At 41.0% G+C, this 55,487-nt stretch carries 64 protein-coding genes (1 of these 64 running past the window's edge); 31 read left to right on the forward strand and 33 right to left on the reverse strand.

The window, feature by feature from the left end:
* Positions 1-216: 216 nt before the first annotated feature.
* Complete coding sequence (locus EZJ28_RS03150; protein ID WP_131394862.1) at positions 217-1,374, reverse strand: tyrosine-type recombinase/integrase; 1,158 nt, start codon at positions 1,372-1,374, stop codon at positions 217-219.
* Between the two features lie 216 nt (positions 1,375-1,590).
* Between EZJ28_RS03150 and EZJ28_RS03155 the strand changes: the two genes are divergently transcribed.
* The gene (locus tag EZJ28_RS03155; RefSeq protein ID WP_131394864.1) at positions 1,591-2,694 is read left to right on the forward strand and encodes an adenylate/guanylate cyclase domain-containing protein; all 1,104 of its coding nucleotides are present in this window, start codon (positions 1,591-1,593) and stop codon (positions 2,692-2,694) included.
* 13 nt (positions 2,695-2,707) lie between these two features.
* Here EZJ28_RS03155 and EZJ28_RS03160 read toward each other — a convergent pair whose 3' ends face one another.
* Positions 2,708-3,094, reverse strand: a complete 387-nt coding sequence (locus EZJ28_RS03160; RefSeq protein WP_131394866.1) for a hypothetical protein — start codon at positions 3,092-3,094, stop codon at positions 2,708-2,710.
* A 330-nt stretch (positions 3,095-3,424) separates the two neighbouring features.
* On the opposite strand from EZJ28_RS03160, the gene EZJ28_RS03165 reads away from it, so the two are divergent.
* From EZJ28_RS03165 to EZJ28_RS03255, 19 genes are all read left to right on the forward strand, one after another.
* The gene (locus EZJ28_RS03165; protein ID WP_131394868.1) at positions 3,425-4,057 is read left to right on the forward strand and encodes a Crp/Fnr family transcriptional regulator; all 633 of its coding nucleotides are present in this window, start codon (positions 3,425-3,427) and stop codon (positions 4,055-4,057) included.
* 80 nt (positions 4,058-4,137) lie between these two features.
* Positions 4,138-4,938 (forward strand): sulfite exporter TauE/SafE family protein, encoded by an 801-nt coding sequence (locus tag EZJ28_RS03170; protein ID WP_131394870.1) that lies wholly within the window; start codon positions 4,138-4,140, stop codon positions 4,936-4,938.
* A 502-nt stretch (positions 4,939-5,440) separates the two neighbouring features.
* Positions 5,441-6,742, forward strand: coding sequence for a cytochrome ubiquinol oxidase subunit I (locus EZJ28_RS03175; protein WP_131394872.1), 1,302 nt, complete (start codon positions 5,441-5,443; stop codon positions 6,740-6,742).
* Positions 6,739-7,773, forward strand: a complete 1,035-nt coding sequence (locus EZJ28_RS03180) for a cytochrome d ubiquinol oxidase subunit II (RefSeq protein ID WP_242670058.1) — start codon at positions 6,739-6,741, stop codon at positions 7,771-7,773. The genes EZJ28_RS03175 and EZJ28_RS03180 overlap by 4 nt, the downstream gene beginning before the upstream one ends.
* Positions 7,774-7,904: 131 nt before the next feature.
* Entirely contained in the window at positions 7,905-8,219 is a 315-nt protein-coding gene (locus EZJ28_RS03185; RefSeq protein ID WP_131394874.1) for a hypothetical protein, read from the forward strand.
* Between the two features lie 2 nt (positions 8,220-8,221).
* Entirely contained in the window at positions 8,222-8,707 is a 486-nt protein-coding gene (locus tag EZJ28_RS03190; RefSeq protein WP_131394876.1) for a DUF2231 domain-containing protein, read from the forward strand.
* 7 nt (positions 8,708-8,714) lie between these two features.
* Positions 8,715-9,329 (forward strand): class I SAM-dependent methyltransferase, encoded by a 615-nt coding sequence (locus EZJ28_RS03195; protein WP_131394878.1) that lies wholly within the window; start codon positions 8,715-8,717, stop codon positions 9,327-9,329.
* A gap of 63 nt (positions 9,330-9,392) precedes the next feature.
* Positions 9,393-10,223 carry an SDR family oxidoreductase gene (locus EZJ28_RS03200; RefSeq protein ID WP_131394880.1) on the forward strand — a complete coding sequence of 277 codons (831 nt, stop codon included), beginning with the start codon at positions 9,393-9,395 and terminating at the stop codon, positions 10,221-10,223.
* A complete protein-coding gene (locus EZJ28_RS03205; RefSeq protein WP_131394882.1) occupies positions 10,201-11,610 on the forward strand; it encodes a coniferyl aldehyde dehydrogenase in 1,410 nt (469 codons plus the stop codon). Before EZJ28_RS03200 ends, EZJ28_RS03205 begins: the two co-directional genes overlap by 23 nt.
* A 162-nt stretch (positions 11,611-11,772) precedes the next feature.
* Positions 11,773-12,459: a nitroreductase family protein gene (locus tag EZJ28_RS03210; protein WP_131394884.1), complete on the forward strand. Its 687-nt coding sequence runs from the start codon at positions 11,773-11,775 to the stop codon at positions 12,457-12,459.
* A 165-nt stretch (positions 12,460-12,624) separates the two neighbouring features.
* A complete protein-coding gene (locus tag EZJ28_RS03215; RefSeq protein WP_131394886.1) occupies positions 12,625-13,038 on the forward strand; it encodes a hypothetical protein in 414 nt (137 codons plus the stop codon).
* A 199-nt stretch (positions 13,039-13,237) separates the two neighbouring features.
* Entirely contained in the window at positions 13,238-14,143 is a 906-nt protein-coding gene (locus EZJ28_RS03220) for a sterol desaturase family protein (RefSeq protein WP_131394888.1), read from the forward strand.
* Position 14,144: 1 nt separating this feature from the next.
* The gene (locus EZJ28_RS03225) at positions 14,145-15,485 is read left to right on the forward strand and encodes a rhodanese-like domain-containing protein (protein ID WP_131394890.1); all 1,341 of its coding nucleotides are present in this window, start codon (positions 14,145-14,147) and stop codon (positions 15,483-15,485) included.
* Positions 15,486-15,706: 221 nt separating this feature from the next.
* Positions 15,707-16,192 (forward strand): acetyl-CoA carboxylase biotin carboxyl carrier protein subunit, encoded by a 486-nt coding sequence (locus EZJ28_RS03230; protein ID WP_131394892.1) that lies wholly within the window; start codon positions 15,707-15,709, stop codon positions 16,190-16,192.
* A gap of 87 nt (positions 16,193-16,279) precedes the next feature.
* Positions 16,280-17,722: an acetyl-CoA carboxylase biotin carboxylase subunit gene (gene accC / locus EZJ28_RS03235; RefSeq protein ID WP_131394893.1), complete on the forward strand. Its 1,443-nt coding sequence runs from the start codon at positions 16,280-16,282 to the stop codon at positions 17,720-17,722.
* Between the two features lie 39 nt (positions 17,723-17,761).
* Positions 17,762-19,303, forward strand: coding sequence for an acyl-CoA carboxylase subunit beta (locus EZJ28_RS03240; RefSeq protein WP_131394895.1), 1,542 nt, complete (start codon positions 17,762-17,764; stop codon positions 19,301-19,303).
* 169 nt (positions 19,304-19,472) lie between these two features.
* Positions 19,473-20,375, forward strand: a complete 903-nt coding sequence (locus EZJ28_RS03245) for an NAD(P)-dependent oxidoreductase (protein ID WP_131394897.1) — start codon at positions 19,473-19,475, stop codon at positions 20,373-20,375.
* An 83-nt stretch (positions 20,376-20,458) separates the two neighbouring features.
* A complete protein-coding gene (locus EZJ28_RS03250) occupies positions 20,459-21,016 on the forward strand; it encodes a YeeE/YedE family protein (protein WP_131394899.1) in 558 nt (185 codons plus the stop codon).
* A 3-nt stretch (positions 21,017-21,019) separates the two neighbouring features.
* Entirely contained in the window at positions 21,020-21,433 is a 414-nt protein-coding gene (locus EZJ28_RS03255) for a DUF6691 family protein (protein WP_131394901.1), read from the forward strand.
* A gap of 64 nt (positions 21,434-21,497) precedes the next feature.
* Here the strand turns inward: EZJ28_RS03255 and EZJ28_RS03260 are convergent, their stop codons facing one another.
* From EZJ28_RS03260 to EZJ28_RS03290, 7 genes are all read right to left on the reverse strand, one after another.
* Positions 21,498-22,187, reverse strand: a complete 690-nt coding sequence (locus EZJ28_RS03260; RefSeq protein ID WP_131394903.1) for a cupin domain-containing protein — start codon at positions 22,185-22,187, stop codon at positions 21,498-21,500.
* A 7-nt stretch (positions 22,188-22,194) separates the two neighbouring features.
* Positions 22,195-22,716, reverse strand: a complete 522-nt coding sequence (locus EZJ28_RS03265; RefSeq protein ID WP_131394905.1) for a nuclear transport factor 2 family protein — start codon at positions 22,714-22,716, stop codon at positions 22,195-22,197.
* A gap of 4 nt (positions 22,717-22,720) precedes the next feature.
* On the reverse strand, positions 22,721-23,509 hold the full coding sequence (locus tag EZJ28_RS03270) for a hypothetical protein (RefSeq protein WP_131394907.1): 789 nt from the start codon (positions 23,507-23,509) through the stop codon (positions 22,721-22,723).
* A gap of 101 nt (positions 23,510-23,610) precedes the next feature.
* Positions 23,611-24,045: a nuclear transport factor 2 family protein gene (locus tag EZJ28_RS03275; protein ID WP_131394909.1), complete on the reverse strand. Its 435-nt coding sequence runs from the start codon at positions 24,043-24,045 to the stop codon at positions 23,611-23,613.
* 9 nt (positions 24,046-24,054) lie between these two features.
* Entirely contained in the window at positions 24,055-24,819 is a 765-nt protein-coding gene (locus EZJ28_RS03280; protein ID WP_131394911.1) for a hypothetical protein, read from the reverse strand.
* 129 nt (positions 24,820-24,948) lie between these two features.
* On the reverse strand, positions 24,949-25,665 hold the full coding sequence (locus EZJ28_RS03285; RefSeq protein WP_165499021.1) for a LytTR family DNA-binding domain-containing protein: 717 nt from the start codon (positions 25,663-25,665) through the stop codon (positions 24,949-24,951).
* A gap of 71 nt (positions 25,666-25,736) precedes the next feature.
* Complete coding sequence (locus tag EZJ28_RS03290) at positions 25,737-26,369, reverse strand: trimeric intracellular cation channel family protein (RefSeq protein WP_131394915.1); 633 nt, start codon at positions 26,367-26,369, stop codon at positions 25,737-25,739.
* A 156-nt stretch (positions 26,370-26,525) separates the two neighbouring features.
* On the opposite strand from EZJ28_RS03290, the gene trxB reads away from it, so the two are divergent.
* On the forward strand, positions 26,526-27,518 hold the full coding sequence (trxB, locus tag EZJ28_RS03295; protein WP_131394917.1) for a thioredoxin-disulfide reductase: 993 nt from the start codon (positions 26,526-26,528) through the stop codon (positions 27,516-27,518).
* A 70-nt stretch (positions 27,519-27,588) separates the two neighbouring features.
* On the opposite strand, the gene EZJ28_RS03300 is transcribed toward trxB, so the two are convergent.
* The 6 genes from EZJ28_RS03300 to EZJ28_RS03320 all read right to left on the reverse strand — a co-directional run bounded on the left by EZJ28_RS03300 (position 27,589) and on the right by EZJ28_RS03320 (position 31,671).
* Positions 27,589-27,888, reverse strand: coding sequence for a hypothetical protein (locus EZJ28_RS03300; protein WP_131394919.1), 300 nt, complete (start codon positions 27,886-27,888; stop codon positions 27,589-27,591).
* An 83-nt stretch (positions 27,889-27,971) separates the two neighbouring features.
* Entirely contained in the window at positions 27,972-28,814 is an 843-nt protein-coding gene (locus tag EZJ28_RS03305; protein ID WP_131394921.1) for a GIN domain-containing protein, read from the reverse strand.
* A gap of 65 nt (positions 28,815-28,879) precedes the next feature.
* The gene (locus EZJ28_RS15970; RefSeq protein ID WP_165499022.1) at positions 28,880-29,035 is read right to left on the reverse strand and encodes a hypothetical protein; all 156 of its coding nucleotides are present in this window, start codon (positions 29,033-29,035) and stop codon (positions 28,880-28,882) included.
* A 2-nt stretch (positions 29,036-29,037) separates the two neighbouring features.
* Complete coding sequence (locus EZJ28_RS03310; RefSeq protein ID WP_131394923.1) at positions 29,038-30,798, reverse strand: PspC domain-containing protein; 1,761 nt, start codon at positions 30,796-30,798, stop codon at positions 29,038-29,040.
* A complete protein-coding gene (locus tag EZJ28_RS03315) occupies positions 30,791-31,135 on the reverse strand; it encodes a PadR family transcriptional regulator (RefSeq protein ID WP_131394925.1) in 345 nt (114 codons plus the stop codon). The genes EZJ28_RS03310 and EZJ28_RS03315 overlap by 8 nt, the downstream gene beginning before the upstream one ends.
* Positions 31,132-31,671 (reverse strand): DUF4870 domain-containing protein, encoded by a 540-nt coding sequence (locus tag EZJ28_RS03320; protein WP_131394927.1) that lies wholly within the window; start codon positions 31,669-31,671, stop codon positions 31,132-31,134. The genes EZJ28_RS03315 and EZJ28_RS03320 overlap by 4 nt, the downstream gene beginning before the upstream one ends.
* 308 nt (positions 31,672-31,979) lie before the next feature.
* Here EZJ28_RS03320 and EZJ28_RS03325 point away from each other — a divergent pair, with 308 nt between their 5' ends.
* From EZJ28_RS03325 to EZJ28_RS16140, 3 genes are all read left to right on the forward strand, one after another.
* Complete coding sequence (locus EZJ28_RS03325; protein ID WP_131394929.1) at positions 31,980-32,438, forward strand: DUF4442 domain-containing protein; 459 nt, start codon at positions 31,980-31,982, stop codon at positions 32,436-32,438.
* 121 nt (positions 32,439-32,559) lie between these two features.
* Positions 32,560-33,360 carry a TIGR00266 family protein gene (locus EZJ28_RS03330; protein WP_131394931.1) on the forward strand — a complete coding sequence of 267 codons (801 nt, stop codon included), beginning with the start codon at positions 32,560-32,562 and terminating at the stop codon, positions 33,358-33,360.
* A gap of 130 nt (positions 33,361-33,490) precedes the next feature.
* Positions 33,491-33,688 (forward strand): hypothetical protein, encoded by a 198-nt coding sequence (locus tag EZJ28_RS16140; protein ID WP_131394933.1) that lies wholly within the window; start codon positions 33,491-33,493, stop codon positions 33,686-33,688.
* A 28-nt stretch (positions 33,689-33,716) separates the two neighbouring features.
* Here the strand turns inward: EZJ28_RS16140 and EZJ28_RS03340 are convergent, their stop codons facing one another.
* From EZJ28_RS03340 to EZJ28_RS03375, 8 genes are all read right to left on the reverse strand, one after another.
* Positions 33,717-34,679, reverse strand: coding sequence for a LysR substrate-binding domain-containing protein (locus EZJ28_RS03340; RefSeq protein ID WP_131394935.1), 963 nt, complete (start codon positions 34,677-34,679; stop codon positions 33,717-33,719).
* Between the two features lie 67 nt (positions 34,680-34,746).
* Positions 34,747-35,202 (reverse strand): DUF2141 domain-containing protein, encoded by a 456-nt coding sequence (locus EZJ28_RS03345; protein WP_131394937.1) that lies wholly within the window; start codon positions 35,200-35,202, stop codon positions 34,747-34,749.
* 98 nt (positions 35,203-35,300) lie between these two features.
* Positions 35,301-36,632 (reverse strand): DUF58 domain-containing protein, encoded by a 1,332-nt coding sequence (locus EZJ28_RS03350; protein WP_131394939.1) that lies wholly within the window; start codon positions 36,630-36,632, stop codon positions 35,301-35,303.
* Entirely contained in the window at positions 36,632-37,636 is a 1,005-nt protein-coding gene (locus tag EZJ28_RS03355) for a MoxR family ATPase (RefSeq protein WP_131394941.1), read from the reverse strand. Before EZJ28_RS03355 ends, EZJ28_RS03350 begins: the two co-directional genes overlap by 1 nt.
* On the reverse strand, positions 37,623-38,825 hold the full coding sequence (locus EZJ28_RS03360) for a DUF4350 domain-containing protein (protein ID WP_131394942.1): 1,203 nt from the start codon (positions 38,823-38,825) through the stop codon (positions 37,623-37,625). Before EZJ28_RS03360 ends, EZJ28_RS03355 begins: the two co-directional genes overlap by 14 nt.
* Positions 38,818-39,579 (reverse strand): DUF4129 domain-containing protein, encoded by a 762-nt coding sequence (locus EZJ28_RS03365; protein ID WP_131394944.1) that lies wholly within the window; start codon positions 39,577-39,579, stop codon positions 38,818-38,820. Before EZJ28_RS03365 ends, EZJ28_RS03360 begins: the two co-directional genes overlap by 8 nt.
* A gap of 2 nt (positions 39,580-39,581) precedes the next feature.
* Positions 39,582-40,442, reverse strand: coding sequence for a hypothetical protein (locus tag EZJ28_RS03370; RefSeq protein WP_131394946.1), 861 nt, complete (start codon positions 40,440-40,442; stop codon positions 39,582-39,584).
* Positions 40,417-41,397 carry a stage II sporulation protein M gene (locus EZJ28_RS03375; protein WP_131394948.1) on the reverse strand — a complete coding sequence of 327 codons (981 nt, stop codon included), beginning with the start codon at positions 41,395-41,397 and terminating at the stop codon, positions 40,417-40,419. Before EZJ28_RS03375 ends, EZJ28_RS03370 begins: the two co-directional genes overlap by 26 nt.
* 33 nt (positions 41,398-41,430) lie before the next feature.
* Here EZJ28_RS03375 and EZJ28_RS03380 point away from each other — a divergent pair, with 33 nt between their 5' ends.
* A complete protein-coding gene (locus EZJ28_RS03380; RefSeq protein ID WP_131394950.1) occupies positions 41,431-42,144 on the forward strand; it encodes an RDD family protein in 714 nt (237 codons plus the stop codon).
* Here the strand turns inward: EZJ28_RS03380 and EZJ28_RS03385 are convergent, their stop codons facing one another.
* Positions 42,145-42,921 (reverse strand): peptidylprolyl isomerase, encoded by a 777-nt coding sequence (locus EZJ28_RS03385; RefSeq protein ID WP_131394952.1) that lies wholly within the window; start codon positions 42,919-42,921, stop codon positions 42,145-42,147.
* Here EZJ28_RS03385 and EZJ28_RS03390 point away from each other — a divergent pair.
* A complete protein-coding gene (locus tag EZJ28_RS03390; RefSeq protein ID WP_131394954.1) occupies positions 42,920-43,558 on the forward strand; it encodes a CoA pyrophosphatase in 639 nt (212 codons plus the stop codon). The genes EZJ28_RS03385 and EZJ28_RS03390 overlap by 2 nt on opposite strands.
* Positions 43,559-43,634: 76 nt before the next feature.
* Positions 43,635-44,453 (forward strand): 1-acyl-sn-glycerol-3-phosphate acyltransferase, encoded by an 819-nt coding sequence (locus tag EZJ28_RS03395; protein WP_131394956.1) that lies wholly within the window; start codon positions 43,635-43,637, stop codon positions 44,451-44,453.
* A 15-nt stretch (positions 44,454-44,468) separates the two neighbouring features.
* Here the strand turns inward: EZJ28_RS03395 and EZJ28_RS03400 are convergent, their stop codons facing one another.
* Both EZJ28_RS03400 and EZJ28_RS03405 read right to left on the reverse strand, forming a co-directional pair.
* On the reverse strand, positions 44,469-45,104 hold the full coding sequence (locus tag EZJ28_RS03400) for a hypothetical protein (RefSeq protein ID WP_131394959.1): 636 nt from the start codon (positions 45,102-45,104) through the stop codon (positions 44,469-44,471).
* A 6-nt stretch (positions 45,105-45,110) separates the two neighbouring features.
* Positions 45,111-45,605, reverse strand: a complete 495-nt coding sequence (locus EZJ28_RS03405) for an RNA polymerase sigma factor (protein ID WP_131394961.1) — start codon at positions 45,603-45,605, stop codon at positions 45,111-45,113.
* A gap of 126 nt (positions 45,606-45,731) precedes the next feature.
* Between EZJ28_RS03405 and EZJ28_RS03410 the strand changes: the two genes are divergently transcribed.
* Positions 45,732-47,039 carry an NAD(P)/FAD-dependent oxidoreductase gene (locus tag EZJ28_RS03410; RefSeq protein WP_131394963.1) on the forward strand — a complete coding sequence of 436 codons (1,308 nt, stop codon included), beginning with the start codon at positions 45,732-45,734 and terminating at the stop codon, positions 47,037-47,039.
* A 33-nt stretch (positions 47,040-47,072) separates the two neighbouring features.
* Here the strand turns inward: EZJ28_RS03410 and EZJ28_RS03415 are convergent, their stop codons facing one another.
* Complete coding sequence (locus tag EZJ28_RS03415) at positions 47,073-47,507, reverse strand: hemerythrin domain-containing protein (RefSeq protein WP_131394965.1); 435 nt, start codon at positions 47,505-47,507, stop codon at positions 47,073-47,075.
* Positions 47,508-47,692: 185 nt separating this feature from the next.
* On the opposite strand from EZJ28_RS03415, the gene EZJ28_RS03420 reads away from it, so the two are divergent.
* Genes EZJ28_RS03420 through EZJ28_RS03430 form a run of 3 tightly spaced genes read left to right on the forward strand, consistent with a single transcriptional unit; the run spans position 47,693 to position 50,100 of the window.
* Positions 47,693-49,018: a 2TM domain-containing protein gene (locus EZJ28_RS03420; protein ID WP_131394966.1), complete on the forward strand. Its 1,326-nt coding sequence runs from the start codon at positions 47,693-47,695 to the stop codon at positions 49,016-49,018.
* Complete coding sequence (locus EZJ28_RS03425) at positions 49,009-49,332, forward strand: 2TM domain-containing protein (protein WP_242670060.1); 324 nt, start codon at positions 49,009-49,011, stop codon at positions 49,330-49,332. The genes EZJ28_RS03420 and EZJ28_RS03425 overlap by 10 nt, the downstream gene beginning before the upstream one ends.
* A gap of 15 nt (positions 49,333-49,347) precedes the next feature.
* Entirely contained in the window at positions 49,348-50,100 is a 753-nt protein-coding gene (locus EZJ28_RS03430; RefSeq protein ID WP_131394968.1) for a LytTR family DNA-binding domain-containing protein, read from the forward strand.
* A gap of 189 nt (positions 50,101-50,289) precedes the next feature.
* Here EZJ28_RS03430 and EZJ28_RS03435 read toward each other — a convergent pair whose 3' ends face one another.
* The 6 genes from EZJ28_RS03435 to EZJ28_RS03460 all read right to left on the reverse strand — a co-directional run.
* Positions 50,290-50,883: a superoxide dismutase family protein gene (locus EZJ28_RS03435; protein ID WP_131394970.1), complete on the reverse strand. Its 594-nt coding sequence runs from the start codon at positions 50,881-50,883 to the stop codon at positions 50,290-50,292.
* Positions 50,884-50,993: 110 nt separating this feature from the next.
* A complete protein-coding gene (locus tag EZJ28_RS03440) occupies positions 50,994-52,208 on the reverse strand; it encodes a bifunctional alpha/beta hydrolase/OsmC family protein (RefSeq protein WP_131394972.1) in 1,215 nt (404 codons plus the stop codon).
* Positions 52,209-52,304: 96 nt separating this feature from the next.
* The gene (locus EZJ28_RS03445; RefSeq protein WP_131394974.1) at positions 52,305-53,060 is read right to left on the reverse strand and encodes a DUF1080 domain-containing protein; all 756 of its coding nucleotides are present in this window, start codon (positions 53,058-53,060) and stop codon (positions 52,305-52,307) included.
* Between the two features lie 2 nt (positions 53,061-53,062).
* On the reverse strand, positions 53,063-54,124 hold the full coding sequence (locus tag EZJ28_RS03450) for a sugar phosphate isomerase/epimerase (RefSeq protein ID WP_131394976.1): 1,062 nt from the start codon (positions 54,122-54,124) through the stop codon (positions 53,063-53,065).
* 16 nt (positions 54,125-54,140) lie between these two features.
* A complete protein-coding gene (locus EZJ28_RS03455; protein WP_131394978.1) occupies positions 54,141-55,277 on the reverse strand; it encodes a Gfo/Idh/MocA family protein in 1,137 nt (378 codons plus the stop codon).
* A gap of 15 nt (positions 55,278-55,292) precedes the next feature.
* Positions 55,293-55,487, reverse strand: partial view of a nucleoside permease gene (locus tag EZJ28_RS03460; RefSeq protein ID WP_131394980.1) — the 3' portion only. It continues 1,044 nt past the right edge of the window; the window shows 195 of its 1,239 coding nt (coding positions 1,045-1,239); the start codon falls outside the window, past its right edge; it ends in the stop codon at positions 55,293-55,295.

The following is a 55,487-nucleotide window of genomic DNA, read 5'->3' on the forward strand; positions in this document are numbered from 1 at the left end:
TGGACTAGAAATCTTTTATTCTTGATTGTTCTTTTCTTAATTCTGTTTTACCAAATCTAATTATTAGCCACCATAAAAATCCTCCTAAGTCTGTAAAGATCTCATATCGCATTTGAAGATGGTTTTTATGTGTTTAAATCAGTCCGCAATTTACTTCTTTCTTGAATTTATGTGAAAATGCGCTACAACTCGTTATATTCACGGCAATTTAAGCTTTTATTCTAAAATATTCCGGGATAAACGCAGATTGGAGTCTCCTTTATCGGCCCTCGTAAGCAGCTCCTTTAAACTGGCATCCAGCGGACTCTGTATCTTTACTACATCTTTCTGGGCCACATGAGTGTAGATCATTGTGGTCTCCGGCTTCGCATGCCCTAACAAAGCCTGGATGTAACGAAGGTCCGTGCCGTTCTCAAGCATGTGCGTGGCGAAACTATGCCGAAGGGTATGCGGACTCACCCGCTTTTTGATCTTCGCCCTCTTGCACGATTCCTTTAAAAAATGCCTTACGGCAGAGGCAGTATAGCACTTTTCCTTATAACCTTCAACAAAATAACGCTTAGGTGTATATGTTTGAAGATAATTGTAAATAAGAGGAAGAATACTTTCCGCCAGCATCACATACCTGTCCTTTCTTCCCTTAGACTGTCTTATAAAAATCTGGCGTCTGTCAATATCTATATCTTTCAGTTCAAGAGAGATCAGTTCTCCAATACGTAGCCCGGCAGAATAAATAAGCGCCAGTACGCAGCGATGTTTAAGGTTCCTGGTAAGCCGCAGTAAATCCAGTACTTCCTCTTTGCTTAAAACGGTTGGCAGATAACTGCTTTTCTTGGGTCTTTTCATTTTATCCGTTTCAAATAGCGCCAGGCCCGAGAATACAAAATAATGCTTAAGAGCTGTAATACACTGTCGGTGAGAACTAATGGAATAGTGTTTCCCGGCGATTTGTTCTTCATTGAACCTGGCTACATCGCTTTCAGTGAAAGTAATTGCTTCGGGATACATCTTCAGGAATTTAGTGACAAAATTCATATACGTCTTCACCGTACTTTCACTGTACCGCATCCCACAAAGGTATTTTCTAAACGCATCCGTCTTATCCTGCTTGATCTCTGTTTTTTGGATTGATTCATTCAGTTTTGAATAGTCCATTAATGAATCATCTGCAACGATCTGGCCTTTCTTAAGGTGTATCAGGAAACGATCCAATAGTTGGCGGTTAGCATTGATATAAAAACACTGGAAAGTTTGTGACCAGCGCAGTCCCTCAAATAGCTTTAAATACTCCTTTAAAGGAAGGCTGAATTTAAAATCCACACCTATCTGATGTTCATTCCGGTGGCGGAAAATAAACAAATTCACTTTTTTCATAAGCTGAAGAATAAGAGATTAAATATAGTTGAAAATCAACCTCTTGGAATTTTTATTTTTAGCTGAAAACGTTAAATTTTTCCTACCGAAAGTTTTCCCTTTAAAAGCTGTATTTTGAGTTTAAAAAATTATATATCAGATGGTTACATAGGATTAATTATTTTCCTGAAATTGAATTTTTGGTAATATCTTACAGTATAAATTCCTCGGTATGATATGAATCTGCAACCAAAAATAAAAGCCCAGATCTTTCTCGTGATAGGGGTGACGCTTTTCTGGATGGCCAGCGGTTTATTTATGGCTTTCTATAAGTGCGTGAATTATATACCTGCTTCCAATGAGTTCATCTTTGTGGTGCCGAATCAGTTATCATTTGGATCTTTTCTGCTTATCAATATCATCGGGCCGGCTGTGGGTGGATTTATAGGAGGAAGTATTTTAATTTTTAGGCTTAGTGAAAACCTGCGTAAAAGAAGCTACAGGTATTATGTTTTTGTCAACTTCTGTTTCTTTCTAGGCTTTATCCTGGTCCTTAATACCCTTATTCCTTACTGGTTCTACTACCGGGAGCAAATTCACAGTGCCGCTGACCCGTTTTCCACAGCGCTTGATCTTCTTATACTGGATCCCTATGCCCTGCGTAATATAGTTACCTGGCTGGTAATTGCCTGGCTCACCGTGCAGGGTCTTAATATCTATGAAAAATATGCCCCCACAACCCTTATCTCGCTATTTATGGGCCGTTATCACCGGCCACATGAGGTAAGCCGGATCTTTATGTTCCTTGATCTCAGCGATTCTACTGGCATAGCCGAAAAGCTTGGACATATTCAGTTCTTTGAACTCCTTAAGGATTTCTTTAGTGATATGACAGATCCTATCCTGGATTCCCAGGGCGAGATCTACCAGTATATAGGGGATGAGATCGTTGTAAGCTGGCCCATTCGTCGTTCTGTTTTAAAGCATGTGCAGCCCCTTGCCTGTTTCTTCCGTATAGAAAAAAGCGTGGAGAATAAAGCCAATTATTATCTTGAGAAATATGGACTCTTACCCGGTTTCAAGGCCGCCATACATAGCGGTGAAGTAGTGGTGGGGGAGATAGGCGTGATCAAAAGGGAGATCGTCTACTCAGGTGATATCCTTAATACCACTTCACGTATGCTGGAACAGTGTAAGATATATAATCAGAAACTCATCATTTCAAGCCAGCTCATTGAGATTTTTCCGAAGAAGAAAATTGAAGAATACAATTTGTATGAGCTTGGAGAAATGGCTTTAAGGGGTAAGAGCAGAATGATGAGACTTTATGGAGTAAGCTGATATTCTGAAATTGCTAATGCAGCTTCATTCTTTCCGGATGTTCGTGTTGTTTTCGGTCCAGGTACCAGTAGAGGAGATAGAGCATACCGGGAGGAAAGATACCAAGAAGGAACTTCAGATCCAGCACGTTATTAAGAAGCATGGCGGTAATGATGGAAAGGGACGAAATTAGACCACCAAGGCCCGGCCATTTATAGGCAAGTGCAAGCCCCGTGATCGTACCTATGGGAAAACATATAAAAGTTATAATATCCTTATTGCTCAGGGATCCGGTACCGGTTTCCTCGGTTCCAAAAATATGGGCGATCAGAAAGAAGAGTACAAAGGCCAGGATAATACTTCCCCAGGCCCTGGCAACCCAGAGGATACTACGGGTAAGATATTGGAAATAAGTAATCATGAGCACCTGTTTTCATGAAACGTTTTCACTCTCTAATTTATGCATTTTTACTGACAATGCCTTGGCTTGAATTGTTTAAAAGGGCTTTTTTCATATAATTTGGCAGGGCATTTCCAATTCTTGCTATCCGGTCTGGTCTGGTTGGTTTACTACCAATACGGAATCCTTATATTTAAAAAAGCCTGTCGCATAAATGTTCATTTATATTACTTCCTTCAGAATTTATTGCCTTTTTCCTTTGAAAATGAGGGAAATATTATAACTCCTACCATTCCGCTGGGCTTTATTCTTAAATATTATTTCTAATTTTAAGGCTTCAACTTTCCGCATATGAACGAAGAACTAAAGGAAGCTTACGGATTTCTTTTTGAAAAGGAATTACTTAACGAAATAGATGAAGTAGGTACTATAAAAAGAATGAAGGCCGGTGAGACCATCATTGAAATAGGGGATTATGTGACAGGGATGCCGCTGCTTATAAACGGGGCTATCAAGATTTTGCGTGAAGATGAGGATGGCGATGAGCTGCTCCTTTATTTTATTGAAAGAGGCGATACCTGTGCCATGACACTTAGCTGCTGCCTGGGGCAATCTAAAAGCGAGATAAGGGCGGTTGCTGAAACCGATACTACTTTCGTGATGATCCCTGTAGCTAAAATGGAAGAATGGACTTCCAGGTATAAGACATGGCGTAATTTCGTTTTCCAGGCCTACCATGCCCGCCTTTCTGAAATGCTTGATACCATAGATGCCATCGCGTTTCTTAATATGGACCAGCGTCTTATGAGATATCTGCGGGACAGGGCAAAGATCAAAGGGGATGATTTGATCCAGAGTACGCATCAGGAGATCGCTTATGATCTGCATACCTCAAGGGTGGTAATCTCCAGGCTGCTCAAGAAACTTGAAATGGAAGGTAAGATCTCTCTTCAACGTAACCAGATAAAAGTAATAGACCTGTAATGTCTCCTATTACTTTTGTAACCATTGTTACTGCAAAACCTACGGTCTCGTATTACTTTTGCGCACGATTAAGCTGAAAGATGGATTTACTTGAGATATTGGGATATTTTGGAGGATTGTTAATAGGAGTCGTTCTGGGCCTTATTGGTGGTGGTGGTTCCATACTTACCGTTCCGGTAATGGTCTATTTACTGGCCATAAACCCGGTCACCGCTACAGCCTATTCCCTTTTCGTAGTGGGAACTTCTTCCCTGGTGGGCGCTCTGCGGAACATTCCGAAGAAACTTATCGATTTCAGGACGGCGATCGTTTTTGCCATTCCGGCCTTTGTAGCTGTTTACCTTACTCGTAAGTTCCTCGTGCCCGCTATTCCGGACGAGATTTTTACCCTGGCAGGTTTTACGCTTACCAAAAATATTGGGATCATGATCTTCTTTGCCATTATTATGATCGTGGCGGCTATCTCTATGATCCTTGAAAAAGACAATGGAAAAGATGTGCAGGAAGTAAAGGTTTCCTATAATTATCCGCTTATCATTATTGAAGGCATCGCAGTAGGTTTGCTTACAGGTATCGTTGGAGCGGGCGGTGGATTCCTTATAATCCCTGCTCTTGTTCTATTGGCCAAATTACCTATGAAGAAAGCGGTGGCCACATCGCTGCTTATCATAGCTATTAAATCCCTTATAGGCTTTATTGGGGATGTAGAAAATATGAAGATCGATTGGATATTCCTGCTAATTTTCACTTCGCTCTCTATAGTAGGGATCTGGCTGGGTGTTTACCTTAATAATTTCATTAATGGGAAGAAGCTGAAAAAAGCATTTGGATGGTTCGTACTCCTCATGGGGGTTTATATCATCTGGAAAGAACTTTATTAAATATCTGTTAAGTTCTCTGTGAGTGTAACAAATGTTACATTCAGATTTAATGGAATATTCTATCTTCCTTGATCTTTTAATCTTTCCCCCCCGTATTTAATAGAATAAGTTCAACAAATTAAAAAAGAATTTGATTAGTTAGGTTAGTTGTACCGGAAAGGTTAGAATTCAGTATCCGGATAGCAGGGTAATGTTTTTCTGGTGATTTGGCAGGGGGAAGATAACTTGCATAAATTCAGGTTGCGACCGAATAGAGAACCTCTTTCTTTCAAACATTTCGAAAAACAATTCTTAAAGATCACAAGGTCTGTTTAGAATGGTTAGGTGTCCCGGTTATCCGGATATTGCCTCTCCGGGAATACTTCTTCATTATAACCTTAAATCTTTCTAAATATTGGAAGGCTTTCAAGGTGAACCTTCAAAATTTACCTAAATTTATAAGCCAAAGAACAGGTCCTTTCAGCTTATTTCCTGCTGGTCTGGCCTTAAAAACATTCCTTTAATGGAAAACCTTGATTACGCCAGGCTTCAAATGGCATTCACCCTTGGCTTTCATATAATTTTTGCTTGTATTGGCATGGTCATGCCTTTTTTTATGGTGGTATCCCATAAAAAGTGGCTTAATACCCGCAAGCCTCTTTATCTTAAACTAACAAAGGCCTGGCAAAAGGGCGTAGCGATCTTTTTCGTTACTGGAGCCGTATCGGGAACAGCCCTATCCTTTGAACTTGGAATGCTCTGGCCCGAATTCATGAAACACGCGGGTCCGGTGATAGGTATGCCTTTTTCGCTGGAAGGCGCAGCTTTCTTTGTAGAAGCTATCGCTTTGGGATTTTATCTGTATGGATGGAATAAACTCCCGGAAACATTCCATTGGATCACCGGTATCATAATAGGGATTTCAGGAGTGGCTTCGGGGATCCTGGTGGTTTCGGCCAATGCATGGATGAATGCGCCTGCAGGCTTTGAAGTGATAAATGGAGAATTCGTCAATATAGATCCGGTAGCCGCCTTCTTTAACGAAGCCTGGTTCACCCAGGCCCTGCATATGACCCTCGCCGCCTTTGCAGCGACCGGATTTGCCGTCGCAGGTGTGCACGCTTTCCAGATTCTGCGCAATAAAAGTGTGGAACTGCATAAGGCTGCATTTAAAATAGCCATTTTCTTCGGCGGGGTGGCGGCCCTGCTTCAACCCTTGAGCGGGGATCTGTCAGCCAAGGATATCGCGCAGAGGCAACCTGTGAAACTGGCGGCCATGGAAGCTCATTATGAAACTAAAAGGAATGCGCCGTTATATATAGGGGGGCTGGTGAATGAGCAGGCCAGGGAAGTAACACATAAGATAGAGATCCCAGGGGCATTGTCCTTTCTGGCCTTTGGAGATTTTGATGCTGAGGTGAAGGGACTGGAAGCTTTTCCCGAAGATGAATTACCCCGGGTAGCCATTGTACATTACGCCTTCCAGGTCATGGTGGGGATAGGTACTTTATTGATGATAGCCGCGATTATTTACTTTATAAGCCTTAAGAAGAAGAGCTGGTGGAATAGCCGAAAGTTCTGGTGGTTTTTTGCCTTATTAAGCCCTCTGGGCTTTATCGCTGTGGAAGCCGGTTGGGTGGTTACCGAAGTAGGGCGCCAGCCATGGATCGTCTATAATGTGATGCGAACCAGTGAGGCTGTAACACCAATGCCTGGGCTGGAGTATAGTTTTTATATGTATGTCCTGGTTTACCTCGCCCTGGCCGTCACCGTCGCCTGGCTTATGAACCGCCAGATAAAGGTGCTTAACAATTCAATTGGATGATCATGCTGTATGTAGTGTTATTTTTTACTTTCTTTTCGTTGTTTCTGTATGTGCTGCTGGGGGGTGCCGATTTTGGAGCAGGCATCGTTGAATTGTTCTCCTCGCGTGGCAATCGCAAGCTAACAAGGGATACGATTTATCGTGTTATGGGGCCTATCTGGGAAGCTAATCATATCTGGCTTATAATCCTTATTGTGATCTTATGGATAGCTTTTCCTTCTTATTTCAATATTATCATTATCTATCTCCATGTTCCGCTAACACTTGTGCTGCTTGGAATCACCATACGGGGTGTCGCCTTTATCTTCAGGCACTATGATGCTGTGGTAGATAGATCCCAGGTCTGGTATAACAGGCTTTTCCGAATAGGAAGCTTTATAACCCCGGTTTTCCTGGGTATGTCCTTCGGAACCCTTGTGAGCGGAAAGATCATTCTTACTACCGATTATTCTCAAATAGGCTTTGCCGATATCTTTCTATTTCCATGGCTGAATGTTTTTACCCTGCTTACGGGGCTGTTTTATGCCGCCCTTTGTGCGTTCCTTGCTTCAACCCTGCTCATTGGCGAAACCACAGGGGAGGTAAGAAAGATATATAGCCGTAAATCGGCAATTTTCACTATTACGCTTGTGCTTATCGGGGGAGCGGTACTGGCATACGGATATTTTACAAATATGGTCTTTGTAAAGGACTTTTTACAGAATACCTTGTCACTGGCAGCCATAGCTCTTTCAGCCATTCTGCTGCTTCCGCTCTGGCAGTCTATAAAAAAACAATACAGTATGCGAACCAGGATACTGGCCGGAATACAGGTGTTGCTGGTGATCTTTGCAGCCGTTAACACTCATTTTCCAAATCTCATAATCACGAGTACTTCTGAACTTGACCTCCTGGCTGGAGCTGCTCCGGATTCGGTGATCAGGGTTCTGGGGATATCACTCATAATAGGAGGCGCCGTCATCTTACCGGGATTATTTCATCTGATGAAATCCTTTAATATGATCTATCCTAAAAAGGATCTTCATCAATAAAACATATTGTAATAACCCTGTACATCTATAGATAAAGAAAGTATAAAATCTATTGGATGTAGGCATAATCTGATGATTTTTGAGTAATTTCAGGGTAGATTTACATTAAATCCAATCTAAAAACACTTGATATGAGATCTTCAATTTTAAAAGGATTAGTATTTAGTACAATACTCCTTTTTTTCGCCTGTGGCGAAAGTACCGATGTTGTGGAATCTGGCACTTACCAGGGAACCATCAAAGAGGTAGAGCCTGAAAAGAGCGAGATTTATGTTACCACCGATGATGACAAAACACTCGAACTTTATTTTACCGATAATACCAGCCTTACCAGGGATGGAAGCGAGGTAGACTTTTCAGAATTGAAGGAAGGTCAGAAGGTAGAAGTGGAAGTTGAGAAAGTGGGGCAAAGACTGGATCCCATTTCGGTAAAAATTATGGAATAGGTATGAACGAGATACCAGAATTCTGGCGGACAGAGGTTTTTCATCCTCTGTCCGTTCATTTTCCTATAGTGCTGCTTCTGCTTGCATTCCTCTTTAAACTTATCGCTCTCTGGTCTGCCCGAATAACCTGGGAGCAGGGAGGAAGGTTCTTACTTATCCTGGGTGTGATAGGTGTATGGATAGCTGTTTACACCGGTGATCTGGCCGATGGGATCGTTTCCAGGAACCTATGTGACCCAACCATTCTTAAAGATCATGAGAACCTTGCCCTGGCCACGGCATGGATCTTTACTGCCGCTCTTTTACTGGAGCTTATAATCACTTATGTAGACCTGTTTAAAACCAGGGTAATTTCAATAATTCTGGTTATTATACTTGGAGCCGGCTCGGTAGTTCTGTCCTATACCGGCCATCTGGGTGCTCAGCTGGTATATCAACAGGCAGCCGGAGTATTTGTACCTTCGCAGGACTGCAATGAATTTAACTGATGTAGTAATGGAAGACCGTACATCTCACTGGAATCACATTTATTTAAGCAAGGAATTTGAAGAAACCAGCTGGTACCAGGAAAAACCGGAAGTATCCCTGCGGCTCATCGAATCTCTAAACCTGTCAGAGACGGCTCAGATTATCGATATAGGCGGAGGAGATAGTTATCTCGTAGATAATCTTCTGGAACTGGGATACAGGAATATTAGTGTCCTGGATATTTCAGTCCGGGCTGTAGAAAAGGGCCTGAATCGTCTGGGCGAGCAGGGTGAAAATGTGAACTGGATCGTAAGCGATTCCAGGGAATATAAATCACCTCAGAAGTTTGACCTGTGGCATGACAGGGCAGCTTTTCATTTTCTAACAGATGAGCAAAGCATTGCAGCTTATATTTCAAACCTGAAAACTTCCCTAAGACCCGGAGGCTATTTTATACTTGGAACCTTTTCGGAAAAGGGACCCGATAAGTGCAGTGGGATCAGGATAAAAAAATATTCTGCTAAAGAAATGAAAGAACTTTTCCGGGAAAATTTTAATCTTATCCATATTGAGAATATAGATCATAGTACACCCTGGGATGCCACACAGAATTTTACCTTCGGGGTTTTTCAAAAGATATAAGCAATAGTGAACGGATTTACATTTGAAAATCCTTAATTTTAAACCAGTCCCATACGTAAAGATTTGACCAGTTTTAACCAAAAAACAATACTCATAACCGGCGCGGCGTCGGGAATAGGTCTTTTAATGGCAGAACTTGCGATCAGCAGGGGAGTCAGCCATCTGATCATGCTGGATATTAATAAGAAAGCCCTTGAACAGACCCGCGAACAATTGACTTCTCCAGGCTGTGAGATCCATTCTATCCCTGTGGATCTTAGCAGTGAAATAGAGATCCGTGAGGCGCTGAAACAAATATCGGCCAGGGAACTGCAGGTGGATATCCTTATCAATAATGCAGGCATAGTCACAGGAAAAGATTTCGAGAAGCATTCTGAAGAAGAAATAGAGAAGAGCATACAGGTGAATTCCATTGCTCCCATGAAACTCACTTTAGGCCTGCTTCCGCAGATGATAAGAAAAGGAAGCGGCTATATAGTCAATATTTCTTCGGCTGCAGGCATGCTTGCCAACCCGGGAATGTCTGTCTATTGTGCAAGCAAATGGGCGCTGAGTGGATGGTCTCATTCCCTGCGTATTGAAATGGAAAGAAAAAGCACCGGCGTGAAGGTCCTCACTGTAACGCCATATTATATAGATACCGGGATGTTCAGGGGAGTAAGCTCACCCCTTATTCCTATCCTGAAACCGGAGAAAGTGGCCAAACGCATCATAAGGGCGATTGAAAGAGAAAGGATCATTTTAAGAACCCCGGGAATCATCTATCTTCTGCCATTTGTAAAAGGGATTCTCCCGCAAAGAATGCTGGATGTTTTGATAGGTAAGATGTTTGGCATATATGATTCAATGAAAACATTTAAAGGCAGAAACGATGACCAGAACCCAGCTGGATAACCTACTAACCAAACAAAAACAGTCTTTTACAACTTCTCCACCAGACCTGAAGAAACGCCTGGAAAATCTTGAGAAGCTTTCCAATAGCGTAGAGGTGTGGAAGGAAAAACTGATCGAGGCGGTTTCCAGTGATTTTGGTTCCAGATCCCGGGAGGAAACCCTGATGCTTGAAATCTTTCCTTTACAGGATGAGATAAGACATGCAAAAAAGCACCTGCGAAACTGGACAAAAAGAAGATATGTTCGCGGTTCCTGGTTTTTGCTTCCGGCTTCGGCATATTATGAGTATCAGCCCCTGGGAAGCGTGGGAATTATGGGAGCATGGAATTACCAGGTACTGCTAACGCTTAGTCCCCTGGTAGATGCCATAGCCGCCGGGAATCATGCGATACTCAAGCCTTCAGAGATAGCGCCTGCCTCGGCTGAGGTGATTAAAGAACTTATCAATTCTACCTTTCCGGAAGAATATGTTCATTGTATAACCGGCGATACCCAAGTGGCACGAAACTTTTCTTCCCTCCCTTTTGATCATCTTTTCTTTACCGGTTCCGGAAATATAGGAAAGAAGATAATGGCGGCAGCGGCAGAAAATCTTACTCCGGTAACCCTTGAGCTGGGCGGAAAATCACCGGCGATAATACATGAGTCCTATTCGGTGAAGAGAGCGGCTAAACGTATCCTTGCGGGGAAACTTTTAAATGGCGGTCAAACCTGCGTGGCCCCGGATTACGTAATACTTCCCAAAGACCTGAACGATGATTTTAAGGAGGCGGCATTAGATCTCGTTCAGAAATTCTATCCGGATATTTATGATAATGAACAATACAGCCATATCATCAATGAAAGTCATTACAATAGGCTTAAAGGACTCCTGGAAGATGCCGAAAACAAGGGAGCGACGGTGGTTGAGCTGTCAAAAGGAACTTCCGCCGGAGATAAATTTCTAATCACTCCAAAGCTTGTCTTCAATGTGAATGATGATATGGAGATCATGCAGGAAGAGATATTTGGTCCATTGTTGCCGGTGCTTAACCTTGACACTTCTCAGGAAGCTGTGGCCTATGTGAACAACAAGCCAAAGCCTCTCGCTCTTTATTATTTTGACTCAGGCAGGAAGCGTATCAATTGGCTATTAAAAAATACGCTTTCCGGAGGAGTTTGCATTAATGATACGGTATATCATCTGGCTCAGCATAACCTGCCGTTTGGCGGGGTAGGTGCCAGTGGGATGGGGCATTATCATGGTTTTGACGGTTTTAAGACATTCTCCAAAAAAAGAGCCGTGATGCATCAAAGAAGCTTGGCTGCTTCAGACCTTTTACATCCACCTTTTACCGACTGGAAAAAGAAACTCATCAGGTTTTTAACGAAGCTTTCCAGATTGTAATGCTCATCATAAGCAAAGAGAGATGACCTCACTCTCTTTGCAGTCGAAGTCAAGCAACCTCTATTGTTTTACTCATTACAGGGAAGCAATGATATATTCCTGGTTGGGAAGTCTTAAATCTTCAATTGCTTTTAATAAATTTGATAAACAATAGTTAATTCCATGTCTGTTAAAGAACAAATTATCAAGGGGTTTCGCCATGTACCTTATAAGCCGCAGAGCTATTCATCTGAAGAGATGTTGAAGCGATCAGAACAATATTATCGTTTCCTTGATAGCAGAAGATCGGTAAGGCATTTTTCAGATAAGGACGTTCCTGTTGAAGTGATAGAAAACATAATAAAAACAGCAGGAACAGCCCCTTCCGGTGCTCATAAACAACCCTGGAAATTTTGCGCAGTATCCGATCCTGCGCTTAAATCAAGAATCAGAAAAGCAGCAGAAGAGGAAGAAAAGGAAAATTATACTGCCAGGATGAGTGAGCGCTGGCTCAAAGACCTCGCTCCGCTGGGGACAGATACAAATAAGGAGTTTCTGGAGATTGCGCCATGGCTTATTGTAGTGTTCAAAGAAGCCTATGAGCTTAATGAGAAGGGTGAAAGACATACTAATTACTATGTGAACGAATCGGTAGGTATTGCGTGTGGGATGCTGATATCGGCCATTCATAATGCAGGGCTGGTTACACTAACTCATACCCCGAGTCCAATGAATTTTCTTTCAGACATTCTTAACCGACCAAATAATGAAAGGGCTTATTTGCTTTTACCGGTGGGTTATGCGGCCACCGAAACTTTTGTTCCGCATATCAGCAGGAAAGAATTAAAAGAGATAAGTGAGTTTTATTAATAAAAAAAAGCCTATTCCTGTAGGGCGAAATAGGCGTTTTAAAATTAGCCATAAAGGTTACTTGATAGAGGCAAAAAAGTCAACTGCTTTTAAGGATATAAAATTACATAACTTATTGGAGGAATTTGGTAACACTTGTTACACAGGGATTTATAAATTATAAAAATGCCTAAACTTCTTTTAAAAAGGAATTCTGAATGGGCCAACAAGATGAAGGTCTATGAACTTTATCTCAACGGTAAGAAATTCACGGAGATAGACCATGATGAGGTGCTTTCCTTTGAGATCCCTGAAGGTAAATACCGCCTGGTGGCCAAAGTGGATTGGTGCAGTAGTCAGCCATTGGATCTTGAGTTTAAGGAAGGTGAATTAAGAAAAATAGAGATCACAGGTTTCGTATTTTCAAAATATCTTTTTCCGGCTGCGGCCCTTACCCTTATTCTCTATATGGCTATCTATTTTCATTTTAAAATAAACAGTCTTCTTTTAGCCAGTATCTTGATGTTCTTTTTCGGTTATATGATTTATTTCATGAGTTTTGGCCGGGGGCATTATCTTAGATTAATTGAAAGGCCTTAGATAAATCCTCCTATTAAATCAGGTTTATAGTAGAACATGTTAATGGCCTTTATTAAATTTATATATGTGAAATTATAAACCTGCATAATTGGGACCTGGCGGAATAATATGGTTTTTAAGTTTGAAGAAACTGTAACATAAGTTACTGCACTTCCCCTTCTATATTTATATTTTTGTGCTTCAAAATTTTTAAAAAGGATTGAATAAGTATATCGAAATAATACAGGATTCCTTCACAGGCTATTTTAATTACCTGGTGAATGAGATCTTTAACCCGAGCTGGACCAGTTACTTTTACTGGCTCATAGGGCTTTCTGTACTTGTATGGGTCCTGGAGATCCTGATCCCCTGGAGAAAAGAGCAGAAAGTTTTTAGAAAGGGTTTCTGGCTGGATACTTTCTATATCCTGTTTAATTTCTTTCTATTCTCTTTAATAGGTTATAATGCCCTGAGCAATGTGGGAGTGGAGCTTTTTAATGATTTTCTTGGTCTTTTTGGAATTGAGAATATTGTTGCGATAAAACTGAATGATTTACCAGCCTGGACCCAGTTACTAATAATGTTCATAATTGCCGATTTCATCCAGTGGAATGTACACCGGCAGTTACATCGCCAGCCTTGGCTGTGGGAATTCCATAAAGTACACCATAGCGTAAAGGAAATGGGTTTTGCAGCCCAGTTCAGATTTCACTTTATGGAAACGATCATTTACAAATCGGTTCAGTATATTCCTTTGGCGATGATAGGTTTCGGTATAAAGGAATTCTTCGTGGTTCATATGTTTGCCGTATTCATCGGCCATCTAAACCATGCAAATGTAGGCTGGGATTACGGTCCGTTAAAATATGTGCTTAACAACCCCAGGATGCATATCTGGCATCATTCAAAGGAATTGCCAGAAGAAAGGCCTTATGGAATGAATTATGGCCTTAGCCTGAGCATTTGGGATTATATCTTTGGCACCGCATATATTCCGAAGAATGGAAAGAATATAGAATTGGGATTTGAAGGGGATGAGAGCTTTCCTGAAGATTTCGGGAACCAGACCCTTTTTCCTTTTAAAAATAAAAACAGAGTAAAATCAAATCAATATAAATTAGAATAATATGATCATAAAACAGTTTGAAGACAGTCCTCTGGCACACTATTCATATGCGATTGTAAGCGATGGAGAGATGGCGTTGATAGATCCTGCAAGAAATCCAATTGATTATTACAGGTATGCTGAAGAACAGGGGGCCAGGATCACAGCGGTTTTTGAAACACATCCTCATGCCGATTTTGTGAGTAGTCATATGCAGATCCATGAAGAGGCAGGAGCAACCATATATGTAAGTAAGCTCCTGGGAGCCGATTACCCTCATAAATCTTTCGATGATGGTGACAGCCTTAAGATTGGTAAGATTACATTCAGTGCGATCAATACCCCGGGCCATTCGCCAGATAGTATTACCATAGTTGCGAAAGATGGAGATAAAACCGCTCTCTTTACGGGAGATACACTCTTCATTGGCGATGTGGGCAGACCCGATCTTAGGGAGAAGGCCGGGAATATGAAGGCTAAAAGGGTAGATCTTGCAAAGCAGATGTACAACACCATCCAGACCAAATACAATGATCTACCGGATGATGCTCTTGTGTATCCGGCTCACGGTGCCGGTTCTTTATGTGGAAAAAACATGAGCGATGCTTCTTCCAGTACTCTTGGAAATGAGCGCCAGGGCAACTGGGCATTTAAAGACCAGACCGAAGAAGAATTCGTGGAAGAGATCCTGAAAGATCAGCCTTTCATCCCGTCTTATTTTGGATTCAATGTGGATATTAATAAGACAGGGCCTGAAAATGTACAGCGTACCAAATGGGCCAATAAATTACGATTGAATGTGGATGAGGTGGAAGAAGGTGTCCTTGTGGTTGATACCCGGGACGGAGATAGCTTTAAAGCAGGCCATTTGCCAAATAGTATCAATATTATGGCCAGATCTGAAAAGGATAAATACGAGACCTGGCTGGGAGCTATAGTGAAGCCCGAAGAGAAGTTCTATCTGGTTATCAACTCGGTGGATAATCTTGAAGAAATGCTTGAAAGAACGGCAAAGATCGGATATGAAAAACAGGTGAAGGCCGTGATAACTTTAAGTAAGAAGGTTTCTGAAAAGTCTCCTGATTTCGATCTTGAGGATTTCAAGAAGAACAAGGATAATTACACCATCGTGGACATAAGGAATAAGAGCGAGCTGGCTGAAGGTAAGATCTTTGAAGATGCCATCGCGGTACCCCTGAATGAGCTGAGGGATAATTCAACCGAAATTCCTTCTCATAAACCGGTGGTGGTTCATTGCGCCGGAGGATATCGTTCTGCCGCAGGAGCCAGTATTCTGGATAACAAATTTGATAGTACCAAAGTGTATGATCTTAGTGAAGCGATCAAGGATTTTAAATCATAAGAATAATCTGTTCAACTTAATAAACCCGGAATGAAAGTTCCGGGTTTTTTTATAGGTCTTTACCAAATGATTTACGCTTTCATGGTCATTGCAAATGCAGTGAAACAATTCCCCCCATTTAAACCAAAAGCCCATATTTTGAGATTTCCACAACATCTCAAACAGCTTAATTTTCCTATATTTACGCTTGTACGGCCAAAAAATAGAACATACAACCACTTATGGAGAAAAAATACAGGCTAAAGGTTAACGACAGCTATAATTTTGAATTTACCCAGGAGGAAGCAGAAGCTCTTGATACACAGCAAATTTCTAAATCCAATTATCATCTTCTTAAGGATAACCGGTCATTTACCGCAGAGATCTTTAAACCCGATTTCCTCAACAGGAAATATGAGATTAAAATCAATTCCAATATCTATTCGGTAAAGATCAATAATGACCTTGATATGCTTATAGATGAGATGGGATTGTCCCTGGGAAGTATGCATCAGGTAAATGATATTAAGGCACCCATGCCAGGCCTTATTCTGGAAGTAAATGTGAAGGAGGGTGATGAAGTGAAAGAAGGAGATTATCTCCTGGTTCTGGAAGCCATGAAGATGGAAAATACACTTACGGCCCCAAGGGATGGGGTGGTCAAATCGGTTACCGTGGGTAAGACCGATACTGTGGAAAAGAACCAGTTATTGATAGAAATGGAGTAACAGGGAGCAAGATTCCCGAATTCCGAATTTGAAAATTAATGAGAAGTCACCTCGCGCGTAATTGAGAGGTCTTGTTAAAAAATAAATATGAAGAAAATATTAGTAGCCAACAGGGGAGAGATAGCTTTAAGAGTTATGAAAACCATTAGAAAAATGGGGATCAAGACGGTGGCTGTCTTTTCTACTGCCGACAGGAATGCGCCTCATGTTAAATTTGCAGATGAGGCCGTGTGTATTGGACAGGCTCCTTCAAGTGAGTCATATCTCAAAGGAGATAAAATAATAGAAGTAGCTAAAGAACTTAATGTAGACGGTATTCATCCGGGCTACGGCTTTCTGAGCGAGAATGCTTCTTTCGCGCAAAAGGTGGAAAAGAATGGTATAACCTGGATAGGACCGGGTTCCAAAGCCATTGAGATCATGGGTAGTAAGCTCGCCGCTAAAGACGCGGTAAAGAAATATGGCATTCCCATGGTCCCGGGGATCGATAAGGCCATTACCGATACCGAAAAAGCTAAGGAAATAGCACGGGACATTGGTTTTCCCATACTTATTAAGGCTTCTGCCGGTGGTGGAGGTAAGGGGATGCGTATAGTGGAGAAGGAAAAAGATCTGGAAGATCAGATGAAAAGGGCCATCAGTGAGGCTGAATCGGCTTTTGGCGACGGCTCGGTCTTCATCGAAAAATACGTGGCTTCTCCAAGACATATCGAGATCCAGGTACTGGCAGATACGTATGGTAACATTGTACATCTTTTTGAAAGAGAATGCAGCATTCAGAGAAGACATCAAAAGGTTGTGGAAGAAGCGCCTTCGGTCGTACTTGATGAGGCATTAAGAAAAGAAATGGGAGAAGCCGCAGTTAAAGTGGCTAAAGCCTGTGATTATGTGGGGGCAGGAACGGTTGAATTCCTTTTTGATGAGAACCGCAATTTTTATTTTCTGGAAATGAATACCCGGCTTCAGGTGGAACACCCGGTGACCGAATTTATAACCGGGATAGACCTGGTGGAACAACAGATACGTGTTGCGAGAGGAGAAAAACTCAAGTTCGCTCAGGAAGACCTTAGTATACGGGGTCATGCCATGGAGTTAAGGGTGTATGCCGAAGATCCTCTGGAAGATTTTATGCCGAGTACCGGAAGACTGGAAAAGTACCAGTTACCTTCAGGAGAAGGGATTCGCCTGGATAATGGTTTTGAAGAAGGCATGGATGTGCCTATCTATTATGACCCTATGCTGGCCAAGCTTATTACCTACGGGGAAACCAGGGAGGAGGCTATACAGTTGATCATAAAAGCCATCGATGATTATATTGTGGAAGGCGTGAGCACTACGCTTCCTTTTGGAAAATTCGTATTTCAGCATGAAGCTTTCCGAAGTGGTAACTTCGATACCCATTTTGTAAAGAAATATTATTCACCGGAAGCCCTGGAGGAGGAAACCGAAAAAGAAGCAAGGCTCGCGGCCCTGATAGCCCTTAAAGAATATCTTAAGGATAAGGAACAACTAAGGCTTCCGCACAACTAAAAAACCGGAAAGAGATTTTAAAAATTCAGAATCGTAGCAATGAGCAATAACCTCGATAAATTAAAAGAAAAGATTGCCCTGGCCCATAAAGGGGGAGGAGATAACAGAATTGAAAAACAACACGAGAAGAAAAAGCTTACCGCCCGGGAACGGGTAGAATATCTGCTCGATGAGAATTCATTTGAGGAAATAGGAATTCTGGTCACTCACCGTACCACCGATTTTGGGATGGAAAAACAGAAATATTACGGGGACGGTGTAGTCACTGGCTACGGGACCATCAATGGCCGGCTGGTGTATGTTTTCGCTCAGGATTTTACCGTCTTTGGTGGATCTCTTTCAGAAACCCATGCCGAAAAGATATGTAAGGTGATGGACCTTGCAGTGAAGACCGGTGCGCCTATGATAGGCCTCAACGATTCGGGTGGAGCAAGGATACAGGAAGGCGTTAGATCGTTAGGCGGATATGCCGATATTTTTCACAGGAATGTAAAATCTTCGGGAGTCATTCCACAGATCTCCGCGATCATGGGACCCTGTGCCGGTGGAGCGGTTTACTCTCCGGCCATGACCGACTTTACCCTGATGGTGGAAGATACATCGTATATGTTCGTCACCGGACCAAATGTGGTGAAAACCGTGACCAACGAAACAGTGACTTCAGAAGAACTGGGCGGGGCCAGAACCCATGCCACAAAATCTGGAGTTACCCATGTGACCTGTGCTAACGATATCATTTGCCTGGAAAATATAAAACAGCTAATCAGTTATTTACCTCAAAGCAATAGATCTACTCCAGAGAAACTTGAATACGAACTTGGGAATGAACACCGTGAAGAACTGGAAGGTATCGTGCCAGACAGTTCCAATAAACCTTATGATATGCATGAGGTAATAAGCGGGATCATTGATTCCGATTCCTTTTTCGAGATTCATAAGGATTATGCCGATAATATCATCGTAGGTTTTGCCAGGATAGGAGGTAGAAGTGTGGGTGTGATTGCCAATCAACCCATGAGCCTGGCCGGTGTGCTGGATGTTGATTCTTCCAAGAAAGCTGCACGATTTACACGCTTCTGTGATTGTTTTAATATTCCATTGCTTGTACTGGTAGATGTGCCGGGATTCCTGCCTGGGACAGATCAGGAATGGAATGGTATCATACTTCATGGCGCCAAACTTCTTTATGCCTTGAGTGAGGCCACCGTGCCAAAAGTGACCGTCATTACGCGTAAAGCATACGGAGGAGCCTATGACGTGATGAACTCCAAGCATATTGGTGCCGATTTTAACTTCGCCTGGCCAACTGCAGAGATCGCCGTAATGGGAGCCAAAGGAGCTTCGGAAATTATTTTCAGAAAGGAAATAGCCGAAGCGGAAGATCACGAACAAAAACTGGCGGAAAAAGAGGCCGAATATGCCGAAAAGTTTGCCACTCCTTTTGAAGCCGCTCAACGCGGATTCATCGATGAGGTGATAATGCCTAAGGATACCCGCCGTAAACTAATCAAAGCCTTTAGTGCATTAGAGAATAAGCAGGTTCTTAGACCTAATAGAAAACACGGGAATATTCCGTTGTAAGAATCAACTTTAATGATGTCCCGATAGCTATCGGGATGATTCAGCATCTTAAAAGACCCTGAAACAAGTTCAGGGTGACGTTAAACGATTCTGCTTTGGTTGTTACTCCTTAGCAGGGGCGTTGCTTAGGTCACCTCGAGCGTAGTCGAGAGGTCTTTAATTATATTATATGAAATTCAACAAATTAGTCTGTGTAGATCATACGAAGCTGAATGATCAAGCCATCTCTCAACTGGAAGATTTCAGCAATGAGGTTAAGGTGTATTCGGATTATCCGGAAGAAAAAGAAGAGATCATTAAGCGTATAGGAGATGCCGAAGCAGTACTGGTCTCATGGCGTACTCAGATAGACAAAGAAGTCATCAAAGCCTGTGATAAGCTCAAATATATAGGGATGGCCTGTAGCCTGTATGATGATGAGTCGGCTAACGTGGCAGTGAAATTCGCCAAGGAGAGAGGGATTACTGTAAAAGGAATTAAAGACTATGGCGATCCCGGAGTGGCTGAATTTATTATTTCAGAACTCATTCAGCTTCTGAATGGTTATAAGGGTTCACAATGGAAGGATATGCCCCAGGAGCTAACGGGGCTTAACATTGGTATTATAGGGATGGGAGTTACGGGCCAGTTACTGGCAAAATGTCTTCTGCCTTTTGATCCCGATCTTTATTACTACAGTAGGTCAAGGAAAATGGAATGGGAGACAAAAGGGGTGAAGTACCTTCCTTTGACACAATTGCTGGAAACCTGTGAGGTAATATCTTTTCACCTCCCAAAGAATACTGAATTAATCGAATACCTTGAATTCAAAAACTTTGGAAATGGAAAAATTCTTATCAACACCTCTCTGGGTTTACCTTTTGAGGAGACAGCATTTATGAACTGGATAAATAATGAAGGTAATTTTGCCATTTTCGATGCCGATGGCAGAAAAGAACTTTCCCAGGAAACTGAAAAGATCTCCGGAGTGATCGTTTCAGAATTCAGCGCAGGCTGGTCTGAGCAGACCAGAGAAAGACTTTCCAAAAAGGTGTTAGAAAATATAAAGGAATATTTAGAAGCCAGCTCCTGAATCTTTTCTGTATATGTGTAACTTATGTTACGGAAAATCAAGTGTAAAAATCTTATTTTTGCCCTCCCTAAAAAAAATGCGATATGGAAATGATACTACAACCCTGGCCCTGGTATGTTTCGGGTCCGCTGATAGCTTTGATAATGTTCCTTCTCATTTTCATGGGAAAGAAATTTGGAATGTCTTCAAATTTACAAACACTCTGCACTATGTGCGGGGCCGATCAAAAAGCCTCATACTTTAACTTTGACTGGAAAACGAAAAGATGGAATCTTATTGTGATTCTTGGTGCTGCCATTGGTGGTTTTATCGCGATTAATTTTTTAACCGCAGATCCGGCGGTGATTATAAACCCCGATACGGTTTCTAACCTGCAGGAATTAGGTTTTGAGAGTACAGGAAAAGCTTACCTTCCCGATGAGATCTATAGCCTGGAAGCCCTTACTGACTGGAAGGCTCTCAGTATTCTGATCGTTGGTGGCTTTCTAATTGGTTTTGGGGCGCGCTGGGCAGGAGGTTGTACCTCCGGTCATGCTATTTTTGGGCTGAGCAATCTGCAACTGCCTTCGTTGATCGCCGTAGTTGGTTTCTTTATAGGAGGCCTTGTAATGATTCATTTATTATTTCCATTAATATTTTAAGAGATGAGAATAGTAGGATATTTAGTGACGGGTATATTTTTTGGAATCGTAATGTTCAAATCTGAAGCGGCTTCCTGGTTCAGGATCTATGAGATGTTCCGGTTCGATTCTTTCCATATGTACGGGATAATCGGTTCGGCACTGGTTCTGGGTGTACTTGGAATTCAGCTTATAAAAAAGAAAAGACCTAAAGACTTTTACGGGGAAGAAATCAAATTAGCCCCTAAGGAAAAAGCATACACTGCCAATATCATGGGAGGAATAGTTTTTGGCCTGGGCTGGGCGCTTGCAGGTGCATGTCCGGGGCCGATATATACGCTTATTGGAGCAGGATATATCTCTGTGATCGTGGTCTTTCTTGCTGCAATCCTCGGAACCTTCGTGTACGGCTTGCTCAAGGATAAATTACCACATTAAGAAGTAAATAATAAAACGCTTAAAAAGTACGGTACTTCTTAAGCGTTTCTTTTTTTTAAATGGATCAATTAACCCGTTCTGCTTTCAGATATAATTCATTAGCCTGGATTTTATCTATCATGTCTTTTCCCTTGGCTGCCATATCCTTCCATTTTTGAGAGGCATGGATTTTATCGTAAGCGGCAGCGTCTGGCCAGACCCCTTCCAGAAAATACTGGTAATTGTCACTATTTTCATCCTGTATCTTGTACAGGTGATAGCCGGCATTAGGATATCCTTCTTCACTAATTGCCTGATTCATTTCCTTTAAATGATCTGATAATTGTTTTTCAGTAACACCCTCGGGAAGTTCAAATAAATGCAGGCTCTTTTTACCAGCATTATTTGAGTTGGATTTTAATTCAATCTGAATGAGCTCAAAAGGTGTATCACCAATATTGCTGGGCTGATGTTTGGCTTTATCTACCCAGACTACATCGCCTTTCTTTCCACCCATTTCGAAGGATTCACCGTCTCCGGTCTTCATTTTTGCTTTGTGATCTGTAAGAAACACTGCCACACCTTCAGGATGACTGTGCATTACAGATTCCTCACCGGGTTGGTAGTTTATTCTAAGAATTCGAACTTTATCATTATCCAATTCCACCTTATAGTGTTTTGGATCCAACTTTACGGCATCCTGCGCCATTAATTTAACAGGCAGGAACAATAGCAGGACAAGAAAAATCCTGGTCGGTAATATTATTTTTTTCATGACCTTCTTAATTAATTGTATCGGTAGCAGTAGTATCAGACTCCTGCATGGCCATCATCATGACCGAATTGTCCCAGTACCCATGTTCCCTGACTATCTTACCGTCTTTGAACTGGGCTGTTAAATGAACAGGAATAATCACTTCCTGATTGCTCCCCGAAATTGTACCGGTCCAGTCACCCCAGTAATTAACCCAGGTATTATCTTCATCGGTTACAACCATTTCATACTCTTCATCTTCATCTGCAAACTTATAATTTGAAAGTCCTGAAAGAGTTTCCTTATGGGCACTGATCACAGCATCAATGCTCTGTCCTTCAGTACTATTATGAAATATCTGGGCTGTATCAGCATAATGAGACTTTAAGGACTGCCAGTCACCTTTTTCATAGTCACTTATAGCCGACTTGAGGGTGTTTATCTCCTCAGAATCCTGAGTATATCTCAGCTTTTCCTCTTTCTTATTGGCGTCATTACACGAAACTGAAAACAATCCGATCAAAAGACCAATTATAATTAGCTTTTTCATACGTTTAGTTTTTTGTGATCTTAGTACCGCTTGGAGTACCCTTGTATGCAAGGTCCGGTCTCATACCTCCTCGTTTTACGGAGTATGCATCTACATATTTGAACATTTCTTCGAATAACTGCTGACCTTCCTTACCAAGTAACTCGTCGTTCTCTGCAGCCATCCGGTCATAATCCTGAGCATCTTTGGCCGAGACCACGGCAACATAATAATTTCCCATAGCGCCAAATCCGCTGTGATAGACGCGGTAGTGCATAGGGGAACCCTTACTGGCAAATAGCTCCTTTAATTCTTTCATTTTACCTCTCAGGTTCTGAATATTCGAAGGAGTCACATCCATACGATGCCACACCCTGTAATCCTTTCCGGGGGTTTCAGTGGTAAGCCCGTCTGGCATGTAGGATAGTTCACTATTTAATACTGTTATATAATCTCCATGAGAATCATAACATTTATCGAAATTCTGGAATATTTTAGAGAACTCTTCATCTCCCATAGCTTCTCTTAAAGGAGCAAAGGAATTTTTGTCAAGATCTGCCATATTCTGTATAGGTGAAATATAGAGATAGGTTCCATCGTCCATTGAAGCTGTAGCCCATTGTACATCTTTTAAGGCATGTTTCTTACAGGTATCCGCAAAACCTTTAGCTACTTGTTCGTATTCGGCCAACATAGAAGGTTTAACCCTGTCTTCATGGATCCAGAAGGCCTGGTTCTTAGCTTCCTGGGCCCAGATACTTAATGACATTACCAGGCAGCATAATACTGCCATCATTTTTTTACTGATTTTCATAATAATAGTTTTAAGGTGTGATTAATAAATATTGATCCAGTTTGGAAATAAATTCCCAGGGGCGCATTCGTTTTCTGATAATTTCAAAAAACATTTTCTTTTTATTCAGGCATTGGCCATCGGTAACTTTTTATGACCCTCCATTTTTCATTAATTTTTTTTGCGATGTTTATCACTTCGATATTTCTTGTGGCATCTTCTCCTTGAATATCCAGAAATACCTTATCATGATAAAAAACAAGGTCCTTGGCGAGTTTGTCTTCAGAAATATTTTCAAAGGCTATTGTGGCCTTTGAGTTTTTAAAGAATTCATTGTAAAAATCACCTATTTCCTTACTTCCATTCAGCATGGTGCCGTCAATATGATGTATAGCGGCATCCTTAGAGTATACCTGCAGAATCTTTTCGGTATCGGAGTTCTTCAAGGCTTCAATATAGTTCTGCCTTAATTGTTGAAGGTCTTTTGAAAATGACTGGGCATTGGAACCAGCCATTATCAAAACCAACCCAAAAGTGAACAGGATCAGCTTTTTCATGATTGTGAATTAATTATTGGTGACATAAGAAAGTTCGGGTCTTAAATACCCGGTCACTCTTTCCTGTTTAGAGGTTGCGTTTTGGATTTCGTCAAATATCTTTTTTCCTTCTTCACCCAGAAGTTCCATATTTTCTTCCCGCAATTTTTCAAGAGCCTCAGGGCTTTCTGCCGCTACGGCAACCATGAAATAATTACCCATATTTCCGAATCCGCTCTTATACAACCTGTAGTGAAGTTTTGAGTTTTTCTTGGTATAAAGCTGTTTTACGGTCTGTGCGAGTTGTTCCGCTTTTTCACCTTGTCCGGGTGGAATATGATAGTAAGTTAGCTCTCTGTAGTTCTGCCCCTCCGGAGTTTGTGTAATTCCCTGAGGCATATATGAAAGCTCTTTATCCAATCTTAAAATATAATCTCCATGCTTGGTATAGGTACCTGCATATGGTTCAAAAAGAGCATCAAATTTGTCCGCACCCATTTTCTTTTGAAGATCTTCAAATGGATTTTTATCCAGCTCGGCCATGCTTTCTATTGGAGAGAGATACATCACCCTGTTGTCATCGGCCTGGAAAGTGATCCAGTTCATATCTTTCATCTTATGCTCTTTAGCCGCATCTAGAATTGCTTTATCGGCCTGCTCATGTTTTTTCTCCATTCCGTCTTTTACATGGTCTTCATGAACCACGTATAACTGATATCTGTCACTTTGTGCATTAATCACGATACACATAAAAAATATCGTAATCACAGTTAAAAATTGTTTGGTTGATTTCATTGCTTTCCGGTTTTTGATTAAGAAATAAGAAGAGAAGGTAGGAAGTAATTTCAGCCGCGGCAATACCACAAGGACGGGTGTGCCGTAATACTTTCCCAAGAGGGCTTATTACTTACCGGATGGCAGTTATCAGATCACCTGGAGATGACGCAAAAGATCATTTCTCATAGTTTTGCTGAGAGGTAGGGTTCGTCCGGAAATCATCACATGATTGGTGCCTATTTCATCTATGTGTGAAAGATTGACAATGTAGGAGCGATGTATCCTCAAAAACATCCTGTAGGGAAGTTTCTTTGAAACATCTTTTAAAGTAGTTACAAGCAGATACTGCTTATCGTTAGTAAAGACTCTGCAGTAGTTCCTGTCTGCTTCAATAAATTTGATATCAGAAAGAGCTATTTTCACCATTTTATCCTTGTAACGTACAAAGATGCGGTCACTTAATAAGGATTGCTCATTTTCCCGGTGTTTCTTCAGACGGTATTTTTTCCTGAGCCTTTTGAAGGATTCCTTAATTTCTTTTTTCAGAATACTTTTCCTGATATTCTTTTCTGCAGGTAAAAGTTTCTGAAGGTTAATTGAACTTTCCTCTTTGTCGAAATAGATGACTGAAGATTCCTGTCCGCTTTTATTCTCTCCCTGTGTTTCCACCCCGTTTAGCTGGCCCTTTAGCTTATCGTCCAGCAGGATCAGGTCTGGGGACTCCTGTTCAATGAAGGCAATGGCATCCTTGGCGCGTGAAAAAATTCCAGTTATTCGGTATCCCAGTTTACTAAGGCTTAACGATAATTTCGCTGCCATAGGAATATCTTTTTCCACGATCACTATTTCGGAATGCCTTTTCATTTTAGGGTAGCTTTCCATAAAGATACAGAAACTATTGATATTCAGAGTAGTACATTACAATATTATAGGTATCACTCTGATTTTTCGTTGGAAGAAAGATAGAAAGATGGTAATGAGATATGGTATTTCACAACGATTAGCCGGATACCAATTACGATAAGGGAAGTTGTAAGATAGATTATATCTGCATCTACCCCAAGATCAAAGAGTATTATATAGACAAAAGCTCCTAATAAGCAGGCAGTTGCGTATATTTCTTTTCTAAAGATCACAGGGATCTCATTACACAGAATATCCCTTATCACACCACCAAAGGTCCCTGTCATGGCTCCCAGGGCGATGGAGATAATGGGGTTCAGATCATTTTGTATCCCTGTCTCTACACCTGTGATCGTAAATACCCCGAGCCCGATAGTATCAAAAAGGAAAAGTGATTTTTTTAGATAGAACAGTTTGTTTCTGAAAACAATGGCCAGAATGGTGACTAGTCCAATAAGATAGACATAAATTATATTTTCCATCCAGGTTACCGGAGTGTTACCTATAAGCACATCGCGAATTGTACCCCCACCAATGGCAGTTACAAAGGCGATAATAAAAATCCCGAAAGGATCCAGACGTCTATTCATCGCTGAAAGTGCTCCTGATATAGCAAAGGCAATGGTTCCAAGTATATCCAGTATGTTAAATAAACTCAATTCCATACTTGGCAAAGGTAAATTTATCTTTTAAATTTGATGTTAGCCAGGCAGTTTTCTGCCTTATTTTTAGGGTTTATCAACAAATAAACTATCTTAATAACATTAGGTGTAAGTTTTCACCTAAACTACCTACTTTTACAGAAGCCAAAAATTACAAAAATGAGTGATACTACAGAGAGAATAAAGTGTTTGATCATTGGATCGGGACCTGCGGGCTATACAGCAGCTATCTATGCTTCCCGGGCAGATCTTAAACCTGTTTTATATACCGGGATGGAACCCGGAGGACAACTTACCACAACTACTGAAGTTGATAATTTTCCAGGATATCCTGAAGGCATCGATGGTCCGAAAATGATGATGGACCTGCAGCAACAGGCTGAGCGATTTGGAACTCAGGTTAGGATAGGAATGGTCACTGAAGTTGAACTTTCTAAAGAAGTAGGAGGTATTCACAGAGCCTGTGTAGATAACAGCACATGGGTGGAAGCTGAAACTATAATTATCTCTACCGGAGCTACCGCAAAATATCTTGGTTTACCAAGTGAACAAAGACTAAGAGGTGGCGGGGTTTCTGCCTGTGCAGTTTGTGATGGTTTCTTCTATAAAGGTCAGGATGTGGCCATAGTAGGAGGGGGGGATACCGCGGCAGAAGAAGCTACTTACCTTGCCAATATTTGTAATAAGGTAACCATGCTGATTAGAAAGGATTATATGAAGGCTTCAAAAGCCATGCAGCATAGGGTTAACAACACAAAAAATCTGGAAGTAAGATATAATACCGAAGCTGAAGAGATACTAGGAGATCAGGTAGTGGAAGGTCTTAGGATGGTTAATAATAAGACAGGGGAGAAAGAAGAGATCAAGATCACGGGATTTTTCGTGGCTATAGGTCATAAACCGAATACTGATATCTTTAAAGGTCAGCTGGATATGGACGATACTGGTTACCTTATCACAAAAGGGAAGTCTACAAAGACAAATATTCCCGGAGTGTTTGCTTCAGGAGATGTTCAGGACAAGGAGTACCGCCAGGCGGTAACTGCAGCCGGAACCGGTTGTATGGCTGCGCTGGATGCTGAACGTTACCTGGCAGAAAAGGATAGCCATATGGAAGAAGCGAATGCCGAAGAAAAAGAGATCAACGCATAACTTCTTTTTAAAATAAAATAAAAAAAACGTCCCGTATTGCGGGACGTTTTTTTTCAGGATATTACCTGGATTAGTTATCGGTTTTCTTTTTCACCTCCCCATCTTCGATCTTTAGTTTGGATTCGCTGCCATCGGCTCTGTCCACTTTTTTCTTGTATTCATCACCATCCTTTTTGATCTTGATCTCATCACCTTCAGCGGTTTCGATCTTTATCTTATCACCACCATCCTTTACTTCAACTTCATTATCCGGATCTTCCATAAGCCTCTGAACTTCGGTTTTCTCCTCTTCTTCTTCCGCATTCCTGCAGCTCACAAATCCAAGACTTAGAATGAGGATAAAGAAGCCTGTTTTAAATAAATACTTCATAATATTTGATTTAAATTTCACGGTAAAACTATGCAATCCCGGAATTAAGCGTTCAGAATTTTGAAAATTTTAGGATTTCTCTCTTAGTTGAAAAGTCCTTTCCCGAATTCTTTTTTTGCTATAACCGCTTCATCAGTAAATTCCAATAGCTCAATGTTAGGAGTATTGAAAATCTCGGTTTCGCTATTTCCCTTAGCTCTTAATTGAAGATTCTCTATAACGTTCACCTTATTTTCAGAGTCTCCCTCAGCCAGTACCACGGCATTGACACACGCGAGATTCTCGCCATCGAATTCAGCCGACTGGTCGGCTCTTAATTCAAATTCTTCTATATCCCCATCTATCCTGGCATTTGCCTTTTCATAAATATCAACCTTAAAAAGTGGAGCATTTACAAGGGCCTCTATCCTGGAAGACTGGTTTAACTGGTAATAGACCTCCGTAGCCGTAACGTTGAGCTCAGCGCGGGAATCGTCTCCATGAATAAGATTAAAATTCCTGGCGGTTAGAGTGATAAATGCTTTTGAATTATCCCTGGTCTTTAGCTGGAAATCCTGGACGAACAGATCTTCTAAGGACTCCAGTTCTACCTTATCTGAAATTTGAATATTTCTTAAGGTGTCTGAAAAGGTGATCCTGATCTCCTGAGATTTGGTGCGGCTGAACTCCCTGACTGGTTTAATGTACAGAACCCCACCCACAACCTCACTCTGAATTAGGTCGTGAAGGTTATCATCTGCCCTGATCTCCATCATGGGTCGGCTACCTTTGAGTATACCTACCTCAAAATCTCCTGAGATCTGAATGGAGTGGAAGGGAGTAAGATTATATTCTTCGGTTTTTACATTTCTACTCCCTTTTACTTTTTCCTGGGCCTGGCAGGAAAAAAGGATTAGAAGTATTAGAAAAGGTAGTTTTTTTATCATGAGTCAGGTTTAGTATTATATCAAATATAGAAAAAGCCTCCCAAAGGAGGCTTTTTTTCAGTCGGTTAGCATTCCAGCAACTGTTGCTGGGCCTTGAGTTTCTGAAAGATCTCGGTTTGATCTTTCGGTAAATCATTGTGAGCGGTTTTTGGTTCTTCCATCTGATGACCGAATAAAAGACCCATGATGAAACTTATTAAAAGATTGATGAGAGTGCCCATGATTAGTTGTTTATTTCAATTCCGTTGCTGTCTATTCTTACCCGATGTACCTTCTGATCGTTCACTTCCAGACCTTCGTCATTTACCCTGATATTAAGCTCCTCACCATTTACATTTACTCTTGCATTGAAATCATCAGAGCTATCCCAGTCTTCACTCTCTTCATCCCAGGTGTCATTTTCCGAATCATCCCAGGTGTCTACGGGGCAATCTTCACAGGAAGTCTCATTCTCCATGATTTTCAGAAAATGCCCTTCTTCGCCACTTATCAGGATATCCCCGTAATAGTCGGTATTCCTGTGGAAAGACGAAGTGTTCTCATCTGCATACAAGGTAGTCCCTTCAGGCAGGAAAAGTGTTACCTGTACTTCCTGGTCGCGATAACCATAGCTTGAATCTGAAGTGAAATAACTGTTAAGCAACAGCTCATTTCCTATAAGACTGGTAGAATAATTAATATTCTCTGCTCTGGTCTGGGCATCCTGATAATCCTTTCCTTCTGCCGATTTCACGATCTCCATTTTGGCGAGGGAATCCTTGGTGGACTTCACTATAAGTCTTATATCGTTCCCTACAAGGAGCTTATTTCCATTTTCGTAAGCTATCCTGAAATCGGAGCTGCGCCAGTTCTTTCTGGACAGTTCAGAGTTATGTCTCATTCTCAGAAATAAGGTATCGGTAGGCGCGATTGTCAGCTTTTCGGTACTGGCCACATCACTATCAAAAGCCCTGTGGGTCGCCTGGCTGATACCAATAACACTTAATCCGATTACTGACAGTAGCCAAACACCTAATAAGGTAAGTAAGGCGATCCTGCCAATAGACCTCAGGTTCTTTACAAGTATCTTTAGTCCTAATACGAAAAGGAAGAAGAACGGGATACCTACTGCAAAGAAGCATAGAAGGGATAGTACCCATAAAGGCGCTCCTGTGTTCACCATTTCTACATAATCTGTCCATGGTGCTTCTATGATTCCAAAGGTTCCAACTGCGAACAGCCCAACAAACAGTGCTATAAGAGTTGATCCAGCGATTAGTAATAATAATATACCTACGAACTTTACGAATAGTTTCAGACAGAACTTGATGATATTACCAAGGGTTGTAGCGGCAGAGCTGGCACCGGCACTGGCCTGTTTGCCATATCTCTCGTAGTCTACATTTTTTATACTATCTGAAACCTCGTGAAAACCCTCGCGTATCTTCTTCTCGATATTGCTGATGGTAACCTCCTCTCCGCGCATAGCCAGCTTATCGGCTGTGGTTTTAGCTTCTGGAACAAAGATCCAGAAAGCGATATAAATCAGGATAAAGGCTCCACTGGAGAAGATGGTCAGTAAGATCCATAATAACCGTATCCAGATGGCTTCAATCCCAAGATAGTGACCCAGGCCTGAAGATACACCTCCAACATATCCGTTTTCGGGATCCCTGAAAAGTTTCTTTCCAACAGTCTTTGTAGACTGAGTTCTTTTAGGTTCGTCTTCGAAGATCTCTTCATCCACCATGTAATCTTCGGGTTGTCCCATAATGGTGATGACTTCTTCTACTTCTTTTACGCTAATTACCTGACGTTCATTTTTGATCTTTTCATTAAATAATTCAGCAATACGAGCCTCGATGTCTGAGATGATCTCATCACGCCCCTGCGTATTGGAAAAGGAATGCCTTATAGCCTCCAGATAACGCTGTAGCTTGGCATAAGCATCCTCATCTATATGAAAGAAAATGCCGGCAAGATTTATATTTACTGTCTTATTCATGATTTTTCTTTTTTTGAGTGGTTACGATGTTCACTGCAGACTGCAGTTCTTCCCAGGTTCCTGTAAGTTCCCTGAGGAAAATTTTACCGGTTTCGGTAAGGCCGTAGTATTTTCTTGGCGGCCCGCTGGTAGATTCTTCCCACCGGTAGTTGAGAAGTCCGGCATTTTTCAGCCTGGTTAGAAGAGGATAAATAGTCCCTTCTACCACCAGCAACTTTGCGTCTTTTAATGTGTCCAGAATTTCTGCTACATAGGCGTCTTCGTCCTTTAGAACGGAGAGTATGCAGTACTCCAGTACACCCTTACGCATTTGTGCTTTTGTATTTTCGATCTTCATGTTGTTTGTTTTTGGGTGTCATTAAACTGTTCATTTTTTGATTGATGTGATTGATGGTTATTGTCATCGGGCGTGCTTGGCCCAATAAAGTTGATGGTTAATGGATAATTATATAGTTTACCGTCACTGGCCCTGATGCTGGCATGAATTACGGTAAAGAGTTCCAGTATAAACAGACCCAGTAAAAGAATTCCAAAAACCCCTAAGGTGATAAAAAAGGGCAGGGCATCTGCAAAATTTTCTATTACAAAGGAATCTTCATACAGGAAGAGCGGTTCCCTAATACTGAATTTTATCCCGAAATAGATAAAGGTTACGGCTCCTGCCGCAAGCAAAAAGACCGTGTAGAGAAAAATGCTGATCTGAAAATTCAGGGCGTTTCTTCCGTGATGATCTACAAAAGGATCCTGTTTGCGGCTTAGCCATAACAAAGTTGGAAATATGAAATTTCCCAACGGGATAAAAAACTGGCTGAATACTGATAGATGAAGTACGGTAGCCAGCGTGGTGTTTTGATTGATGTTTTCTGAAGTCATTTTTATTTTTTTAGTGTTTAGAATAACCCTATAAGAAAATAGTTGTTAGAAAGTAGGTATAGATAAATGCTACTACTAGATAGATCTTGATTTTCTTTACATTTAATGCAATTTCCTGAGTGTTAGATGGTTTGTTCATGATGATGAATTTTGATTGATGATACATAACCTATTAGATTCTTATACAAATATATGGCTAAAAGAAGGTATTATGCAAAACAAAGTACTAAAAATTAACAAATATTTAAGAATTTAAGACTCGTGTATATTTCCTATTTTTATAAAAAAATCAAACAAAACCTTTTTAAATGAAGCTTTCGCCCTCAAAACTGAACTCTTTTTTAATTATGAAACTACCAAGTGCCTGGTTATGTGGTGTGAGGGTAAAACATATAGATGAATCCCAGTGTGAAGTGGGGGTTAAGCATCGCTGGATAAATCAGAACCCTTTTGGATCCATGTACTGGGCCGTGCAGGGCATGGCAGCCGAATTAAGTACAGGAGCACTGGTAATGGACAGGATACAGCAGTCTGGAGAAAAGATCTCAATGCTCGTAGCCCGGAATAAATCTAGCTTTTCAAAAAAGGCCCGGGGAAAAATAAGTTTTAACTGTTACGATGGTGAAAAAATAGCTACTTATATAAAAAAGACGATCGAAACAGGCGAAGGACAGGTTTTCTGGACCAAAGCAGTCGGAGTTGATGAGGCCGGAGATGAAGTTTCGGTCTTTGAATTTGAATGGACGGTGAAAGCTAAAAAGCTTTAAGCTATAAATGATAAGCTGATAGCCTTCTAATTTCACATTAAGAGAATATCCCTGTGTAGAGCTTAATGCTTACAGTGGTGGATACTCAATAATATAATAAACATTCTTAAAGCTTAACAAAATGAATGCACACGAAATAGACTATCAGATCTTTGGGGAAGAGATGCAGTATGTAGAATTAGAATTGGATCCCCAGGAGGCGGTGATCGCCGAGGCCGGGAATTTCATGATGATGGATGACGGAATTAGAATGGATACCATTTTTGGTGATGGATCTAAACAAAATGAAGGTTTTCTTGGAAAAGTACTGGGAGCCGGGAAGCGCTTACTTACAGGTGAAAGTCTCTTTATGACCATTTTTTCAAATGAGATCCAGGGTAAGAAAAAGATAAGTTTTGCATCACCCTATCCGGGCAAGATCATCCCTATAGATCTCACCAGATTCAATGGAAAATTCATATGTCAGAAAGATGCTTTTTTATGTGCGGCAAAGGGAGTATCAATCGGTATCGAATTCAGTAGAAAATTGGGACGAGGCTTTTTTGGGGGTGAAGGTTTTATAATGCAGAAAGTAGAAGGAGATGGAATGGCCTTTGTTCATGCAGGAGGTACTATGGCCAAAAAGGAATTGCAACCTGGAGAAAAACTTAAGGTGGATACAGGCTGCATTATTGGTTTTACTCAAACGGTAGATTATAATATAGAATTTGTGGGTGGGATTAGAAATACGCTCTTTGGCGGTGAAGGTTTATTCTTTGCCACGCTTACCGGCCCCGGTACTGTATATATCCAATCCTTGCCTTTTAGCAGGCTGGCCAGCAGGGTACATCAGGCCGCTCCGCAGGGAGGTGGAAAAGATAAAGGTGAAGGCAGTATCCTGGGTGGAATAGGAGATGTTCTAAGCGGTGATAACAAATTTTAAAACTGTTAAAATTTTAAGATAAGTGTTAAAACAAATATTGTTTTAGTATATTTAGATAACCAAAAAATATCTGCCTATAGTATATTTCTACGCATTTATCAACCTAACTTTAACTAAACAATTTCAAATTATGGCGAGAGCGATGTTTGAATACACCAAAACGGTACTTGACAAAGTGAGTTTTGATGCAAACTTGTTCTGCAAGGAGGTTAAAAAGGCACTTCAACGTTTGCTTCCTCATGAGATAGAGGAATTAAGACTTTGGATTATCTCTTTAACCAGGCAGAATCCGGAATTAAATCAATGTTTAATTTATTTAAATACCTAACAAGAAAGCGGCCCAAAAGGCCGCTTTTCTAATTAACCTGGTATTCTTTCTTCTTATTTAACGGACTTATAATTTTGACGTTCTGGAAGGTGATAGCACCCTTAACCACGGCGGCGATCGTATTACGCAGGGCGTCTATGATCTGCATTTTCAATTCACTTCGGTTATAAATAAGGCTCACTTCCCTGGCCGGCACGGGATCTTTAAACATTTTAAGGTTTTTTTTCTCAGCGTCTTTGAGGTCCAGCGTGTGTAGATAGGGAAGAAGCGTCATTCCAAGACCTTCATTCGCAAGCTTTATAAGAGTTTCAAAACTCCCGCTTTCCAGTTGGAGCTGATCGTCCTCATAGTTCCTGGAGGCTTTACATAGATTTATGACCCCGTCCTTAAAACAGTGTCCGTCTTCCAATAGTAGCATCTTATCAATATTCAGGTCATCTACATCCAGTTTATCCTTTTCTAATGAAATGTCATTTTGGTTTGGAATGTATGCGACAAATGGTTCGTAGTAAAGAACATTCTCTTTAATGCCCTCTACCTCCAGGGGTGTGGCAGCAATAGCAGCATCAAGATGGCCTTCCTTAAGTTTTTCCAGGATAGCTTCGGTATGAAGTTCTTCGATCTTCAGCTTTACTTTCGGATACTTTTTCATAAAATTACCAATGAACATAGGCAGAATGGTGGGCATTACCGTTGGGATCACCCCCAGTCTGAAAATTCCGCCAATAAAGCCTTTTTGCTGGTCTACTATGTCCTGAATCCGGTCACTTTCATTTACTATATTTCTTGCCTGCTGAACGATCTTCTGGCCAACTTCTGTTAGCTGAATAGGTTTTTTGGTCCTGTCAAATATCGTAACCTCGAGTTCCTCTTCCAGTTTCTGGATCTGCATGCTCAAGGTTGGCTGGGTCACAAAGACCTTCTGCGCAGCCTTTGTGAAATTCTTATGCTCGGCTACGGCCAGCACGTAATGCAATTGGGTAATTGTCATAAAAACAAGTTTATCATACAAATGTATAAGTTTTTCTTATTTAAATTATAAATAAACTTTGTTTTATCTATATGAAGCAGCTTGAATGCTTGATGAATTTTCTCTGGTGACTTTTAAAAACGTATTTCCAACTTCTTTTCACCTCCTTCAAAATCAAATTTCGATTCCATCCAGGTCCAAAGCTCATAGTATTCCCGCTGGTTCCGTAATCTTCCTTCGGCATTCCATTGGGATCAAAGTCCATTTGTTTGTTACTATTCTTATCATGCATTACTACCAGGGCATAGGTTCCCTCAGGAACATTCTCAAAAACAACTGTGGCTATGCCATCGGTAATTTTACTCATAGCAGAGAAATTCGGTTCTTTCTTCATAAAGTTATCTTCAGTATATAGAGCGAAAAGAACCTCTCCTTGAGTTCCGCTAACATTATTTACAGTAGCAGATATTCTTCCGGAAGCTTCGTCCTGTCCATACATTAGGGAGGCAACAAACATGGCGAGTAAAAGTGCGATCGTTTTCATAATATAAGTTATTGATTATGAAACAAACATACTTTTAAGGCAGGAGTCGCAGAAAATCTTATAACCGAAGCGTAGAATTATATAACCGAACTGTAATTCTAGATAAGCCCCCGGGCTTTTATCTCAAGGTATTTATTTATTGTATTGATGCTCAGGTCTTGTGGCGGGGTTAGAATGCTTTGGATACCATGCCTTTGTAGTTCTTTGACCATAAGTGATTTATTAAAGGCAAAATGCTCCGCTACGGTTTGATGCGCGCTTTCACCAACATTAGTCGGGTCTGTATCCAGAAGTTTGGTCACTTCTGTATTCTCAAAAAAGATAACCACCAGCAAATGCTTTTTTGCCAGTGCCTTAAGAAAGGGCAATTGCCTCCTGAGGCTGGACATATGTTCAAAATTGGTGTATAACATCAGCAGACTTCGATGGCTTAAATTCTTCTTCACTCTTGAATAGAGCAGGCTATAGTCGCTATCTAAAAAGCCGGTATTGATATTATATAAAATCTCCATGATATGGTTTAACTGACTTAACCTGGAGTTGGCTTTTTTGATACTTTCTATTTTATTAGAGAAAGCGACTAATCCCACCCTGTCTTTCTTCCTTAATGCAACATTTGAAAAGGCCAGAGAACTATTGATCGCATAATCCAGAAGTGTTAAACCTTCAAAGGGCATTTTCATCACTCTCCCGCAATCTATTACCGAGTACACCGGTTGGGCACGTTCATCCTGAAACTGGTTCACCAGTAGGCTCCGGTGTTTGGCAGTGGCTTTCCAGTTAATTGTGCGAACATCATCCCCTCGAACATATTCCTTGATCTGCTCAAACTCCATGGTATGACCAATACGTCTTATCTTCTTTAGTCCCTGTAGGCTGATCTTCTGATCCAGGGCCAGGAAATCGAGCTTTTTCATTTGTATGAAAGACGGGTAAACCTTCACCATCTGATCTTTATTGAAGACATATCTCCTTTTGGTGATTTTTAGAAATGTAGAAACATACACATTAAGATTTCCAAAGACGTATTCTCCACGACGAACGGGTTTCAGAAAATAGTCGAATGTTATAATTCCGTGCGGGAGTAGTTTCAGTTGTTTCAGGAAATCCCTTTTCTGAAACTGAACGGGTATTTCATCGATTATCTCCGCATTCAGTTGGAAGCCGTAATTATTCCTGAGGCTTATTTCTACCCTATTATCATCAGAATTGGAGAATTTTTCAGGAAGTCTCCTGTCGGCTTCAATATATGACCCGGCATAAAGCGTGACGATATCCGTGAGCAGAAGAATAAGCAGTACGGCAGTTATTATCCATGTGAAACTATAGAGTGCCTCAAACCAGAAGGACAGAAGGAAAAGTAAGGAAATGCCAAAAAGAGCATAAAAAAGCCTTCTTCCAAAATATAAGGATCTTAAGAATCTAATCACTACCTGGGAATTTCAACAGACTGGGTTATCATATCTATTACTCCTGTAGCCGTCATACCTTCCATTTCTCTATCCGGCGAAAGGATAAGGCGGTGAGCCAGGACTGGTTTAAGGGCCTTCTTAATATCTTCAGGAATCACAAAATCGCGACCATTGATCGCTGCAAAAGATTTGGCTGCATTCATCACTGCGATAGAAGCCCTTGGGCTACCACCAAGATACAGGTGAGGATGGTTCCTGGTCTTATTTACCAGCTCAGCTATATAACTTAACAGCTTTTCCTCGATGATGATCTCATGGATCTGTGTTCTTAGTTCCGCGATCTTTTCGGGAGAAAGAACCGGTTCAATCCCTGTTTCTGGGAGTGTTCCTTTTCTCTCATGATGGGTCTGGAGGATCTTTATCTCATCCTCAAAACTGGGATAATCTACCTCGATCTTAAAAAGGAACCTATCCAGCTGAGCCTCGGGTAGGGCATAGGTGCCTTCCTGTTCTATCGGGTTCTGAGTGGCCAGGACCATGAACGGAGCTTCCATTTTATACATATGTCCGTCTATGGTCACCTGTCTTTCTTCCATTACCTCGAAGAGGGCTGCCTGGGTCTTGGCCGGCGCACGATTTATCTCATCTATTAGAATGATATTTGAAAAAACTGGACCTTTCTTGAACTCGAATTCTGAAGTCTTCATATTGAATACCGAGGTTCCCAGGACATCGCTAGGCATCAGGTCCGGGGTGAACTGAATCCGGCTGAAATTGGTCTTAAGGCATTTAGCGAAAAGTTTGGCTGTGATGGTCTTGGCCACACCAGGAACTCCTTCTATTAGAACATGATTATTTGAAAGCAAACCTACAATGAGCAATTCTACAAAATTATCCTGCCCCACAATTACCTTGGAGAGTTGGGCCTTAAGATTTTCTACCGATTCTTTGAGTCCGTCCAGCGGAATGCGGTTCTCAAATTTTAATTCTTCTTCGTTATGATTAATGTCAGGATTTTCCATTATTATTTTTAAATGAGTTGATGCTTTTGCTGAGTTCAAGGAATTCCTTCCTGTCATTTTCAGGAGCATTCTGAAAATTAATGATTCTTTTGAAAAGCCTTTGGGTTGTTTCCATACTATTTTCGGTCTTTGCTGCAAGTTTGCTGTAGAATTCCTCATTCATTTCAGAGGTATCCAACCGCAGGCTGATCCTTATATATTCCATGAAAAGTGCGATCTTTTTTAATCCGAGTTCATGGAATTTCTTCCTTTCCAGATAAAGCTGGGCAAGGGTTTGCGTGTATTCGAACGATTTATTTTTTGGAGGTGTGACAACCGGGATAGGCCGCTGCTTTCTTTTACCCTCAAAAAGTATGAAGGCTATAGCCGCTATGATCACGAAATAATAGGCCCATTTAAGGGAACGGTTATTCCTAAGGATATAGAGCGGAGAGGTAAAGAAACTTTTTCCCGATTTATAGTAGGCATCCCATATTAGGGGATTTCCTGTGAGATAAGCAAGAAGGTTTCCCACATAACGATAATTATCCTCCTTAAGCAGAAAATAATTACTGAAGGCCTGCGGTGTAGTATGCAGGTAGATCTCTCCGTTCCCAAAACTGGTGGTAATAAAGTTCACTTTTTCTTCAGGTTTCTCCTGTCCAAAGCTTGCCGTTCCCAGGACCCTGTGCTTCACAGTATCTATTTTTTTGAAATATACCGCAGGCAGATCCTGATCAAATTCAGCAGCTTTTTCAATTTTTAGTCGGGGATTAACCAGGTTAAGAGCTGGTCTGGATTGAAAATCATCGGCTCTAATAAAGAATGCCGTACTAATTTTGAGTGTATCTTCCAGATTTTCGCCAAATCCATTTGAGGAAATAAATAGGCGGTTTCCGCGGGATACCCAGTTTAGAAGATCTTCCAGTTCGTCCTTATCAAACTGCACCTGATCATTTAGAAAAAAATAAGTTCCGTTCGCAGCATTTCCGTTGAGATATTCATAGGGTGGAATTTTAATCTGGGAGATGCTATCTGGAAAAGCCGCCTGAAGATGCTCATAAAAGACCAAACTCCCCAGGGCGATCTTATCACCGGCTGTATAGCTGGGTGTCCAGTTTATTGGTTCGGGTTCAGAACTTTCGAGCCAGGCTAGCGAGATCACCAGCAAGATAAAAAGGCCAAAAGCAAGCTTATAAGTGTTATTCATGGCCCAGGGAATTTAGGTCGGTTTCCATCCTTAAAAAGCCTTTTTCGGCCAGTTTGTAATCAGATTCAGAAACCTGAAAACTTCCATACCAGATGAATTCGTAAAACTTCGTGATCTCAGAAAAATGCTTTCTGATGTTTTCATCCTTTAATTCAGCTGTATAATCTTGGTTGGTTTTCTGGTATTCATAACGAATAAGCTTTAACCTGTCCAGTTTTCTCAGTTCATTGAGATAATAGTATCTCACCGCGAGCCTGAACTCACCATTTCTTACAGCTTCTTGCATAAGGGCTTTCAGGTCTTCATTGCGTATCAGTTTTTCTTCTTCGGTTATAAATACTTCACCGGCAGAAGGCTCCTGTAGCATTCGTTCACCCGGGTTCAGTTTAGAAAACAGCCATGCTATAACAATCAGCAATAGAACAAGTAATATAAAAGGAATCAGTTTTATTATAATTGCCAGCAGTGAATTAGGCTCGTAATCTCCAAAAAGCCAGTTAAGAAATTGCGTGAATTTCTGATTCAGCCATTTCTTAAAACGGGTCCACCAGCTGTCTTTTTCGGGGGTAGTGATATAATCAAATTCCTTACTATTCTTATATTCTTCTATAAGGGAAGTATCAAAATCAACCGGTTCGAGGTTGGGAGTCTCATCATATCTTACTTCTCTGTTTTGGTGTATGGAATCGGTCTCTTGCGGATACAGACTTCCGAAGATTAGTAAAAGAAGAATAATTAGAGTTCCTGTTCTCAAGCTTAATTATTATTTCCAAGGTTTTGTATGGTCTCGTATGCCCCTGTGAAATTCTGTTTTTCGTTCAGATTGAAATAAACAAAAGCGATTCCTATAGGGATGATGCTATAAATAAGGTACTGGAATATTGAACTGATAACATTCAGAATAATATATCCGGGGCCAAAGACTTCTGAAATGTCTTCTGCAGAAGCCTCAGAAGCCACTATAAATGCCCTGATCATGTAGAAAAAGATAACAGGTAACTGAAAGATGAGGGCTACAAGGTACACGATAAGGCCAATACAAAGTAGCGTAGCAAATGTCATCCACCAGTTATTCTTAACCAGTTGAAAACAGTCAGAAATACTGTCCATAACACTTTCTCTCCGGAATACCAGGACCGCTGATGCAAGGCTTATGGGAACTGCAAGGTAAATGCCCGGAAGAATGAATAAGAGCATCCCCGCGAACACAAGGACCCAGGAAATAATGGTTAGAAGGAGTAATTTGCCAAAATCGCTCTTCATTCCATTTACTACCTCTGAAGAAATGATCTCTCCCTGATTGTAGATATAGGATCTTATAATATGGTATATGGTTCCGGTCATTGTGGTTATATATAGTACATAGGCCAGGACCATGAGAGCGGCAGAGATTATAATGCCCGAACCGTTAAAACCTTTTGCCGAAAAAAGCGTATTTCCCAGGGTAGACCAGGAATAAAAGGTGAGGGCAGCAATAAGCAGAATAAATACCGGCCCTACAATTTTCAAGAAGATCTTACCCGCTGGTTTATAATTCTGACGTAGAAATTTGAAGGTAAGGCTCAGTATCTCCCCAAGCTCATGTTGTTTTTTAAAATGGATGAACTCCTGATTCATTTTTGGAATTTTTTAGTAGGTATAAAGGATAGTAAACATAGTAAAACAAAATCAAAGCCAGGGAACCTGTAATGATCAGGATCGCAAGCCAGTCTGGCATCACGGTGATCCTGGTTACGAAACCTTCCAGAAAGCCCGCCAGTATAAAAAAGGGTATGGTACTTATCACAATTTTCAGACCGTCCTTGACACCCATTTTCAAAGATTTTAACCTGGAATAGGTACCGGGAAAGAGTATGCTTTTACCCACTACCAGCCCCGCACAACCGGCTACGATGATAACAGAGATCTCTATCGTACCGTGGATCCATATGGTCCTTGCCGATTCCCAAAGCAACCCCTTGTCGTAGAAGAAATACTGAAAACTTCCCAGCATTACCGCATTTTGCATAAGCATAAATACGGTTCCCACCCCGGCAAGAATTCCAAAGGCGAAGGCCATTAAAGCCACCCGTATATTATTGATTGTAATGCCAAGGAACATATCAATCTCTGCGGCTTTCTTATAAACCGCCATGGGATCATTATTCGCTATATTCTCCAGGGTCATGTTCACATAGGCATCGCCCATGATAGACCTTACAAATGCCCCATCGGCAAAGGAACTGTAGGCTCCTATGATCGAAAAACCCGCAAAGATCAGAAAACTTAGAAGCAGTTGTTTCTGGTATTTATGGAACATCGCGGGAAACTCTCTTGAATAAAAATTGATGAGGCGGTTACCCGGTTCCTTCTTTGAACGGTAGATCTTTTGATGAGCTGCTGAGGCAAGACCGTTAAGATAGATCGTAGTATTGCTTTTGGGATAAAAAGTACGTGAATAGCTAAGGTCGTCGCTTAATTCCACATAAATGTCCGAAAGCTTTTCAGGAGAAAGGCTTCTATTATTTTCAAGGAGGCTTTCATACTTAACCCATTTATCTTTATTTTGCTTTACAAAAGCAGCCTCGCGCATTGTTCTTGAATAAAACTCAAAGTAACATATTTAATGGATAACTTTCAAATTGAAACCGCTCAAAATATTAGTATAGAACAAAATGCGGCGGGAATAGGAGAGCGAATACTGGCTTTTCTTCTAGACCTTTTGGTTATTGTTATCTATATGATCCTGGCAGGGCTTATCATGGCCGGGCTGGATACCGATTTTGGTGGAGAATTCATGTATTATCTGGTATTGGGTTTACCTGCTTTATTGTATTATCTGTTATGGGAAACCTTCTGGGATGGCAGAACTCCTGGTAAGGCAATGATGCAAATAAGAGTTGTTAGAATGGATGGTACCAGGCCGTCTTTTTCCAATTACCTTATAAGATGGTTATTAAGATTCATAGATATAAGTATTAGCAGTGGCGGTGTAGCGGTGGTAACCATTCTTCTGAACGGAAAGGGACAACGGCTGGGTGATATAGCCGCCGGTACCACGGTAACATCAGAAAAGAGAAAGTTAGGGATCCACAACACTCTCCAGGTTGATCTGCCGGAGAACTATCAGCCAAAATATCCTCAGGTCACGGTTCTGAGCGATCACGATATTCAGGAGATCAAAAACCTCTATTATAATGCCAGAAGGGAAGGGCAACATCATATAATTCTTTCCTTAAGTACAAAACTGGCAGAGCTTATGGATGTGAATGCAGAAGAGAGACCTTTGGATTTTGTGCAGAGGGTGATCAACGATTACAATTATTACACCCAGAAGTAACTAGTCCAGGATTTCTATGTCCATTTCAATATTATCAATCGGCCATTCTGAATTACCGGTTTTAACCTGTGATATTTTTTCAGCAACGTCCATTCCCGAGATGACTCTGCCAAAAACCGTATGATCATTATTAAGATGTGGAGTTCCACCCTTATCCATCACAATGAAGAATTCAAATGGGGAAGACGCCTTGCTCACATTTTGTTCTGAATATTTAGCTGCAGAAAAAGCTCCATAAGTATGTTTGTGTCCTGCATCAAATTCGCTGGGGATAAGGTAATTCCCCACATCACCTCTCATACTGGCGGTCACCTGATTATCGGCATTACCTCCCTGAATAACGAATCCTGGAGCTACGCGGTGAAAATAGGTTTCGTTGAAGTATTTGTTTTTCACGAGCATAATGTAGTTCGCGCGATGAAGTGGTGTATCACGGTAAAGTTGAACATCAATATTCCCAAAATCCGTTTTAATGCGAACCCTGGTTTCGGGATTTTTCCTCCCGTATTCGGTAAGAGTTGGAATCAGCTCTTCCTGGGCTATGGGGAACATAGTGTCCCTTTCAAACTGGTTGGTCCTGTTCTCTTTTCTGGAAAGTTCTTTTTTTCGTAATTCAAAGATACTGTCCCTCGCCCTTTGGATGGAGTCCTTTTTTCTTTTTTCAGCCTGTTCTTTTGCACTGGCCTGAGCATTTTTCTTAGAGGAAGTTTCCTTATCTTCACAACTTGCGACAATTAGAACAAGGCTAATTGCTATAAAAGACAGCTTTCTTATCATGAAATTCGAAATTTTTAGAAACAGGATTTCAAAGTTAAAAAAAATGGCGCTTCCGGGGGAGAGGGCGCATATAAAACTCGCGCCACTTACCAGGATAAAGGAGCTTTCCCAGATAGATATGACCGGCAGGAATCCACAGGAAGCCGGTGTGATGGCAGTTTTTTATCCGGGTAGGGATTTACAAACACATCTGGTTCTTATCCTGAGAAAATCGTATAAGGGTGTACATTCAAACCAAATAGGCTTTCCGGGAGGCAGAGTAGAAGCACAGGATCGCGACCTGAGGGATACCGCATTACGAGAAACCGAAGAAGAAGTGGGGATACCTCAGGATCAGATAGAGGTGATAAAAGAGTTGTCAAGATTATATATTCCCCCTTCTAACTTTTGGGTTCAGCCGTATCTCGGTATAGTGGAAAAGACCCCATTACTTACTCCCCAGGAATCTGAAGTTGAAGAGATCCTTGAAGTGCGCTTAACCGATTTTATGAATGAAGAGAACATGATCTCTGAAACCCTTAGTACCTCCTATGCTAAAAATATTGAAGTCCCTGCCTACAAACTTAACGGTCATATTGTATGGGGTGCAACGGGAATGATGTTGAGTGAAATAAGGGAATTGCTTTTAAAGATTTAGTCGAAAACTAAATTACTATATTTGCCGGCGGTTCGATATTTCTTTATGCAGAACTTAAAAAAACCAGAGAAGAAGGATGGGATTATTTAAAAAAAATCCGTTTGGGCATTATTTGATTTTGAAAAAGTGGTTGATCCGCGTTTTTGGTTTGTTAACGCATCGTCGTTATCGCGGATTCAATGAACTTCATATAGAAGGATCGGAGATCATTAAAAATCTTCCCGATAAGAACGTACTCTTCGTATCTAATCATCAGACTTACTTTGCAGATGTCACGGCTATGTTCCATGTGTTCAATGCCAGCCTTAGCGGAAGGGTAGACAGTATAAAGAATATAGGCTATATCTGGCAACCCAAGCTAAATATCTACTATGTAGCTGCCAAAGAGACCATGAAAGCAGGTTTACTGGCCCGGATCATGGCATACGCTGGTGCGGTGACCGTGGAACGCACCTGGAGGGCTAAAGGCAAGGAAGTAAAGAGAGAGGTAAACCCGAATGATACAGAAAATATTGGAAAAGCCTTACGAGATGGCTGGGTGATCACTTTTCCTCAGGGAACAACCAAACCCTTTAAACCTATTCGCAAGGGAACCGCTTATATTATCAAAGAGCATAAACCGCTGGTAATTCCTATTGTGATAGATGGTTTCAGAAGATCATTCGACAAAAAAGGTCTGAGGATCAAAAAGAGAGGTATTCTGCAATCTTTTCAGATCAAAGAGCCACTCAAAATAGATTATGATAATGAAACGGTAGAGGAGATCGTTGAAAAGCTTGAATATGCTATCGAGCAGCATCCGTCATTCCTTAAAGTGATTCCTTCAGAAGAAATCCAGGTTATGGAGGAACTCAATGAGAAAAGGCGATGGAGCTACAAAGAACCCGAATCATAAACTTCCCTTACCGATCTACATCTCAAGTTTTTTCAGTTCTTTATAATTCTTATTCAGTTTTTTTAACAGGATACCGTAGATAACACGGTAGATTAACCATATTACTCCCAGGAAGATCGCCAGGATAAGGATAATAGCGCCTATGAACAATATCCATTGCATGGTATCAAAATGCATATCCTTAGAAGTAGGTTCCACTGTCATCATATGATTTCTGATGATTAGGAATAAAGCAACGAGGAACGTTATTCCGCTGGAAATAAGAACGAAAGCGATATAGTATTTTACCGTTTTGCGGGTCTTCAGTATGTTCTTCATAAGGCGGGACGCGCTGTCGGTGGTAGAAATAGTCTGGTAATTCTTATAGAATCTAAAAATGAAATAAAAAGTGATCAAATAGCTAATTACATAGGCAACTATGGTAAATTCGGTAAGATCAAATTCTTCCATACGGTGCCAGTAGTCGTCATCGGCAAGGACAATATTGAGGATGGTACCCAGTAAGAATTCGAGAATACTAATAATAAATATCCATTTTACAATTGAATGAGACCTCTTCCAGATCATCCTGTAAATTTCATCGTAGGTTAGATGAGGCAGGGTACTCTCCTGCTTTTTCCAATCCTTTTTTAATAGATCTAACTCGTCCATAAAGCGTCAAGGATTAATAATACTTTTTAACTTTGTCTTTACCCTGTTCATTTTCACCCGTGCATTTACCTCTGTGATCCCCAGTGTATCAGAGATCTCAGCATAATTCTTGTCTTCCAGATAGAGGAATACCAGTGCCTTATCAATATCATTTAGCTGTTTAATCGCGTCGTACATCAGTTTTAAGTGTTGTTCGGTTTCATCATTATAATCATCGGCTTTTATCTTAAAGTGAACAGTGTCGTAATCCTGGGTTTTAATATTCCTTTTTTTCTTGCGATAAAGGGTGATCGCTGTGTTAAGTGCTACCCGATACATCCAGGTGCTGAATTTTGAATCGCCCCTAAACTTGGGATAGGCCTTCCAAAGCTGAATCGTTATCTCCTGAAAAAGATCATTATGCCCATCCTGGTCATTGGTATAGATACGACAAATCTTATGCGCAATATTCTGGTGTTTCTCCAGATGTTTTACAAATTCATGTTCTAATTCCTTGTTCACGAAACTTTGGTTAGCATGTTATAGGTAGCCAAACAGATTGCTATGTTACAAAAAACTTTAATTTAAAGTTAATCCATCCCCTGTTCCTCCTATAAATTTTAACTTTGGATAAAACCTACCGAGAATATGAATATCCCGAGAACCGAATTACCCAGAGTCGTTATAATTGGTGGTGGTTTTGCCGGAATGGCCCTTGCCAGAAAGATCCTGAAAGAAGATATGCAAATGGTGATGCTGGACAGGCATAACTACCATACCTTCCAGCCCTTGCTGTACCAGGTATCTACCTCCGGGTTAGAGCCGGACTCTATTGCCTATCCCCTTAGGAAGATAACCAGGGATGACTCAAAGTGTTTTTTTAGACTGGCAGAAGTAACCTCGATATCCCCCGAAACTTCTACAGTTCATACTAGCATCGGTGATCTCGTCTATGATTATCTGGTGATTGCGACGGGTTCTAAAACCAATTTCTTCGGAAATGAAAGTATAGAAAAACACGGGATGTGGATGAAGACCGTTCCACAGGCGCTGAATATAAGGAGCCTTATTCTTGAGAATCTGGAGCAGGCTACGATTACGGAAGATCCGGAGGAAAGAAAGGCTCTCCTGAATTTTGTTCTGGTAGGAGCGGGGCCAACGGGAGTGGAACTTAGCGGAGCCATAGCAGAACTCAGAAACCATATTGTACCAAAAGATTACCCCGATATAGATCCGAATGAAATGAACATTCATTTATTGGAGGGACTGGGAAGGGTCTTACCACCTATGAGCGAGCATGCTTCCAGAAAGGCTCATAAGTTCCTGGAGGAGCTAGGAGTGAAGATCCATTTAAATACGATGGTGGAAAGCTATGACGGTCACCTGGTAAAGACCAATACCGACCTTGCTATTAAATCTGAAACTTTTATATGGTCAGCGGGAGTTACAGGAGCACCCGTTGAAGGCTTGAATGCCTCGGCTCTGGTTGAGCGTGCCGGAAGATATGAAGTGAATGCTTTCAATCAGGTGCAGGGTTATGAAAATATTTTCGCGATAGGGGATATAGCTCTTATGAAGACCGAGAAGTTTCCCAAAGGACATCCTATGGTCGCCCAACCCGCAATTCAGCAGGGGAAGCATCTGGCGAAGAACATAAAACGTCTGATAAGAGGAGAAAAGCTGGAACCCTTTGAATATTTCGATAAAGGAACAATGGCAACCGTGGGTAGGAACAGGGCGGTTGTAGATCTTGGAAAATGGAAGTTCTCAGGTTTTTCTGCCTGGTTTGTTTGGATGTTCGTACATCTGTGGTTTCTGATTGGTTTCCGGAACCGGGCCGTGACCTTTTTAAACTGGATGTATAATTATGTGAATTACGATAAAGCCGCGAGACTTATTATACGACCCTTTAAAGGGAAAGAGGAAACCATGACAATGGATAGTGATAAAGTTTAAAAAAATGGCTGCCTTTAGACAGCCATTTTCAAATTATCGGTTCTTTCTTATTTCTTTATTGTAGCTGGCAGCCAGATCGGTCTTTTGCTTTTCGGTGAGTGCCTTACCCGCCATTTGGAATACCTCGTGTTCCTCCTCATCCAGATGATGTATCAGTTGATGCTCCAGTTCCTTAGCTATCTTTAGCCAGTTTGAGGCATCCATTTCAGTATCTTCCAGTTGTTCTACAAGTTCATCCATCTCATGATGCTCAGCAACACTATGTCTCGCTTTTTCCTGAGTTAGATCTTTTTCCATAAGCGGGATATAAAAATGACGCTCTTCTGCATCTTCGTGGATCTTGAGTTCATGTTTTAGTTTTTCAAAGATCTTTTTTCTTTCCTCAGTCTTTCCTTCGGTCTTTATGAGTTTGTCAATCAAGTCTCTCTGAATCTCATGCTCCTGTCTTAATGCTTCAAATATTGTCATTACCTATTTTTTTTGGAATTGTTTTCAAGTTATTCAATAATATGTTAAAGATTATTTAATTTTCAGACTGAAAAGCCAAAATTGAGTCAAGATTACAATTCAGATATGGAATCCTACAGTTCGGTAGGTTTGATTTCCCGGATTTACTAAAGGAACCCATCTTAGCATAAGATTTAATAAAATTAATGAAAGACATTTTCAAAATATTAAAGATCAGCGTTGCCATCTCCATTATTATCATTCTTCTGGATATAACTTTTAGTGGATTGCATTTTGAAAAAATTCTGAATTTCAAATACTGGGGTGTCCATTTTTTTTACACCTTCATACTTACCGCAATCAACGTTTTCTATTTTAAATTTTTTAGTAAAAAGATAGGCTGGGAGGGAGCCGATCTAAAGAGGGCGGTTATGGCTTCTGGCGGTTCTATCGTGATCACTCTGATAGGATTCTTTTTTTGCCGGATGGTAGATGAGACAGTTTTTGAGGGAAAGGAACTGAAGACTTTTTTTGAGAATGAAAGTATCGGTTTCTATTTTTTTCCGCTGCTATTTACCACCATTGTTTCTTTGTTTTTTCACCTGATCTATTTCTATAAAGCGCTTCAGGAGAAAAAGGTCAAGGAGCAGAAGATTATAGCCGGTACCGCTTCAGCTAAATTCGATGCGCTAAAGAACCAGTTGGATCCTCATTTCCTTTTCAATAGTCTAAATGTTCTGACTGCGCTTATTGATGAGAATCCGGAACAGGCTCAACGGTTCACAACATCGCTATCCAAAGTATACCGGTATGTGCTGGAGCAGAAAGATAAGGAACTGGTGAGGCTGGAAGAAGAACTCGCTTTTGCCCAAACCTATATGAAACTATTGAAAATGCGTTTTGAGAACAGCATCTACTTCGAGTTGTCTGAAGGTTTCTCTAGCCAGGAGGCAAAAGTGGTACCTCTGTCTTTACAGTTACTTTTAGAAAACACTATCAAGCATAATGTGGTGAGTGAAGCAAGGCCATTGAAAATTAAGATATATGAAGAAGGCTCTTATCTCATAGTAGAGAATAATTTTCAAAAGAAGGAGGTACTTGGAAATCGAAAGGGAGTAGGACTTCAAAATATCATTAACCGGTACGGAGTGGTTACAAGCCGTAAAGTACTTATAGAGCAGAATGAAGATTTTTTCAGGGTTAAATTACCCTTACTAACCAAACAAATATCAATTATGGAAACAAACAACATCGATCAGGAGAATGCCTACTTTAAGGCAAAACAACGGGTTAAAGAGATCAAAGAGTTCTATGGAAACCTAATATCGTATTGTGTGGTAATTCCTTTTCTCGTATTTATAAATTACTATACCTACTGGGATTTTCAATGGTTCTGGTTTCCACTTTTCGGGTGGGGGATAGGACTCACCATTCATGGTTTTTCGGTCTTTGGATATGGTTCAGACTGGGAAGAGCGTAAGATAAGAGAACTTATGGAAAAAGATAAGGTTAACAATAATTCATGGCAGTAATGGAAACCGATTATAAAAAGAGCATAAGCTATAAGGCTGCTCATAAGAGAGTGAAGGATATTAAGGGTTTTTATGTTCACCTGGCAGTGTATCTTTTCGTTAATACGGCTATATTCATTATGGTTACCCGGGATGAAGGCTTTTTAAGTGGTTTGACTAATATTTCAAATTACAGCACGGTCTTTTTCTGGGGAATTGGTCTAATGGCCCACTGGGCAAGCGTATTTGGCCCCAATTTCATCTTTGGAAAGAAATGGGAAGAGCGCAAAATAAAAGAGATCATGGAAAAGGATAAAAAAAAGCTCTGGAAATAAACCCTGGTAATCATTGTGAAAGTAATAATTATTGAAGACGAAAAACCTGCAGCCAGGCGACTGCAGCGAATGTTATCAAGACTGGAGATTGACGCCGGCACCATGTTGCATTCGGTTGCTGAAGCCATTGATTGGTTCAGTTCAAACCCGCATCCGGATCTTATCTTCCTGGACATACAATTAAGTGACGGCCTCTCATTTGAGATCTTTGATCATATAAAAACAGAGAGCGCCATTATTTTTACCACGGCCTATGATGAATATGCCCTGAAAGCCTTCAAACTTAATAGTATAGATTATCTGCTAAAGCCTATAGATGAAGAGGAACTGGAGGTGGCAGTTAAAAAGTTCAGAAGTTCCAGACAAACAACTGATAACATTAATGTAAAGGAACTGAGATCTTTGCTTAATATCCCTGGAACTAAAAATTATAAGACCAGGTTCACGGCCCAGGTGGGACAGCATCTTAGGCTGGTGGAAGTAGCCGATATCGCCTGTTTTTATTCAGAAAACAAGACCACTTATATGCATCTTTATTCCGGGAGGAACTATCCTGTTGAGGTACCTCTGGAACAGCTTGAAGAGGAGCTTGACCCTGAGAAGTTCTATCGTATAAGCAGGAAATGTATTCTTAATATCACTGCTATCCGGGATATTATATCCTATACAAACTCAAGACTTGAAATAAAACTCGATAATTTCGAGGAATTCCGGCTTATAGTGAGCCGGGAACGGGTTAAGGATTTCAAGAACTGGTTAAATAATTAATAAGGATAGTATTGAAAACTGAGTTTCTAAAAACATTACCTTCTCAGAGTATATTCTTCGATTAACATTGGCCAATTCGAGAATTATAACGGCCTGCCTTACAAATTAGAGCCAAAATGAACATAGGTTCGAACATTAAATAAAAAAAGCGGCCTCGAAGCCGCTTTTCTATATAAGTTGGTATGGTATTTATTCTTTGATTACACCGCAACCAACTCTGGTTCCGGCTGCGCCCGAAGGCTGGGAAGTATAATCGTCCACACCATCGTGTACGATAACAGCTTTTCCAACAATATCTTTTTTCTCATCTCCACAGCCTATGCACCATTCGTCAGTACTGAAGTTCACTGTGCCATTCCCGTTAGCGTCTACCGTAAAGTTTCCTATATCACCTTTATGGTAACCTTCCGCGTTGCCCCATTCTCCATGAGGTTCGTCTGTAGGATTCCAGTGTCCACCTGCCGATTTTCCATCGCTGGCCGAGCAGTCTCCCTTTTCGTGAATATGGATGGCGTGCTCACCTTCCGCAAGTCCGCTGATGATGGCGGTCATGGAAACTTCTCCGTCTTCTTCGGTGAAGACCACATTCCCGCTAAGCTGCGAATCGCTAACAGCCTGTAGCTCTACCTTTGCTTTTTTGATTTCTTCTTTTTGGGTTTCCATATCAGAACTCATCTCGGTCTCTGACATGTCATCCATTTCTTCGTTTTCCTTCTTCTCATCCTTGCATCCAAATAGTATCAGACTTGAACAAAAAATGAGAGATAAACTGATTCGTTTCATAATGTCTCGATTGGTTTTTTTCTTATTAAGATTCTAAATTAAGCCTATTGTAAGGTATCACCAAAGATTTAAGTATTGCTTAACAATGCTTATGCATGCTTCTTTAAAACTTAAGTTTTCTTTAACCGAGTACTAATCTGAGATTTTGAAGATAAGGTTCGGTGCACGGGACATTTATTGGCTATTTCCATAAGACGATCAACCTGGCTTTCTTCCAGTGGGCCCTTTAGGGAGATCTCTCTTTCAAAATGGTCTATGCGAGAAGAATCTTTTTCGCAGTTCTCACAGTCTTTTGAATGCTTCTTTGAATAGCTAACGTGGGTTTCTACATTTTCCACCTTCCATTTCTTTCGTCTCGCATACATCTGTATGGTCATTGAGGTACATGCGGCAAGCCCGCTCGATACCAGCTCGTAGGGGTTAGGTCCAAGGTCATTGCCTCCCATACTTTCTGGTTCATCTGCCACAAAATTATGTTTTCCAGCTATCATTTGGGTAGTGTAACCTTCAGCTCCAAGGTTGGCCATTACCTCATGGTCAGTCTCCAACTCTGGCACAATAGTCTCTTCAATATAACGAGACGCCCAGGACGCGATCACGTTTGCCGTATATTGGGAATCCTTCTCATTGCTTAACAAATGATCTGCACCATCAAGGGAAACGAAGCTTTTAGGATGCCTGGCAGCCTTGTAAAGTTCTTCAGCGTGGTCTATTGAAACTATATTGTCCTGTGGAGAGTGGAGTATAAGAATGGATTTTCGAATATCTTTTAAGGCTGTCTCATCTTCATTTTTCCTGAGATCATCCACAAAATGTTTCTTGATCCTGAAACTTCTACCTCCAATATTTACTTTGGCCACTCCCTCTTTTTCTATTTCCTCAAGGCTGGACTCGAAGTGTTTTTGCACATGGGAAAGGCTGGATGGGGAGTTGATGGAGGCTATACACTTTATGGAAGGAATCTGTTTTGCAGCGAAAAGAGCGGCTGCTCCCCCTAATGAATGGCCAATTATCAGATTTGGGGCAATATATTCGGCTTTCAGAAAGTCTGCTGCTGCTATGAGATCCTCTACGTTGCCTGAAAAATTAGTGTCAGCAAAATCCCCTTCACTTTCTCCAAGACCCGTAAAATCGAACCTTAATACTCCGTATCCGTGCGAAGCCAGGCTTCTGCTAATATGGGTGGGAGCATGAAAGTTTTTATTGCATGTAAAGCAATGAGCAAAAATGGCAAAATTCCTGGGTTTTGCCATAGTGGGGATTTCCAGAACTCCTTTCAGGGTTTGGGATTCAGAATTCTTAAATTTTACATTGATCTTCTGCATGACTGGAATTTTACTGATAAGTTAAGGTTTAATTGGAAATTTTTGGAGCTAAAAAAAGCTGCATTTTATGCAGCTTTTCAAAATGGATTATAGTTTTTATAATTCCTTGATCTTTATATCGCGAAACCATACTTTATTGCCATGGTCCTGGAGGGTTATATGGCCGGAACGGCTGCTGCCAAAACCTTCCCAGTTCTTAAACTTGGAGTTGTTGACCATCTCTTCCCATTTTTCACCGTGCAAGGGGAATTCCACGATCCTGGTGCCATTTAGTTCAACCCAGCCAATATTCTCTTCATGATCTATATGGATAACTTCCTTGTTCCATTCTCCGGCAGGTTTGGTCACATCTTCACTGGGCTCTACCATATCATAGAGCGCACCTGCAGTTCTGTTCAGGCCGTTGTTGGCATCCGGATGTTTCTCATTATCGAGTATTTGTATCTCGGGGCCGGTTAAATAAGGTTCACTATATTTCTCATCTTCCTGTACGGCCCACATGATTCCGGAATTTCCTCCTTCCGAAATTTTCCATTCTATGGATAATTCAAAATTGGTGAATTCTTCTTCGGTAATCAGGTTTTCATTGCCTTCTACTTCGTCAGAAGGAATAAAAACTATTGCACCGTCTTCTACTTTCCACTGGCTGGATATTTCTTCTTTATTATAGGCTTTCCATCCCTCCAGGTTCTCCCCGTTGAAGAGTTCCCGCCATTCGTCCTGTTCTTTTACTTCTTGCTCACTCATTTCTTCCGTATTATTAGCAGCGGTTTCTTCAGATTCTTTTTTCTCATTCTTACATGCTGTTAATGCAAGTAGGAAAAAACTTAATATTAAGAGTGGTTTTTTCATTACTAATCGTTTTTAAGTCCTAGTATACGTTTTAATTTATTTTCGTCTATTTCAGATCCTGAAAAATCATCGAATCTTTTCTGGGTAGCTTCTATTATATGCTTCTGAATGAATGGTGCTCCCTCACGGGCTCCCTGTTCGGGTGATTTAATGCAACATTCCCATTCCAGAACAGCCCATACATCACATCCATATTCTGTTAGTTTAGAGAATATGGTTTTAAAATCTACCTGACCGTCACCAGGATGGCGGTATCTTCCGGCTCTGTCACGCCAGTCTCCATAGCCTCCAAACATTCCCTTTTTCCCTGTAGGATTGAATTCGGCATCTTTTACATGGAACATTTTTATATAGTCGTGATAATGATCTATATATTCAATATAATCCAGTTGCTGCAGAATAAAATGACTGGGGTCATAAAGGATTTTTACCCGCTTATGATGATGTGTAGCGTCAAGAAATCTTTCAAAGGTCACACCGTCGTGAAGATCTTCTCCTGGATGTATCTCATAACAAACATCCACACCCTGCTCATCAAATTCGTTAAGGATTGGCATCCAGCGTTTGGCCAGCTCAGCAAACCCCATTTCAAGCAAACCTTCAGGTCTTTGAGGCCATGGGTGAGCGGTATGCCATAAAAGGGCGCCACTAAATGTTCCATGAACGTCCAGATCAAGGTTTCTACTTGCTTTTGCGGCATCCATAAGTTGATCTACAGCCCATTTTGTACGCTCTTTTGGATTGTTCTTATACTCATCTGGAGCGAAATTATCAAACATGATATCATAGGCAGGATGCACCGCCACAAGCTGTCCCTGAAGGTGGGTACTCAGTTCGGTTATCTCTAATCCATAAGATTCAACTTTTCCCTTTAATTCATCGCAATAGGTCTTGCTTTCCGCAGCTTTTTTAAGGTCTATTAGCCTGGTTTCCCAGGTAGGGATCTGTATTCCCTTATATCCTAAAGATGAAGCCCATTTACACATTCCTTCCAGTGAATTGAAAGGCTCTTTGTCATCCATGAACTGGGCTAAAAAAACTGCCGGTCCTTTAATAGTCTTCATAATTCATTTTTTTGGTTTAGTCTTGCATTTTCACCCATATATTTCCTGCTTTATGGGAGGCTACCGTTTTTTCAATAAAGTTCATTCCTCTTAATCCATCTTTTAACCGAGGATAGGCACCTTCAAATTTTGAATTCTCCTTTATAGCCTGGGCGATACCATAGTATATATTGCCCATTGAATCAAAAATCCCTTCAGGATGCCCAGGAGGTAGTTTGGTACCCTCAAGCGAGAATTCACTGTTGTATGCGTGACCGGGTTTAAGTACTTGTAAAGCCTGATCCTCTTTCATGAGGTACAGGTAATTGGGATTTTCCTGTTCCCATTTGAGACCGCCTTTATCACCATAGACTTTTACGGTGAAGTTATTTTCTTCGCCTGTGGCTATCTGGCTAGCTCTAAGAACTCCTTTGATTTTATCTGAAAATCGTAACAATACGGTGCCGTCAATATCCATGGGGTTATCTTCATAGAGATAATTTAGGTCTGCGAGGATCTCACTTATCTCCATGCCCGTAACATATTCAGCCATATTGAACGCATGGGTTCCAATATCCCCAATGCAGCAACTGATGCCTGATTTCTCAGGATCCAGTCTCCAGGTTGCCGCCCGCTTTTCCTTATCATGTATAAGCGGATTGATCCATCCCTGGTAATACTGCACATCCACCTTCTGAACCTTTCCTATTTCACCATTATCGATCATCGTCTTCATTTGCCTTACCATAGGGTAACCTGTATAGGTATAGGTAACCGCAAAGACCGTATTTTGCTTTTTCTGAAGTTCATCGAGCACTTTGGCTTCTTCATAGGTAGTGGTAAGCGGTTTTTCACATATTACATTATAACCGTTTTCCAATAATTGTTTCGCCATGGGAAAGTGAAGAAAATTTGGTGTGAGAACTGACACTACCTTCATCTTTTCTTCCTTGGGTAAGGAAGCTTCTTTTTCCATGAGTTCATCCAGATTCTTATATATCCTGGACTGGTCAAGTTGTAGTTTTTCACCAAATTTCAGGCTTTTTGAGTGTTCAATATCAAAAACACCTCCAACGATCTCATACTGGTCAAACATATTCGCAGCAACTCTGTGAAGTATCCCGATCAATGAATCTTCGCCACCTCCTAGAATGCCGAGTTTTATCTTACTCATATATAAAGTTGGTTTTTATATTTCAATATCTTTTTTATCAATCTTTTCATTTCTGAAGAATATAGAGAAAAGAAGCATCACCACAAAGGCAAAAGCCGATGGATATAGCCAGATGGTTTGCCAATCGTGCATTTTCTCTCCTGTCAGATAGGCGTTGGTGATAAGTCCGGCCACATAAAAACCGATAAGCATCCCCACACCATATGTAGC

The sequence above is a fragment of the Gramella sp. KN1008 genome, from assembly GCF_004332155.1.
Lineage (GTDB): Bacteria > Bacteroidota > Bacteroidia > Flavobacteriales > Flavobacteriaceae > Christiangramia.

Excerpts from the sequence above, each read along its gene's own strand:
- EZJ28_RS03325 (WP_131394929.1), top strand. The coding sequence starts at position 31,980 with ATGAAGCTTTCGCCCTCAAAACTGAACTCTTTTTTAATTATGAAACTA.
- EZJ28_RS03180 (WP_242670058.1), top strand. The coding sequence starts at position 6,739 with ATGATCATGCTGTATGTAGTGTTATTTTTTACTTTCTTTTCGTTGTTT.
- EZJ28_RS03230 (WP_131394892.1), top strand. The coding sequence starts at position 15,707 with ATGGAGAAAAAATACAGGCTAAAGGTTAACGACAGCTATAATTTTGAA.
- EZJ28_RS03265 (WP_131394905.1), bottom strand. The coding sequence starts at position 22,716 with ATGAAAAAGCTAATTATAATTGGTCTTTTGATCGGATTGTTTTCAGTT.
- EZJ28_RS15970 (WP_165499022.1), bottom strand. The coding sequence starts at position 29,035 with ATGGGCACTCTCATCAATCTTTTAATAAGTTTCATCATGGGTCTTTTA.
- EZJ28_RS03375 (WP_131394948.1), bottom strand. The coding sequence starts at position 41,397 with ATGCGCGAGGCTGCTTTTGTAAAGCAAAATAAAGATAAATGGGTTAAG.
- EZJ28_RS03370 (WP_131394946.1), bottom strand. The coding sequence starts at position 40,442 with ATGAATCAGGAGTTCATCCATTTTAAAAAACAACATGAGCTTGGGGAG.
- EZJ28_RS03165 (WP_131394868.1), top strand. The coding sequence starts at position 3,425 with ATGAACGAAGAACTAAAGGAAGCTTACGGATTTCTTTTTGAAAAGGAA.
- EZJ28_RS03270 (WP_131394907.1), bottom strand. The coding sequence starts at position 23,509 with ATGAAAATCAGTAAAAAAATGATGGCAGTATTATGCTGCCTGGTAATG.
- EZJ28_RS03310 (WP_131394923.1), bottom strand. The coding sequence starts at position 30,798 with ATGAATAAGACAGTAAATATAAATCTTGCCGGCATTTTCTTTCATATA.
- accC (WP_131394893.1), top strand. The coding sequence starts at position 16,280 with ATGAAGAAAATATTAGTAGCCAACAGGGGAGAGATAGCTTTAAGAGTT.
- EZJ28_RS03160 (WP_131394866.1), bottom strand. The coding sequence starts at position 3,094 with ATGATTACTTATTTCCAATATCTTACCCGTAGTATCCTCTGGGTTGCC.
- EZJ28_RS03385 (WP_131394952.1), bottom strand. The coding sequence starts at position 42,921 with ATGATAAGAAAGCTGTCTTTTATAGCAATTAGCCTTGTTCTAATTGTC.
- EZJ28_RS03395 (WP_131394956.1), top strand. The coding sequence starts at position 43,635 with ATGGGATTATTTAAAAAAAATCCGTTTGGGCATTATTTGATTTTGAAA.
- EZJ28_RS03215 (WP_131394886.1), top strand. The coding sequence starts at position 12,625 with ATGCCTAAACTTCTTTTAAAAAGGAATTCTGAATGGGCCAACAAGATG.
- EZJ28_RS03440 (WP_131394972.1), bottom strand. The coding sequence starts at position 52,208 with ATGCAGAAGATCAATGTAAAATTTAAGAATTCTGAATCCCAAACCCTG.
- EZJ28_RS03225 (WP_131394890.1), top strand. The coding sequence starts at position 14,145 with ATGATCATAAAACAGTTTGAAGACAGTCCTCTGGCACACTATTCATAT.
- EZJ28_RS03300 (WP_131394919.1), bottom strand. The coding sequence starts at position 27,888 with ATGAAGTATTTATTTAAAACAGGCTTCTTTATCCTCATTCTAAGTCTT.
- EZJ28_RS03290 (WP_131394915.1), bottom strand. The coding sequence starts at position 26,369 with ATGGAATTGAGTTTATTTAACATACTGGATATACTTGGAACCATTGCC.
- EZJ28_RS03450 (WP_131394976.1), bottom strand. The coding sequence starts at position 54,124 with ATGAAGACTATTAAAGGACCGGCAGTTTTTTTAGCCCAGTTCATGGAT.
- EZJ28_RS03315 (WP_131394925.1), bottom strand. The coding sequence starts at position 31,135 with ATGAAGATCGAAAATACAAAAGCACAAATGCGTAAGGGTGTACTGGAG.
- EZJ28_RS03410 (WP_131394963.1), top strand. The coding sequence starts at position 45,732 with ATGAATATCCCGAGAACCGAATTACCCAGAGTCGTTATAATTGGTGGT.
- EZJ28_RS03420 (WP_131394966.1), top strand. The coding sequence starts at position 47,693 with ATGAAAGACATTTTCAAAATATTAAAGATCAGCGTTGCCATCTCCATT.
- EZJ28_RS03435 (WP_131394970.1), bottom strand. The coding sequence starts at position 50,883 with ATGAAACGAATCAGTTTATCTCTCATTTTTTGTTCAAGTCTGATACTA.
- EZJ28_RS03170 (WP_131394870.1), top strand. The coding sequence starts at position 4,138 with ATGGATTTACTTGAGATATTGGGATATTTTGGAGGATTGTTAATAGGA.
- EZJ28_RS03250 (WP_131394899.1), top strand. The coding sequence starts at position 20,459 with ATGGAAATGATACTACAACCCTGGCCCTGGTATGTTTCGGGTCCGCTG.
- EZJ28_RS03205 (WP_131394882.1), top strand. The coding sequence starts at position 10,201 with ATGACCAGAACCCAGCTGGATAACCTACTAACCAAACAAAAACAGTCT.
- EZJ28_RS03345 (WP_131394937.1), bottom strand. The coding sequence starts at position 35,202 with ATGAAAACGATCGCACTTTTACTCGCCATGTTTGTTGCCTCCCTAATG.
- EZJ28_RS03185 (WP_131394874.1), top strand. The coding sequence starts at position 7,905 with ATGAGATCTTCAATTTTAAAAGGATTAGTATTTAGTACAATACTCCTT.
- trxB (WP_131394917.1), top strand. The coding sequence starts at position 26,526 with ATGAGTGATACTACAGAGAGAATAAAGTGTTTGATCATTGGATCGGGA.
- EZJ28_RS03400 (WP_131394959.1), bottom strand. The coding sequence starts at position 45,104 with ATGGACGAGTTAGATCTATTAAAAAAGGATTGGAAAAAGCAGGAGAGT.
- EZJ28_RS03245 (WP_131394897.1), top strand. The coding sequence starts at position 19,473 with ATGAAATTCAACAAATTAGTCTGTGTAGATCATACGAAGCTGAATGAT.
- EZJ28_RS03275 (WP_131394909.1), bottom strand. The coding sequence starts at position 24,045 with ATGAAAAAGCTGATCCTGTTCACTTTTGGGTTGGTTTTGATAATGGCT.
- EZJ28_RS03305 (WP_131394921.1), bottom strand. The coding sequence starts at position 28,814 with ATGATAAAAAAACTACCTTTTCTAATACTTCTAATCCTTTTTTCCTGC.
- EZJ28_RS03175 (WP_131394872.1), top strand. The coding sequence starts at position 5,441 with ATGGAAAACCTTGATTACGCCAGGCTTCAAATGGCATTCACCCTTGGC.
- EZJ28_RS03390 (WP_131394954.1), top strand. The coding sequence starts at position 42,920 with ATGAAATTCGAAATTTTTAGAAACAGGATTTCAAAGTTAAAAAAAATG.
- EZJ28_RS03150 (WP_131394862.1), bottom strand. The coding sequence starts at position 1,374 with ATGAAAAAAGTGAATTTGTTTATTTTCCGCCACCGGAATGAACATCAG.
- EZJ28_RS03360 (WP_131394942.1), bottom strand. The coding sequence starts at position 38,825 with ATGAATAACACTTATAAGCTTGCTTTTGGCCTTTTTATCTTGCTGGTG.
- EZJ28_RS03280 (WP_131394911.1), bottom strand. The coding sequence starts at position 24,819 with ATGAAATCAACCAAACAATTTTTAACTGTGATTACGATATTTTTTATG.
- EZJ28_RS03380 (WP_131394950.1), top strand. The coding sequence starts at position 41,431 with ATGGATAACTTTCAAATTGAAACCGCTCAAAATATTAGTATAGAACAA.
- EZJ28_RS03445 (WP_131394974.1), bottom strand. The coding sequence starts at position 53,060 with ATGAAAAAACCACTCTTAATATTAAGTTTTTTCCTACTTGCATTAACA.
- EZJ28_RS03285 (WP_165499021.1), bottom strand. The coding sequence starts at position 25,665 with ATGAAAAGGCATTCCGAAATAGTGATCGTGGAAAAAGATATTCCTATG.
- EZJ28_RS03155 (WP_131394864.1), top strand. The coding sequence starts at position 1,591 with ATGAATCTGCAACCAAAAATAAAAGCCCAGATCTTTCTCGTGATAGGG.
- EZJ28_RS03415 (WP_131394965.1), bottom strand. The coding sequence starts at position 47,507 with ATGACAATATTTGAAGCATTAAGACAGGAGCATGAGATTCAGAGAGAC.
- EZJ28_RS03260 (WP_131394903.1), bottom strand. The coding sequence starts at position 22,187 with ATGAAAAAAATAATATTACCGACCAGGATTTTTCTTGTCCTGCTATTG.
- EZJ28_RS03340 (WP_131394935.1), bottom strand. The coding sequence starts at position 34,679 with ATGACAATTACCCAATTGCATTACGTGCTGGCCGTAGCCGAGCATAAG.
- EZJ28_RS03330 (WP_131394931.1), top strand. The coding sequence starts at position 32,560 with ATGAATGCACACGAAATAGACTATCAGATCTTTGGGGAAGAGATGCAG.
- EZJ28_RS03425 (WP_242670060.1), top strand. The coding sequence starts at position 49,009 with ATGGCAGTAATGGAAACCGATTATAAAAAGAGCATAAGCTATAAGGCT.
- EZJ28_RS03355 (WP_131394941.1), bottom strand. The coding sequence starts at position 37,636 with ATGGAAAATCCTGACATTAATCATAACGAAGAAGAATTAAAATTTGAG.
- EZJ28_RS03195 (WP_131394878.1), top strand. The coding sequence starts at position 8,715 with ATGGAAGACCGTACATCTCACTGGAATCACATTTATTTAAGCAAGGAA.
- EZJ28_RS16140 (WP_131394933.1), top strand. The coding sequence starts at position 33,491 with ATGGCGAGAGCGATGTTTGAATACACCAAAACGGTACTTGACAAAGTG.
- EZJ28_RS03190 (WP_131394876.1), top strand. The coding sequence starts at position 8,222 with ATGAACGAGATACCAGAATTCTGGCGGACAGAGGTTTTTCATCCTCTG.
- EZJ28_RS03210 (WP_131394884.1), top strand. The coding sequence starts at position 11,773 with ATGTCTGTTAAAGAACAAATTATCAAGGGGTTTCGCCATGTACCTTAT.
- EZJ28_RS03455 (WP_131394978.1), bottom strand. The coding sequence starts at position 55,277 with ATGAGTAAGATAAAACTCGGCATTCTAGGAGGTGGCGAAGATTCATTG.
- EZJ28_RS03255 (WP_131394901.1), top strand. The coding sequence starts at position 21,020 with ATGAGAATAGTAGGATATTTAGTGACGGGTATATTTTTTGGAATCGTA.
- EZJ28_RS03320 (WP_131394927.1), bottom strand. The coding sequence starts at position 31,671 with ATGACTTCAGAAAACATCAATCAAAACACCACGCTGGCTACCGTACTT.
- EZJ28_RS03240 (WP_131394895.1), top strand. The coding sequence starts at position 17,762 with ATGAGCAATAACCTCGATAAATTAAAAGAAAAGATTGCCCTGGCCCAT.